Origin of the sequence: Microbacterium sp. 22195 (genome assembly GCF_052056515.1) — a bacterium.
In the GTDB taxonomy this organism is placed as follows: domain Bacteria; phylum Actinomycetota; class Actinomycetes; order Actinomycetales; family Microbacteriaceae; genus Microbacterium.
Genome location: NZ_JBQEPE010000005.1, coordinates 187,539 through 242,947, shown reverse-complemented (window position 1 = coordinate 242,947; position 55,409 = coordinate 187,539). Strand labels below are relative to the sequence as shown.

General features: G+C 69.4%; 53 protein-coding genes and 1 tRNA gene (1 of these 54 only partly in view). 35 read left to right on the top strand and 19 right to left on the bottom strand.

All coding sequences use genetic code 11. The features are described from left to right. Positions 1-2,728 carry the 3' portion of an AAA family ATPase gene (locus ACTJJ4_RS15315; RefSeq protein WP_440944170.1) on the top strand. The gene continues 929 nt to the left of window position 1, outside the view, so 2,728 of the gene's 3,657 nt are visible here — the last part of the coding sequence; the start codon falls outside the window, past its left edge; its stop codon occupies positions 2,726-2,728. Continuing rightward, positions 2,721-2,900 (top strand): hypothetical protein, encoded by a 180-nt coding sequence (locus ACTJJ4_RS15310; protein WP_292701171.1) that lies wholly within the window; start codon positions 2,721-2,723, stop codon positions 2,898-2,900. Before ACTJJ4_RS15315 ends, ACTJJ4_RS15310 begins: the two co-directional genes overlap by 8 nt. A gap of 82 nt (positions 2,901-2,982) precedes the next feature. Here the strand turns inward: ACTJJ4_RS15310 and mscL are convergent, their stop codons facing one another. The 3 genes from mscL to ACTJJ4_RS15295 are packed head-to-tail and all read right to left on the bottom strand — an operon-like array spanning position 2,983 to position 4,297. After that, on the bottom strand, positions 2,983-3,363 hold the full coding sequence (gene mscL, locus ACTJJ4_RS15305; RefSeq protein ID WP_440944113.1) for a large conductance mechanosensitive channel protein MscL: 381 nt from the start codon (positions 3,361-3,363) through the stop codon (positions 2,983-2,985). A gap of 27 nt (positions 3,364-3,390) precedes the next feature. Further along, entirely contained in the window at positions 3,391-3,663 is a 273-nt protein-coding gene (locus ACTJJ4_RS15300; RefSeq protein WP_440944112.1) for an FmdB family zinc ribbon protein, read from the bottom strand. A gap of 37 nt (positions 3,664-3,700) precedes the next feature. Next, a complete protein-coding gene (locus ACTJJ4_RS15295) occupies positions 3,701-4,297 on the bottom strand; it encodes a 5-formyltetrahydrofolate cyclo-ligase (protein WP_292701162.1) in 597 nt (198 codons plus the stop codon). A gap of 68 nt (positions 4,298-4,365) precedes the next feature. Between ACTJJ4_RS15295 and galU the strand changes: the two genes are divergently transcribed. The 6 genes from galU to ACTJJ4_RS15265 all read left to right on the top strand — a co-directional run bounded on the left by galU (position 4,366) and on the right by ACTJJ4_RS15265 (position 7,742). After that, a complete protein-coding gene (galU, locus tag ACTJJ4_RS15290) occupies positions 4,366-5,247 on the top strand; it encodes a UTP--glucose-1-phosphate uridylyltransferase GalU (protein WP_440944111.1) in 882 nt (293 codons plus the stop codon). Positions 5,248-5,284: 37 nt separating this feature from the next. Then, positions 5,285-5,884: a GNAT family N-acetyltransferase gene (locus ACTJJ4_RS15285; protein ID WP_285638511.1), complete on the top strand. Its 600-nt coding sequence runs from the start codon at positions 5,285-5,287 to the stop codon at positions 5,882-5,884. Between the two features lie 81 nt (positions 5,885-5,965). Then, positions 5,966-6,823, top strand: coding sequence for a hypothetical protein (locus ACTJJ4_RS15280; protein ID WP_440944110.1), 858 nt, complete (start codon positions 5,966-5,968; stop codon positions 6,821-6,823). 27 nt (positions 6,824-6,850) lie between these two features. Then, a tRNA-Ala gene (locus ACTJJ4_RS15275) sits at positions 6,851-6,923 on the top strand. 86 nt (positions 6,924-7,009) lie between these two features. Beyond that, the gene (locus tag ACTJJ4_RS15270; RefSeq protein ID WP_440944109.1) at positions 7,010-7,468 is read left to right on the top strand and encodes a hypothetical protein; all 459 of its coding nucleotides are present in this window, start codon (positions 7,010-7,012) and stop codon (positions 7,466-7,468) included. A gap of 139 nt (positions 7,469-7,607) precedes the next feature. Continuing rightward, the gene (locus ACTJJ4_RS15265) at positions 7,608-7,742 is read left to right on the top strand and encodes a hypothetical protein (protein ID WP_292701140.1); all 135 of its coding nucleotides are present in this window, start codon (positions 7,608-7,610) and stop codon (positions 7,740-7,742) included. 85 nt (positions 7,743-7,827) lie between these two features. Here ACTJJ4_RS15265 and ACTJJ4_RS15260 read toward each other — a convergent pair whose 3' ends face one another. From ACTJJ4_RS15260 to ACTJJ4_RS15240, 5 genes are all read right to left on the bottom strand, one after another. Beyond that, positions 7,828-8,748, bottom strand: a complete 921-nt coding sequence (locus tag ACTJJ4_RS15260) for a sensor histidine kinase (RefSeq protein WP_440944108.1) — start codon at positions 8,746-8,748, stop codon at positions 7,828-7,830. Further along, entirely contained in the window at positions 8,745-9,497 is a 753-nt protein-coding gene (locus ACTJJ4_RS15255) for a response regulator transcription factor (RefSeq protein ID WP_440944107.1), read from the bottom strand. The genes ACTJJ4_RS15260 and ACTJJ4_RS15255 overlap by 4 nt, the downstream gene beginning before the upstream one ends. Beyond that, positions 9,463-9,984, bottom strand: coding sequence for a DUF3060 domain-containing protein (locus tag ACTJJ4_RS15250; protein WP_440944106.1), 522 nt, complete (start codon positions 9,982-9,984; stop codon positions 9,463-9,465). Before ACTJJ4_RS15250 ends, ACTJJ4_RS15255 begins: the two co-directional genes overlap by 35 nt. A 23-nt stretch (positions 9,985-10,007) precedes the next feature. After that, positions 10,008-11,201 (bottom strand): OmpA family protein, encoded by a 1,194-nt coding sequence (locus ACTJJ4_RS15245; protein WP_440944105.1) that lies wholly within the window; start codon positions 11,199-11,201, stop codon positions 10,008-10,010. Between the two features lie 112 nt (positions 11,202-11,313). After that, positions 11,314-12,096 carry an IclR family transcriptional regulator gene (locus ACTJJ4_RS15240; RefSeq protein WP_440944104.1) on the bottom strand — a complete coding sequence of 261 codons (783 nt, stop codon included), beginning with the start codon at positions 12,094-12,096 and terminating at the stop codon, positions 11,314-11,316. Positions 12,097-12,148: 52 nt separating this feature from the next. Between ACTJJ4_RS15240 and hutH the strand changes: the two genes are divergently transcribed. The 5 genes from hutH (at position 12,149) to ACTJJ4_RS15215 (ending at position 18,336) form a co-directional block, all read left to right on the top strand. Then, entirely contained in the window at positions 12,149-13,690 is a 1,542-nt protein-coding gene (hutH, locus tag ACTJJ4_RS15235) for a histidine ammonia-lyase (RefSeq protein ID WP_440944103.1), read from the top strand. After that, on the top strand, positions 13,683-15,362 hold the full coding sequence (hutU, locus tag ACTJJ4_RS15230) for a urocanate hydratase (protein ID WP_440944102.1): 1,680 nt from the start codon (positions 13,683-13,685) through the stop codon (positions 15,360-15,362). The genes hutH and hutU overlap by 8 nt, the downstream gene beginning before the upstream one ends. After that, complete coding sequence (gene hutI / locus ACTJJ4_RS15225) at positions 15,359-16,636, top strand: imidazolonepropionase (RefSeq protein WP_440944101.1); 1,278 nt, start codon at positions 15,359-15,361, stop codon at positions 16,634-16,636. Before hutU ends, hutI begins: the two co-directional genes overlap by 4 nt. Before the next feature lie 18 nt (positions 16,637-16,654). After that, complete coding sequence (locus tag ACTJJ4_RS15220; protein ID WP_440944100.1) at positions 16,655-17,554, top strand: agmatinase family protein; 900 nt, start codon at positions 16,655-16,657, stop codon at positions 17,552-17,554. A 137-nt stretch (positions 17,555-17,691) separates the two neighbouring features. Beyond that, positions 17,692-18,336, top strand: coding sequence for an NAD(P)H-binding protein (locus ACTJJ4_RS15215; RefSeq protein ID WP_440944099.1), 645 nt, complete (start codon positions 17,692-17,694; stop codon positions 18,334-18,336). A 23-nt stretch (positions 18,337-18,359) separates the two neighbouring features. On the opposite strand, the gene ACTJJ4_RS15210 is transcribed toward ACTJJ4_RS15215, so the two are convergent. Continuing rightward, entirely contained in the window at positions 18,360-19,649 is a 1,290-nt protein-coding gene (locus ACTJJ4_RS15210; RefSeq protein WP_440944098.1) for a DUF445 domain-containing protein, read from the bottom strand. A 34-nt stretch (positions 19,650-19,683) separates the two neighbouring features. Between ACTJJ4_RS15210 and ACTJJ4_RS15205 the strand changes: the two genes are divergently transcribed. From ACTJJ4_RS15205 to ACTJJ4_RS15185, 5 genes are all read left to right on the top strand, one after another. Further along, entirely contained in the window at positions 19,684-19,956 is a 273-nt protein-coding gene (locus ACTJJ4_RS15205) for a metal-sensitive transcriptional regulator (protein WP_285636413.1), read from the top strand. A 135-nt stretch (positions 19,957-20,091) separates the two neighbouring features. Continuing rightward, positions 20,092-21,249 carry an ABC transporter ATP-binding protein gene (locus ACTJJ4_RS15200; RefSeq protein ID WP_440944097.1) on the top strand — a complete coding sequence of 386 codons (1,158 nt, stop codon included), beginning with the start codon at positions 20,092-20,094 and terminating at the stop codon, positions 21,247-21,249. After that, complete coding sequence (locus ACTJJ4_RS15195; protein WP_440944096.1) at positions 21,246-22,421, top strand: polyamine ABC transporter substrate-binding protein; 1,176 nt, start codon at positions 21,246-21,248, stop codon at positions 22,419-22,421. The genes ACTJJ4_RS15200 and ACTJJ4_RS15195 overlap by 4 nt, the downstream gene beginning before the upstream one ends. After that, the gene (locus tag ACTJJ4_RS15190; RefSeq protein WP_440944095.1) at positions 22,414-23,304 is read left to right on the top strand and encodes an ABC transporter permease; all 891 of its coding nucleotides are present in this window, start codon (positions 22,414-22,416) and stop codon (positions 23,302-23,304) included. Before ACTJJ4_RS15195 ends, ACTJJ4_RS15190 begins: the two co-directional genes overlap by 8 nt. Further along, complete coding sequence (locus ACTJJ4_RS15185; protein WP_440944094.1) at positions 23,301-24,128, top strand: ABC transporter permease; 828 nt, start codon at positions 23,301-23,303, stop codon at positions 24,126-24,128. Before ACTJJ4_RS15190 ends, ACTJJ4_RS15185 begins: the two co-directional genes overlap by 4 nt. A 125-nt stretch (positions 24,129-24,253) precedes the next feature. On the opposite strand, the gene ACTJJ4_RS15180 is transcribed toward ACTJJ4_RS15185, so the two are convergent. Both ACTJJ4_RS15180 and ACTJJ4_RS15175 read right to left on the bottom strand, forming a co-directional pair. Further along, on the bottom strand, positions 24,254-25,414 hold the full coding sequence (locus ACTJJ4_RS15180; protein WP_440944093.1) for an acyl-CoA dehydrogenase family protein: 1,161 nt from the start codon (positions 25,412-25,414) through the stop codon (positions 24,254-24,256). 37 nt (positions 25,415-25,451) lie between these two features. Then, the gene (locus tag ACTJJ4_RS15175; RefSeq protein WP_440944092.1) at positions 25,452-26,621 is read right to left on the bottom strand and encodes an MFS transporter; all 1,170 of its coding nucleotides are present in this window, start codon (positions 26,619-26,621) and stop codon (positions 25,452-25,454) included. A 412-nt stretch (positions 26,622-27,033) separates the two neighbouring features. Between ACTJJ4_RS15175 and nrdH the strand changes: the two genes are divergently transcribed. The 4 genes from nrdH to nrdF are packed head-to-tail and all read left to right on the top strand — an operon-like array spanning position 27,034 to position 30,894. Next, the gene (nrdH, locus tag ACTJJ4_RS15170; protein WP_292701083.1) at positions 27,034-27,267 is read left to right on the top strand and encodes a glutaredoxin-like protein NrdH; all 234 of its coding nucleotides are present in this window, start codon (positions 27,034-27,036) and stop codon (positions 27,265-27,267) included. Positions 27,268-27,279: 12 nt separating this feature from the next. Further along, positions 27,280-27,729, top strand: coding sequence for a class Ib ribonucleoside-diphosphate reductase assembly flavoprotein NrdI (nrdI, locus tag ACTJJ4_RS15165; protein WP_440944091.1), 450 nt, complete (start codon positions 27,280-27,282; stop codon positions 27,727-27,729). Next, positions 27,696-29,870, top strand: a complete 2,175-nt coding sequence (gene nrdE / locus ACTJJ4_RS15160) for a class 1b ribonucleoside-diphosphate reductase subunit alpha (RefSeq protein ID WP_440944090.1) — start codon at positions 27,696-27,698, stop codon at positions 29,868-29,870. The genes nrdI and nrdE overlap by 34 nt, the downstream gene beginning before the upstream one ends. 43 nt (positions 29,871-29,913) lie before the next feature. Continuing rightward, entirely contained in the window at positions 29,914-30,894 is a 981-nt protein-coding gene (nrdF, locus tag ACTJJ4_RS15155) for a class 1b ribonucleoside-diphosphate reductase subunit beta (protein ID WP_285636393.1), read from the top strand. Positions 30,895-30,963: 69 nt separating this feature from the next. Here nrdF and ACTJJ4_RS15150 read toward each other — a convergent pair whose 3' ends face one another. The 3 genes from ACTJJ4_RS15150 to ACTJJ4_RS15140 are packed head-to-tail and all read right to left on the bottom strand — an operon-like array spanning position 30,964 to position 34,839. Then, positions 30,964-32,487, bottom strand: coding sequence for a PucR family transcriptional regulator (locus ACTJJ4_RS15150; RefSeq protein ID WP_440944089.1), 1,524 nt, complete (start codon positions 32,485-32,487; stop codon positions 30,964-30,966). Continuing rightward, on the bottom strand, positions 32,484-33,566 hold the full coding sequence (locus ACTJJ4_RS15145) for a DUF917 domain-containing protein (protein ID WP_440944088.1): 1,083 nt from the start codon (positions 33,564-33,566) through the stop codon (positions 32,484-32,486). Before ACTJJ4_RS15145 ends, ACTJJ4_RS15150 begins: the two co-directional genes overlap by 4 nt. Continuing rightward, the gene (locus tag ACTJJ4_RS15140) at positions 33,550-34,839 is read right to left on the bottom strand and encodes a hypothetical protein (protein ID WP_440944087.1); all 1,290 of its coding nucleotides are present in this window, start codon (positions 34,837-34,839) and stop codon (positions 33,550-33,552) included. Before ACTJJ4_RS15140 ends, ACTJJ4_RS15145 begins: the two co-directional genes overlap by 17 nt. A 216-nt stretch (positions 34,840-35,055) precedes the next feature. Here ACTJJ4_RS15140 and ACTJJ4_RS15135 point away from each other — a divergent pair, with 216 nt between their 5' ends. From ACTJJ4_RS15135 to ACTJJ4_RS15110, 6 genes are all read left to right on the top strand, one after another. Beyond that, positions 35,056-35,376: a putative quinol monooxygenase gene (locus ACTJJ4_RS15135; RefSeq protein ID WP_440944086.1), complete on the top strand. Its 321-nt coding sequence runs from the start codon at positions 35,056-35,058 to the stop codon at positions 35,374-35,376. A 35-nt stretch (positions 35,377-35,411) separates the two neighbouring features. Further along, the gene (locus tag ACTJJ4_RS15130; RefSeq protein ID WP_440944085.1) at positions 35,412-36,443 is read left to right on the top strand and encodes a sugar ABC transporter substrate-binding protein; all 1,032 of its coding nucleotides are present in this window, start codon (positions 35,412-35,414) and stop codon (positions 36,441-36,443) included. 4 nt (positions 36,444-36,447) lie between these two features. Beyond that, a complete protein-coding gene (locus ACTJJ4_RS15125) occupies positions 36,448-37,974 on the top strand; it encodes a sugar ABC transporter ATP-binding protein (protein WP_440944084.1) in 1,527 nt (508 codons plus the stop codon). Continuing rightward, complete coding sequence (locus ACTJJ4_RS15120; protein WP_440944083.1) at positions 37,971-38,954, top strand: ABC transporter permease; 984 nt, start codon at positions 37,971-37,973, stop codon at positions 38,952-38,954. The genes ACTJJ4_RS15125 and ACTJJ4_RS15120 overlap by 4 nt, the downstream gene beginning before the upstream one ends. A 107-nt stretch (positions 38,955-39,061) precedes the next feature. Continuing rightward, positions 39,062-41,110 carry a hydantoinase/oxoprolinase family protein gene (locus tag ACTJJ4_RS15115; RefSeq protein WP_440944082.1) on the top strand — a complete coding sequence of 683 codons (2,049 nt, stop codon included), beginning with the start codon at positions 39,062-39,064 and terminating at the stop codon, positions 41,108-41,110. Position 41,111: 1 nt separating this feature from the next. Then, a complete protein-coding gene (locus tag ACTJJ4_RS15110) occupies positions 41,112-42,818 on the top strand; it encodes a hydantoinase B/oxoprolinase family protein (RefSeq protein ID WP_440944081.1) in 1,707 nt (568 codons plus the stop codon). A gap of 132 nt (positions 42,819-42,950) precedes the next feature. Here the strand turns inward: ACTJJ4_RS15110 and ACTJJ4_RS15105 are convergent, their stop codons facing one another. Then, on the bottom strand, positions 42,951-43,328 hold the full coding sequence (locus ACTJJ4_RS15105; RefSeq protein WP_440944080.1) for a VOC family protein: 378 nt from the start codon (positions 43,326-43,328) through the stop codon (positions 42,951-42,953). A gap of 126 nt (positions 43,329-43,454) precedes the next feature. Here ACTJJ4_RS15105 and ACTJJ4_RS15100 point away from each other — a divergent pair, with 126 nt between their 5' ends. The 3 genes from ACTJJ4_RS15100 to ACTJJ4_RS15090 all read left to right on the top strand — a co-directional run bounded on the left by ACTJJ4_RS15100 (position 43,455) and on the right by ACTJJ4_RS15090 (position 46,626). Next, positions 43,455-43,988 carry a GNAT family N-acetyltransferase gene (locus ACTJJ4_RS15100; protein WP_440944079.1) on the top strand — a complete coding sequence of 178 codons (534 nt, stop codon included), beginning with the start codon at positions 43,455-43,457 and terminating at the stop codon, positions 43,986-43,988. A 114-nt stretch (positions 43,989-44,102) separates the two neighbouring features. Continuing rightward, entirely contained in the window at positions 44,103-45,224 is a 1,122-nt protein-coding gene (locus ACTJJ4_RS15095) for a fatty acid desaturase family protein (protein ID WP_292701229.1), read from the top strand. 112 nt (positions 45,225-45,336) lie between these two features. Next, entirely contained in the window at positions 45,337-46,626 is a 1,290-nt protein-coding gene (locus tag ACTJJ4_RS15090) for a serine/threonine-protein kinase (protein ID WP_440944078.1), read from the top strand. 19 nt (positions 46,627-46,645) lie between these two features. Here the strand turns inward: ACTJJ4_RS15090 and pgi are convergent, their stop codons facing one another. After that, a complete protein-coding gene (gene pgi, locus ACTJJ4_RS15085; protein WP_440944077.1) occupies positions 46,646-48,325 on the bottom strand; it encodes a glucose-6-phosphate isomerase in 1,680 nt (559 codons plus the stop codon). Positions 48,326-48,482: 157 nt separating this feature from the next. Here pgi and ACTJJ4_RS15080 point away from each other — a divergent pair, with 157 nt between their 5' ends. Genes ACTJJ4_RS15080 through ACTJJ4_RS15065 form a run of 4 tightly spaced genes read left to right on the top strand, consistent with a single transcriptional unit; the run spans position 48,483 to position 51,736 of the window. Continuing rightward, positions 48,483-49,445: an acyltransferase family protein gene (locus ACTJJ4_RS15080; protein WP_440944076.1), complete on the top strand. Its 963-nt coding sequence runs from the start codon at positions 48,483-48,485 to the stop codon at positions 49,443-49,445. Positions 49,446-49,470: 25 nt separating this feature from the next. After that, complete coding sequence (locus ACTJJ4_RS15075; RefSeq protein ID WP_440944075.1) at positions 49,471-50,400, top strand: aldo/keto reductase; 930 nt, start codon at positions 49,471-49,473, stop codon at positions 50,398-50,400. A gap of 43 nt (positions 50,401-50,443) precedes the next feature. Continuing rightward, positions 50,444-51,271, top strand: a complete 828-nt coding sequence (locus tag ACTJJ4_RS15070; protein WP_440944074.1) for a sulfurtransferase — start codon at positions 50,444-50,446, stop codon at positions 51,269-51,271. Positions 51,272-51,319: 48 nt separating this feature from the next. After that, positions 51,320-51,736, top strand: a complete 417-nt coding sequence (locus tag ACTJJ4_RS15065) for a PLD nuclease N-terminal domain-containing protein (RefSeq protein WP_292701048.1) — start codon at positions 51,320-51,322, stop codon at positions 51,734-51,736. Here ACTJJ4_RS15065 and ACTJJ4_RS15060 read toward each other — a convergent pair. The 3 genes from ACTJJ4_RS15060 to ACTJJ4_RS15050 form a co-directional block, all read right to left on the bottom strand. Further along, positions 51,719-52,678 carry an epimerase gene (locus tag ACTJJ4_RS15060; RefSeq protein ID WP_440944073.1) on the bottom strand — a complete coding sequence of 320 codons (960 nt, stop codon included), beginning with the start codon at positions 52,676-52,678 and terminating at the stop codon, positions 51,719-51,721. The two genes, ACTJJ4_RS15065 and ACTJJ4_RS15060, sit on opposite strands and share 18 nt — an antisense overlap. Positions 52,679-52,776: 98 nt before the next feature. Further along, positions 52,777-53,397 (bottom strand): DUF4166 domain-containing protein, encoded by a 621-nt coding sequence (locus ACTJJ4_RS15055; RefSeq protein WP_440944072.1) that lies wholly within the window; start codon positions 53,395-53,397, stop codon positions 52,777-52,779. Positions 53,398-53,504: 107 nt separating this feature from the next. Next, positions 53,505-55,298: a glycoside hydrolase family 3 protein gene (locus tag ACTJJ4_RS15050; RefSeq protein WP_440944071.1), complete on the bottom strand. Its 1,794-nt coding sequence runs from the start codon at positions 55,296-55,298 to the stop codon at positions 53,505-53,507. Positions 55,299-55,409 lie beyond the last annotated feature (111 nt).

Sequence of the window (55,409 nt, the reverse complement as noted above, 5' to 3'; positions counted from 1 at the left end):
CGCAGGCAAGCGGGTGCTCGTGGTCTCGACCCGGCGCTCCACGCTCGACGGCGTCCGTCACCGCCTGGCGGGCATCGGGCTCGAGGGCCTGGCCGTCTCCCCGGCGGCCGTGCGGCGCGACCTCATCCGATCGATCGCCCGCAGCGAGAAGGCGACGCAGCCCAAGGCGACCGAGGTCGACGAGGCCCTGGTCCGGCTCCGCGCTGTGCTGCGGGACTACCGCCGCGCCCTGACGGGCGAGGTCGGCCGCACCGGAGCATCCGTGCTCGACGCCACCCGCCAGCTGACCCGGATGGCATCGCTGCCGGTGCCGCCGTCGACCGGTGCGCGGCTGTCGATGCAGACGCTGGAGGGCCTGGCGGGGGACCGGACGGATGCCGCGAAGGCGCTCACGCGGGCGGCGAAGCTCGGTGAGTTCCGCTTCGGGCCGGACGACTCGCCCTGGTACGGAGTGAGCTTCGAGAGCACGGAGGCGGCGCAGAAGGCGCATGCGCTGGCCGGCGAGCTGCACGGCACCGCCGTGCCCGCACTGCTCGAGCGCGGCTACGAGCTGATCGCACAGACCAGCATGCGCCCGTTCGGCACGATCGACGAGCTCGGCGAATACCTGCAGCTGCTCAAGGGCATCCGCGACTCCCTGGACCGATTCAGCCCCACCGTGTTCGAGCGGCCACTGGGCGAGCTCATCCAGGCGCACGGGTCGCGCCGTGACGCGCCGGGGATGTCGTCGGCCAACCGCCGGCGCCTCAAGCGCCTCGCCCGCGAGTACGTGCGCCCCGGCGCTCAGGTGCTCGAGATGCACGAGGCGCTGCTGCGCATCCAGTACCAGCGCTCCCAGTGGCAGCGCTACGTCGACGCCGGCGTCGCACCGCAGGTGCCGCTCGGTCTCTCCGACGTGCACGTCGCGTGGCAGCGGGTGTCGGCCGAGCTCGCCGAGCTGGATGCCGCACTGGGGCGCAAGGAGCCGCTCGCCACGCTCCCCGTCGCGCGTCTCGTGCGCACGCTCTCCGGACTCGCGGCGCGCAGCGCCGTGTTCGACAACCTCGTCGAGCGCACCCAGATCAGGGACGCGCTCACCGGGCTCGGGCTGCGCCCGCTGCTGTCCGACCTGTCGGTGCGGCACGTGCCGGAGGAGCGGGTGGCGGACGAGCTGGAGTTCGCGTGGTGGCAGTCGCTGCTCGAGCGCGCACTCCAGGACGACCGCTCGCTGCTCGGGGCGAACACCTCGGTGGTGGACCGGCTGGAGCGCGACTTCCGCCTCGTCGACGAGGCGCACACCGCGATGGCGGGACCGCTCCTGGCGTGGAACCTCGCCAGCCAGTGGCGCATCGCGATCGTCGACGAGCCCGAGCAGGCCGCCAACCTCCGCCGCGCGCTCAAGCACGGCGAGGCCAGCCCGGCCGAGATCGTCACGGCGGCACCCGACCTGGTGCGCGTGCTGGCGCCGGTGTGGATCGCCTCGCCGTATCAGGTGCCCGAGATCCCCGACTCCGTGAAGTTCGACGCCGTGCTGCTGGTCGATGCGGCCGCGGTGAACCTCACCGAGGCGGCCCCGGCCATCCGCCGCGCGCGTCAGGTGGTCGCCTTCGGCGACCCTGTCACGCAGCGGCCCACGCCGTTCTCTGTGGCGACCGTGCCGGATCCGGAGTGGGAGCCCGAGGTCCCGTTCGACGACGTCTCGGTGTTCGAGCGCCTCGCCGAGCTGTTCGAGGTGTGCACCCTGACCCGCAGCTACCGGGCCGGGGGAGAGGACCTCGCCGAACTCATCAACGATGCCTTCTACGGCGGTGAGATCGTGTCCCTCCCATGGGCGGGGTCCTACCTCGGCCGGGGGAGCCTCACCGTCGACTACGTCGAGGGCGGCGTCGGCAACCCGGATCCGGAGTCGGGCGCGGTGGAGAGCCCGGATGCCGAGGTCGCACGCGTCGTGACCCTGGTGGTGGAGCACGCGATCAACCGCCCGTCCGAGTCGCTCATGGTCGTCACCGCCAGCCGGCGTCACGCCGAGCGCGTGCGCGCCGCCGTGGCATCCGCCTTCTCCGGCCGGTCCGACGTGGCGGAGTTCGTGGGACGCGACACCGAGGAGCCGTTCGCGGTGCTGACCCTCGAGGAGTCCGTGGCGGAGAGCCGCGACCGGGTGATCTTCTCCCTCGGGTTCGGCCTGACCAGGCACGGCCGCGTGCTCAGCGATTTCGGAGACCTGTCGCAGGAGGACGGCGAGCGGCTGCTCACGGTCGGGATGACCCGCGCCCGTCGCTCGATGGTGATCGTCTCCTGCATCCGCCCCTCCGCATTCGACGAGGGACGCCTGGAGCACGGCGCCTCCACGCTGATGTCGATCCTCGGCAGCCTCGCCGCCCGCGGCCGGGACGCCCGTCTCGAGGATCTCGCCGATCCGCTCACCCTGGCCCTGGCGCGCGAGCTGCGGCGTCTCGGGGCATCCGTCGACGTCGACTACCGCGGTCTGCTGCCGCTGGTCGCGCAGCACGGCGGACGGGCGGTCGTGATCGAGTCCGACCCGGAGTCCCGCGACGAGTCGCTGCGGGAGAGCCTGCGGCTGCGTCCGCAGGTGCTGCGGCGCCTGGGCTGGCACTACGTGCGCGTGCACGCGTTCGATCTCTACAGCGACCCCGCGACGGTCGCGCGGCGCATCGCCACCGTCCTCGGCATCGAGGAGGACGCCGTCCGCGCCGACAACGACACGCAGCCGTTCGACATCGATGAGTGACCAGGAGCGTCAGCACATCGAGCGCGTCCCCGGTGCCCGGCGCGCGCGACTGACCCCCGTGGCGGGGACCACTGCGGAGCCGCACGTGCGCGAGGAGCGTCACGCCGGGACCGAGGGCGACCGCGGTCCCAACGACGAGCGGATGCTGCGCGAGGTGCCCCCGCACTACTGAGCGCGGCGGCTGAGTGCGGCGGATGCAGAAGAGCGCCCCGCCACCCGAAGGGACGAGGCGCTCCTCGGCGTGATGAGCGAGGTCAGCTCGCGGCGTTCTTGCGCAGCGCGTCGCGGATCTCGATGAGCAGCTCCTGCTCGCTCGGGAGGGTCTCCTCCTCGACGGCCGGGTTCTTGGCGGCCTGGTGCTCCTTGTACTTGTTCATCGGCAGGACGAACACGAAGTACACGATCAGGGCGACGGCCAGGAAGTTGATGACCGCACCGATGATGGCGCCGATCCCGATTACGCCGAGCTTGACGTGGCTGAGGTCGTCGGCGTTGAAGATCAGACCGATGATCGGGTTGATGAGGTTGTCGACGAGAGCGGCGATGATGGCCGAGAAGGCCGCGCCGATGACGACTGCGACGGCAAGGTCGATGACATTGCCCTTGGCGATGAATTCCTTGAATCCCTGGAACATGGACTCCCCCTGGAGTTGTGTTCGACCTCAGCTCGAGGCCGGGGTCTTCGCGGGCGCCGGATTGGAGCCGGTCGAAGAATCCACCTTGGATGATGCCTGACTTCCCGCCGCCGCACCAGTATCTCCGCGCGAGTCGGTGCGATAGAAGCCCGAGCCGTTGAAGGTCACGCCCACGGTTCCGTACTGCTTGCGCAGCGCGCCGCCGCACTCCGGGCAGACGGTGAGGGAGTCCTCCGAGAAGCTCTGCACGGCGTCGAAGCGGTGGCCGCAGGCCGTGCAGGCGTAGGCGTAGGTGGGCATGGGAGTTCCTGGTTCCTTCGGGCTCGGTGCGGGAGTCTCAGTGGCGCGCGGGCGACAGGGCGATGGTCTGCGTCGGGGTGACGATGCCATCCACCGGCTGGTCGTGGACCTCGCGCGGCAGCGAATCGAGTACTTCGGAATCATAGATGACCGCGTACACAGGCGGGCACTTCTCCATGGAGCCGATCGTCTTGTCGAAGTAGCCGCGTCCCCAGCCCAGCCGGGTGCCGGTGCGGTCGATCGCGGCGGCGGGGATGATCATCAGATCCACGTCGTTCACGGCGATCGGGCCGAGCACCTCGCCGGTCGGCTCCGGGAGGCCGTACAGCCCCTCAGACACCTCGTCGCTGTCGTTCGCGACCGCCCAGTCCAGCAGCCCGTCGGCGCGCGTGATCGGCAGCAGCACGCGGATGCCGCCGGCGACGGCCTCGCGCACGAAGCGTCGCGTCCCCGGCTCGGTGGTCGTGGACAGGAAGCACGACACCGAGCGGGCCCCGTGCGCGCGGATGAGCTCATGGAGCTGCGCGGCCACGCCGTCCGAGGCGGACTCGCGCTGCGAATCGGACAGCAGCTGCCGTCGCTCGCGCAGCTCTGCACGCAGTGCTCGCTTCTGCTGTTCCTCGTCGCCGGGCATGCTCCGATCATACGGCGGGCCGCCTGCGGGCCCGCCGTGCGAGCGGATGCCGCCGGTATGCTGACCGGATGAGCAAGATGAAGGCGGTCATCCCCGCCGCGGGGCTCGGAACCCGGTTCCTCCCGGCGACGAAGGCGATGCCCAAGGAGATGCTCCCCGTCGTCGACAAGCCCGCGATCCAGTACGTCGTGGAAGAGGCCGTGAGCGCCGGGATCGACGACATCCTGGTCATCATCGGACGCAACAAGAACGCCATCTCCGACCACTTCGACTCGGTGCCGGAGCTGGAGGTCAAGCTGCAGCAGAAGGGCGACCACGGCCGCCTGGAACGCGTCATGAAGTCGAGCGACCTCGCCGACATCCACTTCGTGCGGCAGGGCGAGCCGAAGGGGCTCGGACACGCCGTGCTGAGGGCCAGGACCCACGTGGGCGACAGCTCCTTCGCGGTGCTGCTCGGCGATGACCTCATCGACGAGCGCGACCCGCTGCTGACCGAGATGATCGCCGCGCACGAGCGCACCGGGGCTGCGGTGATCGCGCTCATGCAGGTGCCGGCCGAGAGCATCCATCTCTACGGGGTCGCCGCCACCGACGGCGCCGACGCGGACGGCGCCGTCACGGTGACCGGGCTCGTCGAGAAGCCGAGCGCCGAGGACGCCCCCTCCGATCTCGCCGTCATCGGACGGTATGTGCTCCCTCCTGCCGTCTTCGAGGTGCTTGAGCGCACGCCGCCGGGCAAGGGCGGGGAGATCCAGCTGACCGACGCCCTGCAGGAGCTCGCCACCGACCCCGACGGGCCCGGTGTGGTCGGCGTGGTGTTCCGCGGCCGTCGCTACGACACGGGGGACCGGGTCGACTACATCAAGGCGATCGTGCAGCTGGCCGTCGACCGCGACGACCTGGGGGCGGACCTGCGTCCCTGGCTGAAGGACTTCGCCGGCAGCCTGTAGCCGACGCACCGACATGGCGACCGACGGCTTCGACCCGATGCAGCACGGCCCGGTGGGGCTGAGACTGATCCGCGGCAGAGACGCGCGCACCCTGCAGCGCGAGCTGCTCTCCAACCGCTCCTGGCTGCGGCCGTGGGAGGCGACGATCCCCGGCGGCGTCGCATCCTTCGACATGCGCGTCAGCATCCGCCGGCTGCTGCAGCAGCACCGGGACGGCGCCGGGTACCCGTTCGTGATGGAGTACGACGGGGAGATCGCCGGGCAGCTCAACATCTGGGGCGTGGCGCGCGGCTCGCTGGGATCGGCGACCATCGGGTACTGGGTCAGCGAGCGGTTCGCCGGCCGGGGGATCACCCCGACCGCCGTGGCGATGGCGACGGACGCGGCCTTCGACCAGTTCGGCCTGCACCGGATGGAGATCTGCATCCGCCCGGAGAACCGCGCGAGCCTGCGCGTGGTGGAGAAGCTCGGCTTCCGGTACGAGGGACTGCGCCGGCGGTACATCCACATCGACGGCGACTGGCGCGACCACCATGCGTTCGCGCTGGTCAAGGAGGACGTGCCGGAGGGCGTGCTCACGCGCTGGGTGCAGGGGCGCGTCCCGCCGGGCCTCGGGGTGGCTCCATCGGAGATCTGAGGCGCAATCGCCGCGACACGCGAAGTCTGTTTCGCGGCGGTTCGGATCCGCTCGCTTACCGTGGTCTCTATGGATGGGCCGGTGCTGAGTGGGGGCGTGATCGTCGTCGTCGCCGTCCTGCTGTGGGCACTGTACTTCCTGCCCAGCTGGCGGGGACGGCATCAGTACTACGCCGCCGAGCGCAACGCCGTCCGGCTGAACCAGGCCCTGCGGGTGCTGGCCGAGACCAGTGAGACCCCCGAGGAGGTCCGCCTCGAGCTGACCGCGCGCACGGTCATGCAGCAGCAGCGACTCGCCAAGCGCGTGCAGGCCGAGAAGGAGAACGCCGAGCTGGAGCGTCTCCGTCAGGAGCTCGCGGAGACCAGGCGCGATCCGCTCGTCCGTCAGGCCAGGGCCCGTCGCCGGCTGCGCCTCACGGCCACCGCCGGACTGGTCATCGCCGCCGCCATGATCGGCTTCGGCGTCTGGGACTACCTCTCCACCGGCGGCTGGATGCTCGCGGCATCCGGAGCCGTCGTCGCCGTGCTCGGCGTGACGGTGCTGGTGCGCATGTCGCAGGTCGCGCGGAATGCGGTCCGCCGCGCTGCGGCGCCGGTCGCCGTGCCGCAGGCCGAGCGCGTCTCGCCGCCGCTGCACGACCAGGGCCCGGCGTCCTGGACTCCCCGTCCGCTGCCGCAGCCGATGGTCGACGTCGCGGGTTCCCGCGCTCAGCAGGCCCGCGCCCAGCAGGACGCGCAGGAGGAGCGCCGCCGCGCGGCGCGCCGCGCCGAGCTGCGTCGTCGCGCCGAGGAGCTCGCGCCGCCCGTCCCGACTCCGCTGGTCGCCCCGGCCGCGAAGGCGGATGCCGCGGAGTCGCCGTACTCGCGGATGGGCGTCATCGACGACCGCGAGATCGAGGCTCACGTGCGCGAACTGCTCGCGCGTCGAGCAGCGGGCTGAGCGCGTGATAGCCTAGGTGAATTGTCAGGGCCTATGGCGCAGTTGGTAGCGCGCCTCGTTCGCATCGAGGAGGTCAGGGGTTCGAATCCCCTTAGGTCCACAGCTGAAAGCCCCCGGTTCTCCGGGGGCTTTCGTCATAGCTGCCGATCGATCGGAACGATGATGCTCCGAGGGAAGAGGGGGAAGATGGACACGGAGAATCTGGACAACGCACCTGTGCTGGTGGCGGAGCTGGATCGTCTGCACGCCGACGCGGCCGGGGCGGGCATCGACGGTGAGATCGCCGTCTGGAAGGCCGCCACGCGCCTGGGCGTGTGGTTCTTCATCAACCGGGGCACGGACGATGCGGTCGTTCCCTACGCCGTGCAGCCGCCGGGCATGGCGCCGGTCGTCTGCGTCTACAGCTGCCGCGAACGGGCGGCGGCGGCCGCCGCCGCACTCGGCCAGGGCGAGGACGTGGTGTTCGGCCTGCTCACTCCGAAGGCGCTCGAGTACGCGCTCGCGCTGGGGGAGAGAGGCGGCGGCGGCATCGTGCTGGATCATCCGCGCATCGGCCTGTGGACGCCGATGGCGAACGTCTCGCGTTTCGGCGCATGGCTGGTGCCGCAGTCCGCGATCAGGCGCGTCTCCGCAGACGAGGCCTGAGCGCGCTGAGAAGGCCCCCGGTTCTCCGGGGGTCTTCGTCGTTCCCGGGCGGTCTTCGTCGCCGACTTGCTTTCCCCTGGTTCCGGGCTATGGTCGGAGGTTCATCCACCCGCCAGCCGAAAGAGGGGAAGCGAGTCACATGTCCGGTAAGACACCGCAGTCACGAGCAGGGAAGAAGGAGCCGAAGCTCTCGCTCAAGGAGAAGAGGGCCGAGAAGCGCGCCAAGCGCGAACCGGAATCCTTCATCAAGCCGCGCAAGGGCGCGAACGGCTGAACCACCTGCCGTGCACCCGGAGGGGCGTCACGGAGCACTGCGGACCGCGGGCTTCGTGGCGCCCCTCCGCCATGCCCGGTCGGGTTCAGGCCGCCGGTGCCGCCGGGATGCGCAGGGTGACCAGGGTTCCGGCATCCGCCACCGAACGCACGTCGACGTCGCCGCCGTGCCGGCGCAGCACGGTCGCGACCAGCGTGAGGCCGATACCGGAGCCGGGCACGTCCCTGGCGTTGCCGGCGCGGGCGAGCTCGTCGAACACCTGGGGGAGGTCCTCGGCCGGAATTCCGCGTCCGTTGTCGGCCACCTCGATCACGGCAGCACCCTGCTGCTCCCGCAGGCGCACCTCGATCGCACCCTGGGCGGAATACTTGGCGGCGTTGCCGAGCACGTTGTCCAGGGCGAGCGAGAGCAGGTCGAGGTCGCCCCGCACCTTCGGCACGGGCCACGGCACCGTGGTCGCCACCACCTGGAAGCGCCCGGCGGCGTCCGGATGCTGCTGACCGATCGCCTGCACGGACTCGCGGACCAGCTCCTCCAGATCGATCTGCTCGAGCTCCAGCGGCCGGCTCTCCAGCTCGGCGAGCTTGCGCAGATCGCGCACAAGGGTGCTGAGCTTGGCGGCCTGCGCATCGACCGTGCGCCACTCCGGCGTCGGCTCGACCGCCGCGGCCTGCGCGCGGATGGCCATCACCGGGTTCTTCAGCTCATGGTCCAGGCGCGCCAGGAAGCGCCGATGCTGCTCCCGTTCCCGCAGCACGCCGTCGTCCACGGCCTGAGCGACCGCCGCCTCCCTGCGACGCCGGGCGCTGCTGCGCGCGGCGACGACGATGAGCGGCAGCGCCACCAGACATGACAGCACGGCTCCCGTGCCGACGGCCACGGCGGGCAGCGCGGCGCTGATCTGCAGCATCCGCTCATCGCCCGCGAGGATGAAGCCGAGCCCGACCAGCCCGCCGATCACCAGCGGCACGGGCACCAGCAGCCAGCCCGTCGTGCGCGCCTTCATCCCGGCACCACCGGCGACGTGAACTGATAGCCCACGCTCTGCGAGGTCTCGATCAGGCGCTCCGCGCCGTTGTCGCCGATCACTCGCCGCAGCTCGGCGATGCGGTGATCCACGGCGCGACTCGACGTGGCGAAGTCGAACCCCCACAGCGTCGACAGCAGCCGCTCGCGGGTGTGCACCTCCTGCGGATGCATCATGAGGTACTCCAGCAGCGTGAACGCCTTGGGCGTGAGCACGAGCTCGGCATCCGCTCGCCACACGCGGCGCGCGGTGCGATCCAGCACGAGATCCCGGGCGCGCAGCCGCTGAGCCGAGCGCAGCGGCTGCGCGCTGCTTCCGCTGCGGCGCAGCACCGCCCGGATGCGGGAGAGCAGCTCCTGCGGATCGAAGGGCTTGTTCAGGTAGTCGTCCGCGCCCTCGTCGAGGGCGGCGCTGCGTTCCCACGACTCGCCCACCTGCGTGAGCAGGATGATCGGCAGCACGGCGTCACCGGCGCGCACGCGGCGGACGAACTCGCGCCCGTCCAGATGCGGCATCAGGACGTCGCACACCACCAGCGCCGGGCGCTCGCGCTCGAGTGCGTCCAGCCCCTGCATCCCGTCCGCAGCGACGGCGACACGGTAACCGCTGCGCTCCAGGAAGGCTCCCAGCGCGCCGGTGATCGCCTCGTCGTCGTCGATGAGGAGAAGCAGCGGACGTTCGGATGGCACGGGATCATCCTGCCGTGAGGGTGTTGCCCGAGCCGACATCCGAGACCGTCGGCGTGGCCCCCGACCAGTGCACGGTGTTGCCCATGCCGTTCACGAGCACCTGGTCCACCGAGCCGGTGAGCACGAGGTTGGCGTCGCCGATCACCTCCAGCGACGTGACGTCGTCGGTGACGAGCATCGACCCCTTCGAGTTCAGGATGATGCGCTTGCACGTGCCCTCCACGCGCGCCACGACGGCGTCGTCGAGGATCGTGAGCTCGCCGGAGCTGTCGCAGCGGCGCATGGTGGTGGCAGCGGCGGTGATCGCGTCGCGATCGAGGCCCTTGCCGGCGTTCGGCAGCGGATGCTCACCTGCGTCCGTCGGAGCCGCGTCCGGCGACGTCGGGGACTCCTCCTTCGTGGGCTCGTCAGATGCGGTGGCCGGGGGCCTGTCGGCGCCGGTCCCGTCGATGACGCTCACCGAGCATCCGCTCAGCAGGGCGACGAGCACGGCCGCCGTGGCGAGGGCGGGGAGGGGACGGATCATGGTGCGCTTCTCCTGAACGGTCATCACAGGCTGGCGGGAATGAAGATCTCGACGCGGCGGTTCAGCTGGCGTCCGGCGGGGTTGTCCTTGCCGTCGATCTCGTTCGCGGCCACAGGACGGGACTCGCCGTAGCCCTCGGCGGTGAGCTTGGTGGTCACGCCGGCCTTCTTCAGCGCATCGACCACGGACGCGGCGCGCTTCTCGGAGAGCGTCTGGTTGTAGTCGTCGGAGCCCTTGGCATCGGTGTGGCCGGACACGACCGCGTTCGCGACCTTGTACTCGGTCAGCGCCGCTGCGACCGTCTTCAGGGTCGCCGCCGCGTCGGGGCGGATGCCGAACTTGTCGAAGTCGAACAGCACGCCCGCGTCGAAGGTGATCACAGTGCCGCAGGAGGTGATGGGCTGCAGCGCCGCAAGGGGCGGGAACACGCCCAGCTTGGCGACCGGTGCGATCGGCTCGACCTTGATGTCCTTGCCGTTGAGCTTGCCCGTGCCGTCTCCGTAGTTCTGGATGCTCAGGCCCGGGGCCGCGTAGTTGCCGGAGCCATCGCCGTAGTTCTGGATTGTGACGCCGCCTCCGGTGAAGTTGCCCGAGCCGTCGCCGTAGTTCTGGATGGTGCCGTCGGGGCCCGTGTAGTTGCCGGAGCCGTCCCCGTAGATCTGCACGGTCATCGTGCTGTCGGAGTAGTTGCCCGAGCCGTCGCCGTAGTTCTGGATGGTGACGCCGTTCCCGGAGTAGTTGCCCGAGCCGTCGCCGTAGTTCTGCACGGTGATGCCGTTCAGCGTGAAGTTCCCTGAACCGTCGCCGTAGTTCTGGATGCTGCCGTCGGAGCCGGTGTAGTTGCCGGAGCCGTCGCCGTACAGGTACGCGCTGCCGTTGCCTGCGATCACCTCGCCGCCGGCATCGCAGTGCGCGGGGGAGACCGTGACCCCGGGGATCTTCGCGAAGTCGTCTTTGATGTCGATCGTGAACCCGGATGCCGATGCGGTGTCGAGCAGCGAGAGATCCGGCAGCCGGAACAGCGGCACGGGCGGGAAGTCGCCGACGTCGTACCCGGGGACGACGGGCAGCTTCGGGGCGGCGGCTGCTGATGCCGCGGGCTTGGGCTTCTGGGATGCCGGCGCGGGCGAGGCCACGCCGACCGAGCAGCCGGCCAGGGCGATGACGGCCGAGGCGGTGCCGAGGAGCGCGAGGAGGGCTCGTGCGGAAGTGTTCATGGTTCGAGAGTATCGAGCGTCCGTCGCACGCCCGTCGCGGCCTTGTCGCAGATCAGCGACAATTCTCCGACTGCTCGGGATGGCCCTCCTCCGCATGGTCGGACAGCGCTGTTCAGCCGAGCCGGGCCTGCAGCGTGCGCGCGACCTCGAGCACGGCATCCGCCGGCGCCACCGAGCGCTCGTCCTCCCAGGTCACGGCCACCGCGGCGGCGGGCCAGCCCGCATGGTCGCGCACCACCGCGGCGACCGATCGGAAGCCCGGCGTCACCTCGCCGTCCTCGGTGGCGACGCCGGCTGCGCGCACCTCGCGGAGCACCTCCCGGAGCTCGGCCGGGCGCGAGGGTCCCTGCCCGGTGCGATCGGTGAAGGACGCGGTGTCCGGGTACAGCGCGCGCACCTGCGACGCGGGGAGCGCCGCGAGCATGGCCCGCCCGGTGGCCGTGAGGTGCGCGGGAAGGCGCACGCCGACATCCGTCACCAGCGCGGGCCGCCGCGCAGCGCGCTCCTCCACGATGTACAGCACGTCGCGCCCGCTCATCACGGCCAGGTGCGCGCTCTCCCCGATGCGGTCGGCGAGAGCGGCGATCAGCGGGCGTCCGAGGCGGGCCAGCGGCTCCTGGCGGGCGTAGCCGCCGGCGAGCTCGAAGGCGCTGGTGCCGAGGCCCCAGCGCCGCTCCTGCGAGAGGTGCACGACGAAGCCGTGCGCCTCGAGCGTGGCGAGGAGATGGTAGACCGTGGAGCGCGGGATGCCCAGGTCGCGGGCCAGTGCGGATGCCGCGATCGGCGCGGGCCGGCGGGCGAGATGCCGCAGGATCCGCAGCGTCTGATCGGCCGCGGGCACCTGCGGGCGCGCATCGGAGGCATCCGGAGCCAATTCGTCTGGGATCACAGACACAGTCTGCCACGGAGCGCTCCCGCGCGGGCATCCGGCGGTGTGGAATCAGATCATGCAGCATTCCTCCACCGTGATCGTCGGCGCAGCCCCTCTGTCGCCCGCCGACGTCGTCGCCGTCGCCCGCCACTTCGCGAAGGTCGAGATCGCCGACGCCGCCCGCGAGCGCGTCGCCGCCGGCCGCGCCGTCATCGACGGCATGGCCGCCGACCCGAACCCGCACTACGGCGTGTCCACCGGCTTCGGTGCCCTCGCCACCACCTTCATCGCCCCCGAGCGCCGCCGCCAGCTGCAGCTCAGCCTGATCCGCTCGCACGCCGCGGGCACCGGCCCCGAGGTCGAGACCGAGGTCGTGCGCGCCCTGCAGCTGCTCCGCCTGCAGACCCTGGCCTCCGGCCACACCGGCGTGCGTCCCGTCGTCGTCGACACCTACGCCGCCATGCTCAACTCCCGCATCACCCCGGTCGTGCGCGAGTACGGCTCGCTCGGCTGCTCCGGCGACCTGGCGCCGCTGTCGCACGTCGCACTCGCCTCCATGGGAGAGGGGGACGTGCGCAACGCCGAGGGTGAGCTGGTCCCGGCGTCCGAGGCGCTCGCCGCCGCCGGCGTCGAACCGCTCGTGCTCGTGGAGAAGGAGGGCCTCGCCCTCGTCAACGGCACCGACGGCATGCTCGGGATGCTCGTGCTCGCCCTGCACGACCTCGAGCAGCTCACGACCACCGCCGACCTCGCCGCCGCCATGTCGATCGAATCGCAGCTCGGCACGGACGCCGTGTTCGCCGCCGACCTGATGGCGCTGCGCCCGCAGGTGGGCCAGGCGACCTCCGCCGCGAACCTCCGCGCCTTCCTCGCCGAGTCGCCGATCGTGCACAGCCACAAGGGTCCCGAGGACGGCCGCGTGCAGGACGCGTACTCGCTGCGCTGCTCGCCGCAGGTCCACGGCACCGCCCGTGACACCATGGGCCACGCCACCATGATCGCCGAGCGCGAGCTGGCGTCCGTCGTCGACAACCCGATCGTGGTCTCGGAAGGACGCCTCGAGTCGAACGGCAACTTCCACGGCGCCCCGGTCGCCGCCGTGCTCGACTTCCTCGCGATCTCGGTCGCCGACCTGGCCTCGATCTCCGAGCGCCGCACCGACCGCGCACTGGACCCCTCCCGCAACCGCGACCTGCCGCCGTTCCTCGCGCACGAGGTGGGCGTCGACTCGGGCCTGATGATCGCGCAGTACGCGGCGGCCGGCATCGTCTCCGAGCTCAAGCGCCTCGCGGCACCGGCATCCGTCGACTCCATCCCGTCGTCGGCCATGCAGGAGGACCACGTCTCGATGGGCTGGGCGGCAGCCCGCAAGCTGCGCCGCGCCATCGACGGGCTCACCCGCGTGCTGGCCATCGAGATCCTCACCGGCGCTCGCGCGCTCGACCTGCGCGCGCCGCTGGTCGCCGGCCCCGCCACGGGTGCCGTGCGCGACCTGGTCCGCACCGTCGCCGACGGCCCCGGACCCGACCATTTCCTCTCACCCGACATGGAGGCCGTCACCGAGCTCGTACGCTCGGGTGCCGTCCTCCGCACTGCGAAGGAGCACGCCGATGTCTGAACCCACCCTCCACGACCCCACCCGCAGCATCCGCGCTGCGCGCGGCAACCAGCGCACCGCCAAGAGCTGGGGTGCCGAGGCCGCCAAGCGGATGCTGATGAACAACCTCGACGCCGAGGTCGCCGAGCACCCCGAGGACCTCGTCGTCTACGGCGGCACCGGTCGCGCGGCGCGCAGCTGGGAGGCGTACGACGCGATCGTGCGCACCCTCGACGAGCTCGAGCCCGACGAGACCCTGCTCGTGCAGTCCGGCAAGCCCGTCGGCGTGTTCCGCACCCACGAGTGGGCGCCGCGCGTGCTGATCGCCAACTCCAACCTCGTCGGCGACTGGGCCACCTGGCCCGAGTTCCGCAAGCTCGAGGCAGAGGGTCTGATGATGTACGGCCAGATGACGGCCGGTTCGTGGATCTACATCGGCACCCAGGGCATCCTGCAGGGGACCTACGAGACCTTCGCCGCGGTCGCCCGCTCGCTCGGCAAGGAGTCGCTGAAGGGCACGCTGTCGCTCACCGGAGGCGCGGGCGGCATGGGCGGCGCGCAGCCGCTGGCCGTCACGCTCAACGAGGGCGCCGTGCTGATCGTCGACGTCGACGAGTCGCGCCTGTCGCGCCGCGTCGAGCACGGCTACCTCGACGTCTACTACACCGACCTCGACGAGGCCGTGGCCCGTGCGGTCGCCGCCAAGGAGGCGGGCGAGGCCCTCTCCGTCGGCATCGTGGGCAACGCCGCCGAGGTGTTCCCCGAGCTGTTCCGCCGTCAGCAGGCCGGCGAGATCGCGATCGACGTCGTCACCGACCAGACCAGCGCGCACGACCCGCTCGCGTACCTGCCCGTCGGCATCGCGTTCGAGGACTGGAAGGCCGAGGCCGAGCGCGACCCCGAGGAGTTCACCCGCCGCTCACGTGAGGCGATGGCCGCGCACGTCGCCGCGATGGTCGCGTTCCAGGACGCCGGCGCCGCCGTGTTCGACTACGGCAACTCCATCCGCGCCGAGGCCAAGCTCGGCGGCTTCGACCGGGCGTTCGAGTTCCCCGGCTTCGTGCCGGCGTACATCCGCCCGCAGTTCGAAGAGGGCCGCGGCCCGTTCCGCTGGGCGGCCCTCTCCGGCGACCCGGAGGACATCTACAAGACAGACCGCGCCATCGCGGAGCTGTTCCCGGAGGACAAGGCGCTGCACCGCTGGCTGGAGAAGGCCGGCGAGAAGGTGCACTTCGAGGGTCTGCCGGCCCGCATCTGCTGGCTGGGCTACAAGGAGCGCCACCTGGCCGGCCTGAAGTTCAACGAGATGGTCGCCTCGGGCGAGCTGTCCGCCCCGATCGTGATCGGCCGCGACCACCTGGACTCGGGTTCGGTCGCCAGCCCGTACCGCGAGACCGAGGCGATGAAGGACGGCTCCGACGCGATCGCCGACTGGCCGCTGCTGAACGCCCTGCTGAACACCTCGTCGGGCGCCAGCTGGGTGTCGCTGCACCACGGCGGCGGCGTCGGCATCGGCCGCTCGATCCACGCCGGCCAGGTCACCGTCGCCGACGGCTCCGAGCTCGCTGCCGAGAAGCTCGAGCGCGTGCTGACCAACGACCCCGGCACCGGCGTCATGCGTCATGTGGACGCCGGCTACGAGCACGCCCGCGACATCGCCCGCGAGCGCGGCCTCAAGGTGCCGATGCTGTGAGCACCACGCTCATCACCAACATCGGGGAGCTGACGACCAACGTCAGCTCCCCGCTGGACGGCGCTGTCCCGATAGGCGGAGCCCGACCCGATTCGCGGACTGTTTCGGGGGATTCGTCCGCGAATCGGGACAGTGTCAGCAGATCGGGGCATCCGGGCGATCGCTTCGGCACGCTCACGGACGCGGCCGTCCTCATCGAGGGCGACCGCATCGCGTGGGTCGGCCCGGCATCCGACGTCCCCGCGGTTCCCGGCGGCTACCTCGAGGTGGACGCCGAGGGCCGTGCGGTCATCCCCGGCTTCGTCGACAGCCACAGCCACATCGTGTTCGGCGGCGACCGGGCGGCCGAGTTCGAGGCTCGCATGGCCGGCGAGAAGTACGCGGCCGGCGGCATCCGCTCCACCGTCGCCGCGACCCGCGGCGCGTCCGACGACGAGCTGCGCGCGCGGCTGCGCGGCTTCCTCGACGAGATGCTCGCGCAGGGCACCACCACCGTCGAGATCAAGAGCGGCTACGGGCTGGACGTCGAGACCGAGGCGCGCCTGGTGCGCCTCGCCGCCGAGGTCACGCCCGAGGTCACCTTCCTCGGTGCCCACGTCGTGCCGGCGGAGTACGCCGATCGCGGCGACGAGTACGTCGACCTGGTGATCGGCGAGATGCTGGACGCCTGCGCCCCGCACTCCAAGTGGATCGACGTGTTCTGCGAGACCGGGGCGTTCACGGTGCCGCAGTCCCGGCGGGTGCTCGAGGCGGGCATCGCCCGCGGCCTGAAGCCGCGCGTGCACGCCAGCCAGCTCGGCCCCGGTGAGGGCGTGCAGCTGGCCATCGAGCTGGGTGCGGCATCCGTCGACCACGGCACGTACCTCTCCGACGAGGACGTGGCCGCGCTCGCCGCATCCGACACAGTGCTCACGGCGCTACCCGGGGTGGAGTTCTCCACCCGGCATCCGTTCCCGGACGCGCGCCGCCTGATCGACGCGGGAGTGACCGTCGCGATCGCCTGCGACACGAACCCCGGGTCGAGCTTCACGTCCTCCATGCCGTTCTGCATCGCGCTCGCGGTGCGGGAGATGGGGATGACGACGGCCGAGGCAGTCTGGGCGGCTACCGCCGGAGGCGCCGCGGCGCTGCAGCGCGATGACATCGGCGTGATCGCGCCGGGCAAGCGCGCCGATCTGGTGATGCTCGACGCGCCCACGCGCGTGCACCTGGCCTACCGTCCTGGGGTGCCGCTGGTGAAGAAGGTCTGGAAGGACGGCGTCGCGGTCCGCTGACGCCAGGAGAGGACGAACATGGCACTTCCGCACGACGAGCTCTGGCCGCGCGCCGGATCCTGGCCCGCGCCGGTCGCAGGGGAGAAGACGGATGCCGTGCTGCTGGGCGTCCCGACCTGGCGCACGTCGATCTCGAGCACGGGCGCTCACGCGACGCCGGCGGCGATCCGCGAGGCCCTGCCGCGCTACAGCGCGACGCTGATGGGCCCGCCCGCCGTGGACCTCAACGAGGCGCTGCGGATCGCGGACGCCGGCGACGTGCACGAGCCCGACGGTGACGAGGGCGTGCAGCGCGCGGTCGACCGCGTGCGGGAGCTGGCCGCGGACTCGCGTCTGGTCATCGCGCTCGGCGGCGACAACTCGCTGACCTACCCCGTCGCGCGTGGCGCCGGGGCCGAGGGGCTCATCACGATCGACGCGCACTACGACCTGCGCGACGGCGTCTCCAACGGCTCGCCGGTGCGCCGGCTGGTGCAGGACGCCCCGGAGGGCGAGCGCATCGACCCGAAGCGGATCGTGCAGATCGGCATCGCCGACTTCGCGAACTCCGCGGCCTACGCGCAGCGCGCGGCCGAGTGGGGCATCCGCGTGATCACTCTCGACGAGGTGCGCCGTCGCGGCATCGCCGACGTGGTCGCGGAGGCGCTGGAGGTCGCAGGAGCGGGCTCCCGCATCCACCTGGACATCGACGTCGACGCGGTCGACCGTGCGGCCGTCCCGGGCTGCCCGGCGAGTGTTCCCGGCGGCTTCGCCGCGTGGGAGCTGCGGGCCCTGGTGCGCGGCATCGCGACCGATGAGCGCGTCGTCAGCGCCGACCTCGCCGAGGTCGACGCGACGGCGGATGCCGAGGACGGCCGCACCGTGCGCCTCGCGGCCTTGTGCGTGCTGGAGCTTCTGGCGGGGCTCGCCGCCCGCTGAGCGCGCAGGAGGGCTTCTGCTCCAGCAGAAGGGTTCTGCTCCAGCACGAGACGGACGTCATGAGGGCTGTCTCGTGCTGGGGAGAAGCTCTTCGGGGCTCCGGCGCCGTACCGGCTCCGCGCGAGTAGCGTGGAGGCATGGCTCGGATCATCGTGTTCGGCGGCCACGGCAAGGTCGCACTGCTGCTCGCTCCGGTGCTCGTCGCTCGCGGCGACGAGGTCACCGCCGTCATCCGCGATCCCGCGCAGGCCGATGACGTGCGTGCCGCGGGAGCCGTGCCCGCGGTGTTCGACATGGAGCGCGAGGACCGGGCGGCGTTCGCTGCCCTGATCGCCGGGCACGACGCCGTCGTCTGGTCGGCCGGCGCGGGCGGCGGGGACCCGGCGCGGACGCACGCCGTCGACTTCGAGGCCGCCGTGCGGTCTATGGACGCGGCGAGGGACGCCGGCGTGGGCCGCTACGTGATGGTGTCCTACTTCGGATCCTCGCCCGAGCATGGCATCCCCGCAGCCGATCCGTTCCACGCCTACGCCGAGGCGAAGGCGGCCGCCGACGAGTACCTGCGGGCGACCAGCCTGGACTGGACCGTGCTGGCGCCCAGCCGTCTGACGCTCGGCGAGCCCACCGGCCGGATCGACGCGACCGCCGATGTCTCGGGCGAGGTGTCGCGTGCGGACGTCGCTCTCGTGGTCGCGGAGACGTTGCAGCAGCCCGCGACCATCCGCCGGACCATCCGGTTCAACGACGGCGACCGGCCGATCGCCGAGGCCCTGGCGGGCTGAGGCCCCGGCTCCCGCCGACAGCGTCAGCCCAGGCCCGGCGGAACCGGGATCGCGGCGTGCGCGACGGCGAAGATCGCGAGTCCCGCGAGCGCCCCCACCACCGTGCCGTTGAGCCGGATGTACTGCAGATCGCGCCCGACCATCAGCTCGATCTTCTCGGTGGTCTCCGCGGCATCCCACTTCTCGACGGTGTCGGTGATGATCGACGCGATGTCGTGCCGATAGCGGTCGACCAGGAACACCGCGGCGTCGGTGACCCAGCCGTCGACGCGGGCCTGCAGGGCAGGCTCAGTGGCCAGGCGCCGACCGATCTCGGCGACGGCGGATGCCGCACGGCGGCGCAGCCCGCTCTCCGGATCGGCGAGGGCGGTGAGCAGGCCGTTCTTGGCGGTGTCCCAGGCCTGCGCCGCGAGTGCGATCACCCGCGGGCTGTCGAACACCGCGGCCTTGGCGCCCTCGAAGCGGTCGCGCATGGCGGGGTCGTGCTGCAGGCGGTCGGCCAGGCGGGCCAGGTAGCCGTCGAGCGCCTGACGGGCCGGATGCTGCGGGTCGGCCTGCACGGCCTCGACGAAGCGGACGGCCTCGTGGTAGACGGTCTCGTCGACGAAGCGGTGCGCGAGCTTCGGGACCCAGCCCGGGAGCCGCCGGGAGACGAGGCCCTGGAAGGTGTGGGCATTGGCGTGCAACCAGGTCGAGATGCTGTCCACGGCCAGGTCCACCGCACCGCGGTGCGCATCCGCCTCGACGATGCGCTCCAGCCAGCCGCCCGCGGACGGCGCCCAGTCCGGCTCGATCAGGTGCTCGCGCGCGAGATCGGCGATGAGGCCCTGCACGTCGTCGTCGCTCAGGGCGCGCAGCACGGCGGATGCCGCGGTCGAGCCCTCTGCGGCGATCCGCTCCGCGTGGGCGGGATCCTGCAGCCATTCGCCGAGGCGCTTCGACAGCGCGGTGCGGGAGAGCTTGTCGCGCACGATCTCGCCGGAGAGGAAGTTGGTCTCGACGAACTCGCCCAGCGAGCGGCCGATCTCGTCCTTGCGGTTCGGGATGATCGCGGTGTGCGGGATGGGCAGTCCCAGCGGGTGCCGGAACAGCGCGGTGACGGCGAACCAGTCCGCGAGCGCGCCGACCATGCCGCCCTCGGCGGCCGCGCGCACGTAGGCCAGCCACGGATACCGGTGCTCCAGGGCGAACGCGATCACGAAGACCACGGCCATGAAGATCAGTGCGCCCAGGGCCACCGCCTTCATCCGGCGCAGGCCCCGCAGCCGCTCCTGATCGGCGGGGGACAGCAGCGCCATCGGGGTTCGCGACATGCCGTCATCCTTTCATGACGGCTACGCTCTCAGTGTGATCGACGACATCAAGAAGCGCGCACTGCACCGCACCAGCATCCTCGAGGGTCAGCTGCGCGGCATCGCGCGGATGATCGAGAACGAGGACTACTGCATGGACATCATCACGCAGTCGCGTGCCGTGCAGCGCTCACTGGAATCCCTCAACCGCCTGCTGCTCGAGAACCACCTGCGCACGCACGTGACGCACATGTTCGAGCAGGGCGGCGACGAGCGCGAGCAGGCCGTCGGCGAGCTGCTGAAGGCCTTCGACTTCGACCGCAAGTAGCGCAAATTCCGTTGCCGCAGAATGTCTTGGCAACGGATATCGTCGCGATTCTGCTTCTTTTCTTCGCTTTTCGCTGTACCTCGACGCGGGACTGTGGTTGACTGACGGCTGTTCGAATCTCATCGTGGAGGTTTCATGGCCGATATCGCAGTGGCGGCGACCGCACCCGACGCAGGCACCGCGTCCGGTGGCGTGGAGATCGCCGGCGTCACCAAGCACTACGGCGAGTCGACCGCCGTCGATGACCTGTCCCTGAGCATCCGGCCCGGGGAGTTCCTCTCCCTGCTCGGTCCGTCCGGGTGCGGCAAGACGACGACGCTGCGCATGATCGCCGGCTTCGAGCACCCGGACAGCGGCGACATCCGCATCTCGGGGCGCAGCGTGCTGGGCCTGCCGCCCTACAGGCGCGAGGTCAACACCGTCTTCCAGGCCTATGCGCTGTTCCCGCACATGACGGTCGCCGAGAACGTGGCGTACGGGCTGCAGCAGCGCGGTGTTCCCAAGGCGGAGCAGCGCGAGCGCGTCGCCGAGGCGCTGGACATGGTGCAGCTGCGCCGCTTCGCCGATCGCAGGCCCACCATGCTCTCGGGCGGGCAGCAGCAGCGCATCGCCCTGTCGCGAGCGCTCATCAACCGGCCCAGCGTGCTGCTCCTGGACGAGCCGCTCGCGGCGCTCGACCGGCAACTGCGCGAGGAGATGCAGGTCGAGCTGAAGCTCCTGCAGTCCCGGCTCGGGACGACCTTCGTCTTCGTCACGCACGATCAGGGCGAGGCGCTGTCGATGAGCGATCGCATCGCCGTGATGCGGGCAGGGCGCATCGAGCAGCTCGACGCGCCCGATGCGATCTATGCGGCACCCGCCTCCGCCTACGTCGCCTCCTTCATCGGGCAGCAGAACTTCATCCGGGGCGTCGCCGCCGACGGCGACGCGATCGAGACACCCCTCGGCGTGATCGAAGGGCACTGGGGCGCCGGCCGCGTGGAGCGCGGCGCGGAGGCCGTCGCGGCCATCCGTCCGGAGTTCATCAGACTCGACGCCGCGGGGGCGACCGGTGCCGGGGCCGACGGCCGCGTGCTGAGCGTGTCGTATCTGGGCGAGACCCTGCAGGTCGTGGTCGGAGTCGCGGACGGGCAGACCCTGCTGGTGCGCACCCCCGCGCCGAACGCGCCGCGGGTCGCGGTCGATGACGACGTGCGCTGCACCTGGGCGACCTCGGATGCCCGGCTGTTCGCGGCCGACGGCGCGCCGACGTCCGCGACGCACGTGATCGCGCTGCCCAAGGCCGTCCGATGACGTCCGAACCGGTCCGGGTGCTCGCGCACCGCGGTGCGGCGGGCATCCTGCGCAGCGAGCTGACCCGACGGGGGTTCCTCGCCACGGCCCTCGCGGCCGGCGGAGCCGTGCTGTTCACCGCGTGCGCGCCCGGCCAGGCCGGCACCGCGGCCCAGGCGAACGGCGGCCCCCTCGAGGACCGGCTGTCGATCTACACCTGGAGCGACTACGACGATCCCGAACTGCTGTCGGCGTTCACCAAGAAGAAGGGCCCGAAGATCGTCGTCGACGCGTTCAACTCCAATGAGGAGCTGATCGCCAAGCTGGTGGCCGCACGCGGGACCTCCGGGTACGACATCGTCGTCCCCAGCGGACTGTTCGTGATGCCGATGGCCGAGAACGGCCTGCTCGAGAAGCTGAACCTCGACCTGATCCCGAACTTCGCCACGATGAACCCGAACTTCATCCACCGCTCCTTCGACCCCGACAACGCGTACTCGATCTGCAAGGCATGGGGCACGACCGGCTTCGTGTACGACAAGCGCGTCATCAACCGCGAGCTCACCACGTGGGCCGACTTCATCGATGCCGCGCAGAACGAGGCATCCGGCAAGACATCCGTCCTCGACGACCCGGCGCCGCTGTGCGGCATCTACCACTGGTCGCACGGCATCGACTGGAACACCACCAGGAAGAAGGACCTCGACGCCTGCGAGAAGTTCCTGGTCGAGGAGCTCGCGCCGCACATCTCGATTTTCGACTCCGCGCCGGGCGGTCAGGTCATCCCGCAGGCGACGGCGGCGCTCGTGCAGTCCTACAGCGGCGACGCCAGGGTCGGCATGGCCGAGTCGGACGACCCCGAGCGGTGGCAGTGGGTGCTCGGCGCACCGGCCACGGAGCTGTGGATGGACAACTGGGCGATCGCCAAGGGCGCCCCGCACCCCGAGGCGGCGCACGCGTTCATCGACTACATCATCGCTCCCGACATCCAGGTCGCCCAGGTCGACTACATCGGCTACGACACTGGCGTGCAGGGCACGCAGCAGAAGGCCGAGGAGGCCGAGCTCGATCGCCTCGACATGGTGTACTTCAGCGACGAGCAGGTCAAGACGATGCACGAGCAGAAGTTCACCAGCGCTCAGGAGCGCATCGTGGAGATCTGGAACAAGGTGAAGGTGGCCGCAGGTGCGTAAGGTCAGGATGCCGTTCGCGCTGGCGCTGCCGGCATGGGTGTGGCTCGCCGTGTTCTTCGTCGTGCCGATCGGAGTCGTCGTCTGGTACAGCTTCGGCTACAAGCCGAGCATCTTCTCGACGAACTCCAACGACCGGCTCTCCTTCGACCGCTACGTCGAAGCGCTCTCGCCGACCTTCTTCAACACGTTTCAGAACACCTTCTGGGTCGGCGTCATCGGCACCCTGCTGTGCCTGATCATCGGGGCGCCGGTGGCGTACTGGATCGCCGTGAAGGCGGCGCCCTCGAAGCGCGGGATGCTGCTGGCACTGGTGATGGTGCCGTTCTGGACGAACTTCCTGGTGCGCACGATCGGCTGGCAGGTGATCCTCGCCCCCGAGGGGTGGCTGTCCGGCGCGCTGCAGTTCATCGGCGTCATCCCCGGTCCGCTCGACATCCTCAATTCCCGGGGAGCCGTGCTGCTGGGCGTCGTCTACAACTACCTGCCGCTGATGATCCTGCCGCTGTACGTCGCCTTCGACCGTGTCAGCGGTCCTCTGCGCGAAGCCAGCAAGGATCTCGGGGCGAACAGCCTGGTCACGTTCCTGCGCGTCACGGTGCCGATCGCGCAGCCGGGCATCATCGCGGGCGTCCTGCTGGTGTACATCCCGCTGATGGGCGATTACATCACGGCCACGGTGCTGGGCGGTGCGAAGGGCAACATGGTCGGCCAGATGGTCGCCAGTCAGTTCCAGACCGCACAGAACTGGGCGCTCGGATCGGCGATGGCCGTGCTGCTCATCATCACCATCGCCGTCTCGATCGGCGTCGCCGCCCTGCTGCTGTGGCTGGTCACGATGCCGTTGAGACGGCGCTACGCCCTGAAGTTGGGAGATGCATCATGAGCCGCTGGCTTCTTCCGGTGTGGTCGACGCTGGTCTTCGTCTTCCTGTTCCTGCCGATCATCGTGATCATCGTGTACTCGTTCAACGTCGGGCGACTGCTCGTCTCGTGGGATCACTTCGGGTTCGACTCCTTCGCCGCGATCGTCACCAAGCCGGCGATCAGGGATGCCGTGCTGGTGTCGGTGCGCACGGGGCTGCTCGCCGCCGTCATCGCCACGGTGCTCGGCACGCTCGCCGGCATCGCGATGGCCCGGAACCCCGGCAAGTGGGTGGTGTGGTTCCTGGGCATGCTGCTGCTGATCTCGGTGACACCCGAGATCGTGGACGCCGTCGCACTGCTGCCGTGGATGGTGTTCCTCGGCCAGGACGCCGGGATCGGGATCTTCAACGACGGCACCGTGCGACTGATCATCGGGCAGTCGCTGTTCTCCATCGCCATCGTGTCGTACATCGTGCGGGCGCGACTGGTCGGACTGGATGCCAGTCTGGAGGAGGCATCCGCCGACCTCTACGCCCCGCCGTTCCGCACCTTCGGGAAGGTCACGCTGCCGCTGGCCATGCCGGCGGTGCTGGCCGGCTTCCTGCTCTCGTTCACGCTCGGACTGGACAACACGATCGTCTCCGCGTTCGTGCAGGTGTCGGGCACGACGCCGTGGCCGGTGTACGTGCTCAGCGCCCTGCGCAGCGGTCTGCGACCCGAGATCGCCGCGGTCTCCACCATCATGCTCGTGCTGACGCTGGCGTCGCTGGCGCTCGTGGCGCTCGTACTCAAGCGGGCGGGCGATTCGGCCACCGACATCGCCCGCACGATGGCGGGCGGCTGAGCGGCCGAACGGCGGCATCACCCGACACAGGAGGATTGCTGGATGCCGGAGAATTCCGCTCGGAATCCTCCTGGTCTCGGCAATCCTCCTGCTCTCGGATGCTCAGGGTCAGCGGATCGAAGGTCTCAGCCCTCCAGTGGTCCGAGCCAGGCAGTTGCGGCAGTGGCATGCGCGGACTCCGGGTCGGAAGGGTGGAACTGCCCGGCGAGCACGTCGCGATACAGACGCGAGAGCTCATTGGAGGAGAAGTAGGAACCGCCGCCGGCCACGAGCATCGCCTCATCGGCGACCTGCTTGGCCATGACGACCGCGCGATGCTTCACACCCGAGAGCAGGGTGAACCAGCGCGGGCCGTGATCGGCGAGCTCGTCGACGTCGCGGGCCAGGGCGGAGATCTGGGGCGGCAGTGCGTCGTACGCAAGTCCCATGCCCGCGACCCGCCAGCGGATGTCCGGGTCCTGGCTGTACGTCGTGCCCGACTTCTTCGAGCGGCGCTTCTGCGCGGTCTCGACAGCCAGGTCGAGGGCGCGCCGGGCGATGCCGGTGTATACCGAGGCGAGCAGGATCTCGAACACGCTGAAGATGCCGAACACGATCGGGTCGGGATTCGGCCCAGGATCGATCCGGCGCACCACGTGCTCGGGTGCGGCGATCGCGCCGTTCAGGCGGGTCGTGCGGCTCTGCGTTCCGCGCATGCCGAGCGTGTCCCAGTCGTCGCCCGTGACCACGGCATCCGTGCGGTCGATGAACGCGAAGACGAGCTTCGGAGCATCCGCGCTGGTCGTGTCCAGGCCATGTAGGCCCAGCTTCGTCCAGACCGGCGCCAGCGAGGTGAAGATCTTGGTGCCCGTGAAGGCGTAGCCGCCGTCGGGCTGGGGCGCGGCATCCGTGTCGCTGCCGAACAGCACGAGGTCGTTGCCGCCCTCGCTGATCCCGAAGGCGAAGACCTCGCCGGCGACGGCGCCGCGCTGGACGAACTCGAGCCCGGTCACGCCGCGGTCGCTGAACACCTTCGCGACGCCGGTCCACACCAGGTGCATGTTGACGGCGAGCGCCGTGGCGGGGGATGCGGTGGCCAGGCGCTGCTGCAGCAGGGCCGCCTGCTCGAGTCCCAGGCCCGCGCCGCCCAGTTCGGCGGGCACGAGGATCGAGAGATATCCGGCTTCCCTCAGCTCGTCGAGGTCCTGCTGCGGGAACGTGTTCTCGCGGTCGTGCACGGCGGCGCGCTCGCGGATGCGCTCCAGCAGGTCGTCGGAGAGGAGGGCTGCGGCGTCGAAGGTGCTCACGCGCCCAGCCTATGCCGCGCCGGTCGGGCGCGGACGGTCAGGGGCGGACGGTCGGGATGGAGAGCGTCTCGGTGTCGGGGTAGGGGCTGGGATCGCGGTGCCGCAGGTCGGGGAAGGCGCGGATGAAGACCACCGAGACGATCAGTCCGGCCAGGGCGAACAGTGCCGCGGCGAGGTACGCACCCGTGGGTCCACCGGCGTCGATGAGGATGCCCGCGACCGCGGAGCCCGCCGCGGCGCCGATCAGCTGCCCGGTGCCCGCCCAGCCGAACGCCTCGGCGGTCTCGCTGAACTTCACGCTCGCGGTGGTGATCGCGAACAGCACGGCGAGGGCCGGGGCGATGCCGATGCCCGCGAGCAGCAGCGTGCCGCCGATCCAGAACACGTTGAGCGTGACCATCGTCAGGCCCAGCCCGATCGTGACGATCAGCAGCCGCCGCGCCATGGCCCACGGGCCGATGGGGATGTGTCCGAACGCCAGGCCGCCGGCCAGGCTGCCGACCGAGAACACCGCCAGCACGAGCCCAGCCTCCAGTCCGCCGTGCCCGAAGGTGGCGACGACGCCCACCTCGACCGCGGAGCATGCTCCGATCAGGAGGAAGCCGATGACGGTCGCCAGCAGCACCGGCGGCTTGAGGACGACGCGTCCGAACGCGCGCCGGCTGCGCGGGATGCGCACGCGCCCGACCTCGGGGGAGAGGATGAACCAGGTGCCGCCGCCGGCGAGGATGATCGCGACCAGCAGCAGGCCCTGCACGGTGCCGACCTGGGTGGAGACGATCGTGATCAGCACGGGTGCGACGATCCAGATGATCTCCTGCAGCGAGGCGTCCAGCGAGAACAGCGGCGTGAGCTGGCCGGCGTTGACGAGCTTGGGGTAGATGGTGCGCACCGCCGACTGCACGGGAGGGGTGGAGAGCCCGGCGAGCATCGCGAACGCCATGTAGCCGGCGATGCTCAGCGGCAGCAGGGCCAGGCAGAGCACGGCGGCGACGCAGACGGACAGGGTCAGGGTGAGCACGCGGCGCATGCCCCAGGCGCCCATCCAGCGGCTCGTGACCGGGCCCGCGATGGCCTGGCCGACGGATGCCGCGGCGAGCACGAGGCCTGCGGCGCCGTAGGAGCCGGACTGCTGCTCGACGTGCATCAGGATCGCCAGGCTCGTCATGCCGTTGGGGAAGCGCGCCACCAGCTGCGCCGCGATCATGCGGCCGACTCCCGGCGTGCGAAAAAGGTCCCGATATCCCGCCACCAGAGAACCCTATCCGGGGCGCGCGGCGGCGCGCGAGGTGTCGGATGCCGCGACACGCCGCGACACGCCGAAGAGCGTTCTCCACAGGAAATCGGATGTCGGTGGCGCGGCGTAGCGTGCGGCCTGTGGATGGATCCGGCGACCGGTCCCGGAAGCCGCGAGAACACGCGGTTCGCGGGCTGTTCCGAGGGGTTCCCGGCTGTGGAAGAAACCGTGGAGAAGCTGTGTTGAACATGGGGAGAGCGGTGGAAAACTACACGGATGTAACTACTATCCCTAGTGGTCGGTCGCAATGTCCGTCCCTATATGTAGTATTGAAGTCCCGGTGGGGGGTCTGCCGGAGAACAGCTGAGATTGAGGGGAATTCATGTCGATCACGGTCTACACCAAGCCTTCCTGCGTGCAGTGCAACGCGACCTATCGCGCGCTCGACGCGAAGGGCATCGAGTACGAGATCCACGACCTCTCCGAGGACGCCGCGGCGCTCGAGCAGGTCAAGGCGCTCGGCTACATGCAGGCACCGGTCGTCGTCACCGACGAGGACCACTGGTCGGGCTTCCGTCCCGACAAGATCGACGAGCTCGCCGCCCGTCTGGCGTGAGTGTGGCCGGCCATGAGCGCAGTCGCGACCGCAGCGCCGCTCCTGGTCTACTTCTCGAGCGTCTCGGGTAACACCGCCCGCTTCATCGAGAAGCTCGGGCTTCCTGCCCGCCGCATCCCTCTGCACCGAAACGACGAGCAGATCGTCGTCGATGAGCCGTACGTGCTCGTCACCCCCACCTACGGGGGCGGTCAGGGGCGCGGCGAGGAGAAGGGCGCCGTTCCCAAGCAGGTGATCCGGTTCCTCAACGATGAGCACAACCGCAGCCTGATCCGCGGAGTGATCTCCGCGGGGAACACCAACTTCGGCGAGGCGTTCTGCCTCGCCGGGGAGATCGTGAGCCGCAAGTGTCATGTGCCGCACTTGTACCGGCTGGAGGTATTCGGCACGCCGGATGATGTCGATCGCGTGAGCGACGGATTGGAACGATGGTGGACAGCGCACTCGAAGAGCAGTCAGTGACGGAGCAGGTGGAGTTCAAGGTCAACCCCGCATACGAGGGGCTCGACTATCACGCGCTGAACGCGATGCTGAACCTGTACGACGCGAACGGCAAGATCCAGTTCGACGCCGACAAGCGCGCCGCGCGGGAGTACTTCCTGCAGCACGTGAACCAGAACACCGTGTTCTTCCACTCGCTCAAGGAGCGCCTGGACTACCTGGTGGAGAAGGAGTACTACGAGGGCGCGGTCATCGACCAGTACTCGTTCGAGTTCATCCAGAAGCTCAATGACTTCGCGTACTCGAAGAAGTTCCGCTTCGAGACGTTCCTCGGGGCGTTCAAGTACTACACCAGCTACACGCTGAAGACCTTCGACGGCAAGCGCTACCTGGAGCGCTTCGAGGACCGCGTCGTGATGACCGCCCTCGCGCTCGCCGAGGGCGACGAGCAGGTCGCGATCGACCTGGTCGACGAGATCATCTCCGGCCGCTTCCAGCCGGCCACCCCCACGTTCCTCAACGCCGGCAAGGCGCAGCGCGGCGAGCTCGTCAGCTGCTTCCTGCTGCGCATCGAGGACAACATGGAGTCGATCGCCCGTGGCATCAACTCCTCGCTGCAGCTGTCCAAGCGCGGCGGCGGCGTGGCGCTGCTGCTGTCGAACATCCGCGAGTCGGGCGCCCCGATCAAGCAGATCGAGAACCAGTCCTCCGGCATCATCCCGGTCATGAAGCTCCTCGAAGACAGCTTCAGCTACGCCAACCAGCTCGGTGCGCGTCAGGGCGCCGGCGCGGTGTACCTCTCGGCGCACCACCCGGACATCATGCGGTTCCTCGACACCAAGCGCGAGAACGCCGACGAGAAGATCCGCATCAAGACGCTGTCGCTGGGCGTGGTCGTCCCCGACATCACCTTCGAGCTCGCCAAGAAGGGCGAGGACATGTACCTGTTCTCGCCGTACGACGTCGAGAAGGTCTACGGCGTGCCCTTCGGCGACATCTCGGTCACCGAGAAGTACTACGAGATGGTCGACGACGCGCGCATCAAGAAGACCAAGATCAACGCGCGCGAGTTCTTCCAGACCATCGCCGAGATCCAGTTCGAGTCGGGCTACCCGTACATCATGTTCGAGGACACGGTGAACAAGGCGAACCCGATCAAGGGCCGCATCAACATGTCCAACCTGTGCAGCGAGATCCTGCAGGTGAACACCCCGACCACGTACAGCACCGACCTGTCGTACGACCAGATCGGCAAGGACATCTCCTGCAACCTCGGTTCGATGAACATCGCGCTGGCGATGGACGCCGATGACCTGGGCAAGACCGTGGAGACCGCCATCCGCGCTCTCACCGCGGTGAGCACGCAGAGCCACATCAGCTCGGTGCGCTCGATCGAGGACGGCAACGACCGGTCGCACGCGATCGGCCTGGGCCAGATGAACCTGCACGGCTACCTGGCGCGCGAGCACGTGTTCTACGGGTCGGAAGAGGGCATCGACTTCACGAACATCTACTTCTACACGGTGCTGTTCCACGCGCTCCGCGCATCGAACCGCCTGGCGATCGAGCGCGGCGAGGCCTTCGACGGCTTCGCGGACTCGACGTACGCGTCGGGAGCGTTCTTCGACAAGTACATCGAGCGCGCCTGGCAGCCCGAGACCGAGAAGGTCAAGGAGCTGTTCGCGGGCAAGTTCGTCCCGACCCAGCAGGACTGGGTGGAGCTGCGCGACAGCATCCAGGAGCACGGCATCTACAACCAGAACCTGCAGGCGGTGCCGCCGACCGGCTCGATCTCCTACATCAACAACTCGACCTCGTCGATCCACCCGATCGCCTCGAAGATCGAGATCCGCAAGGAGGGCAAGCTCGGTCGCGTGTACTACCCGGCGCCGTTCATGACGAACGACAACCTGGAGTACTACCAGGACGCGTACGAGATCGGTTACGAGAAGGTCATCGACACGTACGCCGCCGCCACCCAGCACGTGGACCAGGGCCTGTCGCTGACGCTGTTCTTCAAGGACACCGCCACCACGCGCGACATCAACAAGGCGCAGATCTACGCATGGCGCAAGGGCATCAAGACGATCTACTACATCCGCCTGCGTCAGATGGCCCTCGAGGGGACCGACATGACCGAGTGCGTCAGCTGCATGCTGTGATCGCTCTCTGATCAGAATTTCTCCGAGAACAGGACTACAGGAAATGACTCCCTCTCCGAAGCTTCAGCTGGTCAGCCACGTCGATGCGATCAACTGGAACCGCATCGAGGACGACAAGGACCTCGAGGTCTGGAACCGTCTCACCGGCAACTTCTGGCTGCCCGAGAAGGTGCCGCTGTCGAACGACGTGCAGTCGTGGAACACGCTCACCGCCGACGAGCAGCTGCTCACGATGCGCGTGTTCACCGGCCTCACCCTGCTCGACACGATCCAGGGCACGGTCGGCGCGGTCTCGCTGATCCCCGACGCGATCACTCCGCACGAGGAGGCTGTGTACACCAACATCGCCTTCATGGAGTCGGTGCACGCCAAGAGCTACTCCTCGATCTTCTCGACGCTCGCGTCGACGAAGGAGATCGATGAGGCCTTCCGCTGGTCGACCGAGAACCAGAACCTGCAGAAGAAGGCGCAGATCATCATGGAGTACTACCGTGGTGACGACCCGCTCAAGCGCAAGGTGGCCTCCACGCTGCTGGAGTCGTTCCTGTTCTACTCGGGCTTCTACCTGCCGATCTACTGGTCGTCCAAGGCGAAGCTGACGAACACGGCCGACCTGATCCGCCTGATCATCCGCGACGAGGCCGTGCACGGCTACTACATCGGCTACAAGTACCAGCGCGGCCTCGAGACCGAGACGCCGGAGCGCCGCGACGAGCTGAAGGACTACACCTTCTCGCTGCTGTACGAGCTCTACGACAACGAGGTGCAGTACACGCAGGACCTCTACGACGGCGTCGGACTGACCGAGGACGTCAAGAAGTTCCTGCACTACAACGCCAACAAGGCCCTGATGAACCTGGGCTACGAGGCGATGTTCCCCTCCACCGTCACCAACGTGAACCCGGCGATCCTGTCGGCCCTGTCGCCGAACGCCGACGAGAACCACGACTTCTTCTCGGGGTCGGGCTCGTCGTACGTGATCGGCAAGGCCGAGGCCACCGAGGACGACGACTGGGACTTCTGAGTCGGATCTCGAATGACGGGAGGGTGGATGCTGCACAGCATCCGCCCTCCCGTCATTCATACGGGGCTCTCAGCTGTTCCCGGGCGGGAAGGCGGTGTCCGTCCGGCGAACGGCCTCGAAGAGGAGATGCACCGGGAGCACGTTCTCAGGCTCGGTGAGGTCGACACCGAGCTCTGCGGCGCGCTGAAGTCTTGCCTGCACGGTATTGCGGTGCAGGCCGAGCCTTGCGGCAGCGGTCGATATCGATCCGTTCGCCGACAGATAGCCGAGCACCGACTCGATGAGTCTGCTCGCCGACGGGTCGGCGAGCAGACGCGGGAACAGTGCCTCCAGGAGCTGCTCGGCGAGATCCGCAGGTACGAGCCGCCCCAGCAGATGCAGCGGGGCGCGGTCGAAGTCCACGAATGCCTCGGAGGCGGGCATGTCAGGCATCGCCGCGCGGGGTACTGCCAGGCGGGCCGCCAGCCAAGCCTCCCGGACGGCGCGCCTGGCCTCATCCGCGGCGCGATGGATGCGTGAGGAGCCCGCGGTGATCGGTGCCCCCGCCGCACGCGCGAGTCCGCTCCTCACCAAGTCCAGAGCTCTGGTCCGCTGCTTCGAATCCTCGACGGGCAGGAAGCCGATCCAGCCGCCGTCGAAGCGCGCGAGCGGCGCCTCAGGGAATGCCATGAACCAGAGCTGATGCACGAGAGCGCCCAGGCGATCAGGCTCCTCAGCGAGAAGACACACGGCAATGTAGGAACCGGCGAGGGGGAGGTGCGGCCATTGCTCCTGGTCTCGCGCGGCCGGATCGGCGAACGCGGCGACCGGAGCGAATCCCGTGAGCGCGGTGATCGAGATCGCCGGGAGCGACGAGCGCGTCGCGTTCAGGCGCTGCGCGAGCAGTGACGCTCTGAGCGAAGGCGCGGCACCGGCGAGCAGCTGCTCGCCGAAGACGGAGGCGCTGGCGGGAACGCTGGCGAGGAGGAGATCCGGCTGATCGCCCCCGTCATCGCTCCGGGACGCAAGTTCAGCCTTCACGATCGATCGGCGCTGCGGCCCGCTGCCGACCTTCTTCGGCTCAGACGACGCGAATGTGCGGGTTCCGGACGACTCGATCCACACTTCGGCGCCGCCGAGCTCATCCGAGAGCAGATCGACCGCCTGTGCGGGCCCCGAGACTTCCGCCAGCCGGGTGACGACGGCGCTCACGCGCACCATCGTCTCCGCGCGCGCCGCACCGATCCGGATCGCCGCGTCGATCGCAAGCCGGGTCATGTCCCGGCGCGTGGTGAGCAGCGAGACCTCCAGTCTCTTCGCGAGCTCGATGACGGAGGCTGTGAACGGCTGTTCGGGAACGATGAGCGCGCACGCGCGTCGCTCCCAGGCATGGCGCAGCGCTGCCGAGATCATCCAGCCTCCCCGCGCTGCGCCTCGCGCGAGGAGCACGACGGTGTCGGGGCCCACCGAACCGATGTCCTCGAAGTCGGAGACGAAGGCCAGATCCCGCACGGGACTGCGATCTGAGACGAGGTGCAGCACCGAGAGTCCGGAGAGTTCTCGCGCATCGATGAGATCGCGCAGCTCGACGGCCCCGGCAGCCGATCCGTTCATAGCGAACTCCTTCCGCGGTCAGGGAGCAGCGAGTGCAGAGTCTCCGGTGCTGCCAGACGACGCCCCTCAGGCGTGTACCACTGTTCGGCGGCAGGCAGGACGACGAGATCGAGGGTGTTGCCGACCCAGAGGTCGTCGAGACTGGCGACGCGACCGTCATCGGGGTGCAGCATCGTGATGATGTCGGGAATCACTGCTTCCGGAGTGCCATCGATCATGAGCAGAAGCAGCTCGTTCTGGATCTCCAGTTGGACGAACCGGCCTTGCGCCTCCTCGATGAGCACGATGCTCGACGGGTGGTCGGGCTCACCCGCGGGTGCAGGCCGTGAGAGTCCAGCGACGTCGGCGACTCGGGCGCGAATGATCCGGCGAACTCCCTCGCTTCGGCGCAGTTGCTCGTGCTTCTCATGGGCTGGTGCATCGGATTCCAGGATGCTTCCGATGCGCACCATTCGGGAGACGCTCCCGAGCACTCCCGTTCGCGCGAGATCCGCGGCGGTCATCGGATAGAGCGCGGTGGCCGACCATCCGCCGAACTCCTCGGCGAGCGCACGGACGAGCCGCTCCGCTCTCCGTGGCTCGTTCACACGCAGAAAAGCGGACTCTCCGACCGGGCCCGTCGCGGCCAAGGGGCCGGCCGGCAGGCCGGCGAGGGTGAACACCGACTGGTACAGCAGCGGGAACACGCGGCCCATCGGGTCGGCGTCGACGACGGGGCGGTCGAGCTGCATCCCGGTCAGAAGCGGCACCATCGAATTCACGTTGGCTGCGGCGAGAGGGAAGAGCCCCTCGATGCGAGTCCCCAGCTCGCGCTCGAGCAGCTCCACGCTGCTGACGAACTCATCGCCGGCGGGTCGAAGCTCTGAGAGCGGGAGTCCGTTGTTGACGAAGCCGACGGCCGCGACGAGCGCATCGGCGTCGAAGTCCTCGACTCCGAGCAGCTCGGGGCCGCCGTCACCACTGGTCATCCGGGTCAGGATCCGATCCAGCTGCTCGTCGCACCATTCCGGGTCGGCCGCGCAGGCGAGGAAGAGCGCGCCGGTGCGCAGGTGCCTGACATCCTCAGCGCTGAGCCGCACGGTGCTCCCTTCGATCGTCGAGCAGGGCGCCCACGGGAGCTCCGGCGACACCGTGGACGCGCACGGAGACGACTCTGGCGTGCTCGTAGGTCGTCGCCACGAGCTGCGACTCGAGGATGCGCACCGAGGAGGGCAGCGCTCCGAACGCCGCGAGCCTCGCCCGGACGCGTGCCTCGGCCGTCTGCAGCTCGTGCGCCATCTCCGTGGCGTTCACGGCACCGACGGTCCCGAGTGCCCAATCGGAGAGGGGGGCGCAGGCGGCTCCCAGTGCCCGCAGGTCGTCCTCGGTCTCCACGGCTCCACCGCCGTCGAGCCAGCCGGGCAACGGCGCCTCGGCGACGCGCACGAGCCGAGGGGGCGGAGTCCGTCCATGGATCAGGATCTCGGTCGCCGGCACCAGGTGCGCGGCCTGAGTCGACAGGCGGGCGCCCTCCCGGCGGAGCCTCGGGATTACCGCCGGAGCTCCGGCGCGCAGCGTCCCGAGGACGAGCCCGTCCCGGGTGGCAAGCAGGAGATCGCCGTCGTCGAGCCGGCAGAGCGCCGCAGCGCCGAGGAACTCGATCGGAGCGGCGGAGAAGGCCGAGTGGACGGGCTCGGCCGGAAGCCTGCTGAGCGGCACACGACCTCCGTCGTTCCTCGTGACAGAGAGGCGGGCGTCGGGGAGCCTGCGGCCCGCGACGAGCGCCAGTGCGGTCGCGAGCGCGTCGGCGTCGGGAACGAGCGCGCTGTTGACTATGGCGGTGTGCTCCCGGGTCGCGAATGAGTTTCCATCGAAGGCGTGTGAGAACGCCACGCTCAGTGGGCCGCCGCGCTCGAGCAGGACCTCGCCGGCGGCGAGTTCGTGCGCGGGGTTCACGAGCGCGCCGACGCTCGTGATCACGACGCGGGCTCCGGCGGGGATCGCGGCGGCGGCAGCTCGGAACCCTTCGCGGTCGAACGGGGCGAGCTCTTCGCCGAGCGTCGTGTGCCCGCCGCGCACGTGAAGGATCGGCGTCTCGCCGGATCGTGGTTCGTCCGCGAACGCGACGGGCGGCCTCGGCGCGATGCGTACGACCGCGAGCGGTGCCGCCTCCGAGTGGTTCAGGACGCCGCTCACGTCGAACGCGACCGATGAGACCGACTGCTCGGATCGTGCGATCCGCTCGAGCAGCAGGTCGACGGACCGCTCGATCCGGCCGCCGGTGACCGGGGACGCGAGTGTCGTGTACGTCCCGTCGGCGCGCATCAGTGCGGCGACGACGTGCCGCTCATGTACTGCGACTCCGACCCGCATGCGTCCCCTCCCTTCGACTTCCGTTCTGAGCACAGGCGGGAGTGACCACGCATCCTGTCGTTTCATTCTTTTGCATTCCGCAACGTATACGCAATATGCAACTTGCACAGGTCGACTCGACGCGTGGCGGATAGTTTCAAGGGCAGCCCCACGAATACCGAAGTTCACGAACGTGGCGCCGCCCCCGAAGCTCGAGACGATGGAGTACGAGACCCGATGATCCGCTCAGTCCTGACCCTGCACACATCGCCCGCGCAGGCGGATGCCGTGCTGGAGCTCTACCGCCGCGAGGAGATCCTGCAGGAGTCGCTCGACCTGACCCGCGCGCTCAGCTCGGAGATCGCGACAGCGATCGACGGGTCTGGCGAGATCATCGTGACCGCCGAATGGCCCGACGAAGCCGCATACCAGGAGTGGCTCGACCACCCTAACCGAGGGCGCACCGGCCCTGAGCTCTCGGCGCTGCTCGCCGACGCCCGGATCGGCGTCGGACGACTGTTCAAGGTCGACCACAGAGTCTCCCGCACCGAGATCTGAATCCCACCCGAAGCCCCTCACGAAAGAAGAATGCAATGACGCACCTCCCACGGATCATCGCCGGCGCAGGCGCCCTCGCGCTCGGCATCTCCCTCACCGCCTGCAGCGCCACCGGAGGCGCAAGCGGCGGCACAGACGACTTCTCTGTCGTCTTCCTGGCCTCGTCATCCCAGAACGGGTACAACCAGGCCGTCTACGAGGGCGTGAAGAAGAAGGCCAAGGAGCTCGAGAAGAAGCTCGGCATCAAGATCACGACCAAGATCCAGGACGGCCAGTTCGATGCCAACACGCAGCTATCCCAGCTGCAGAACGCCGGAACGACCGGCCAGGCGAGCGGCGTCATCGTCGTCCCGCAGGACGGGCCGGGCCTCGCTGCGGCCTTCCCACTCGGCAACGACATCCCCGTGGTCTCGGTGCTGAACCCCATCGGCCCCGACATCGACAAGATGGAGCCGCAGACCGAGGGGGTCGTGTCGACCGTGGCGTCACCCCCATCGGCCGGCGCTGAGCGCCAGGCGAAGACGGTCGTCGAGTACTGCAAGGACATCGACCCCTGCAAGATCGGGCTTCTGGCCGGGCTGCTGAACTCGCCGCTCGACGTCGCGCGCATCAAGGCGTGGAAGGACGTCCTCGGCGCCCATGACAACATCAAGATCGTCGGCACCGTCGAGGGGGCCTACGACCGGGACAAGTCGCTCACGGCGGTGTCGAACCTGCTGCAGGCGAACAAGGACATCAACGGGATCCTGAGCAACGCGGACCAGCAGACCATGGGCGCGCAGATCGCTCTCGAGAACGCCGGCATCGATCCGTCGTCGATCTTCCTCACCGGCGGAGGCGGGACGATCGAGGCAGTGAAGGCCGTGCGCGAGGGCAAGTGGACGAACGACTACCTCAACTACCCCGTGAGCATGGGTGAGGCCGCCCTCGAGCAGCTCGTCAACAAGCTGCGCGGAGAGAAGGTGCAGGCTGTCGTGGACGCCGACACCCTCCGCGATCTCGCGCCTGTGTCGACCAAGGCCGACCTCGACGCGACGCCCGACTTCACCGGCGAGTGGAACGGCTGAACCGATGCAGGATTCTGCTGTCGGCCCGGTTCTGGTCGAACTCCGCGGAGTCGAGAAGCGGTTCGGCGCGACCCAGGCGCTCGACGACGTCTCGCTCGACGTCCGCGGTGGGGAGATCCACGCGTTCGTCGGCGAGAACGGCGCCGGGAAGTCGACGCTCGGCAAGGTGATCGCCGGCATCTACGCGGCTGACCGAGGAGACGTCCTCGTCGACGGCGCCCCGGTCGACCGGTGGAATCCGGGAATCGCGCAACGGCGGGGGATCGTGATGATCGCGCAGGAGCTGGCACTGGTCCCGGACCTCACGGTCGGCCAGAACGTCTTCCTCGGCGCGGAGGAGCACCGATTCGGAATCGAGCGGCGCAACATCGCGGAGCGCTTCGCGGCACTCGACGCGCAGGTGGGGTTCGACCTCGACCCGGGGGAGAAGGTGCGCGATCTGCGGATCGCCGACCAGCAGAAGGTCGAGATCCTGCGGGCACTCGCCAGAGAAGCCCGGGTCATCGTCATGGACGAGCCGACGTCGTCGCTCACCGCGCACGAGATGGCGCAGCTCGAGCAGCTGATGCGGACGCTCCGCGATCGGGGCTGCTGCGTGATCTATGTCTCGCACTTCCTCGATTCAGTTCTCGGGGTCGCCGATCGCATCACCGTGATGCGGGACGGCCGGAGAATCGAGACCGTCGATGCGGCCGCGGTGTCCAAGCACGATCTCGTCACCTTGATGCTCGGCCGCGAGATGGATCAGGCGTACCCGGATCGCCCCCCGCTCCCCGAAGGGGAAGAACCGCTTCTCTCGGTGCGGGAACTCCACACAGGGACCGGGGTCGACGGAATGAGCTTCGACGTGCGCCCCGGTGAGATCGTCGGGCTGCTCGGCCTCGTGGGCAGTGGTCGCACCGAGTGCCTCCGCGCCGTGTTCGGCCTCGACGAGGTGACCTCCGGCGAGGTCCGGTACGACGGGCGCGACTGGGTCGGACGGACGCCGAAGCACTCGATCGACGCCGGTCTCGTGCTCGTCTCGGAGGACCGGCACAAGGACGGCCTTGTCCTGCAGCGATCAGTGCGCGAGAACATCGGTCTCTCGAGTCTCCCCGCCCGTGCGCGCGGCGGGATCGTCGACCTCGGTGCGGAGAAGCACATCGCGCGGGAACTTGCGGAATCACTCGAGATCCGGCCGCCCGACATCGAGCTGCCGGTCGGATGGTTCTCGGGAGGCAATCAGCAGAAGGCGCTCCTCGGGAAGGCGCTCGCCGCGGGCCCGAAGCTGATCATCCTCGACGAACCGACGCGCGGCGTCGACGTCGGAGCGAAGCGGACCATCTACGAGCTCATCGTCCGTCTCGCCGCGCAGGGCATCGGCGTGCTGCTGATCTCGTCCGAGCACGAGGAGATCATGGAGCTCGCCCATCGCGCCTACCTCGTCTCGGACGGCCAGACCTTCGGGGAGATCATCCCCGAGCAGACCACCGTGGAGGACGTGCTGTTCCGGCTCTTCCACGTGACCATCGGAGAGGAGCCGGCAGCGTGACCGAAGCCGCAAACACCACCGTTACGCGAACGCGCGCCAGCAAGAAGCTGTCGGCGAAGGAGCTCATCATCGAGTACGCGGTCCTGCTGCTGCTCGCGGCTGTGCTCGTCGCGCTCGCGATCCTGTCGCCGTCGTTCTTCACGTTCGGCAACATCGTCAACATCCTGAATCAGAACGCCCCGCTCGTGATCATCGCCGCGGCCGGGACCTTCGTGATCATCTCGGGGAACTTCGACCTGTCGACCGGCGCGATCTACAGCGTGGCCGGCGTGGTCGCCGCGTGGCTCGCGGTGAGCACGGGCAGCGTCGCACTCGCGCTGGGCGCGGCGCCTGTCATCGGGATCGTGCTCGGTGCATTCAACGGCACGGTCATCACCCGACTCCGGGTGCACTCGTTCCTCGCGACGCTCGCATCCTCGATGATCTTCACGACTGTCGCGGTGCTCATCACCGGAGGCAGCCTGATCACCGTGACGACGCCCGGTTTCACGGTGCTGGGGCGGAACCGCATCGGCGGCGTCTTCATCGCGGTGTTCGTGATGATCGTCGCGGTGGCGATCCTGTGGTTCGTGCTGTCGCGGACCCTGTTCGGTCGTCGGGTCTACGCGGTCGGCGGCAACGCGGAGGCGGCCGAGCTCTCCGGCATCCACGTGGACCGCACGCGGATCCTGGTCTTCGTGATCAGCGGACTCGCGGCCGGCACGGCCGCGGCGATCGGCGTCTCGCGCATCGCATCCGGCCAGCCGCTCGCCGGTGCCGGGCTCGAACTGAGCGCCATCGCGGCCGTGATCCTCGGTGGCACGAGCATTTACGGCGGCATCGGAGCGGTCTGGCGATCGGTGGCCGGCGTGTTCCTCATCGCCCTGATCGGCAACGGCTTCGATCTGCTGAACCTCAATCCCCAGCTCAAGGACATGGTGACCGGCTTCATCATCCTGGCGGCGGTCGGCCTCGCCGCGGCCGGCCGAGGGAAGCGCTAGTAGCGGCCGTCGCGCACCACCCGCAGCATTCGCGATCAAGCACCCGGCAGCGTCGGGTCTCCGCGGGCTGCCCGAAATCATCAACGACCCCAATGGAAGGACCAGCAATGTCCGAGAACGTCCGAATCGCCATCGACGTGGGAGGAACGTTCACCGATGTCGTGAAACTCGTCCCCGAGACGGGTGAGCTCCGCTTCGAGAAGGTGCCGACCACGCCCAGCGAGCCGACCGCCGGCGTCCTCTCGGCCTTCGACAAGGCCGGTGCGGATCCCGCCCAGGTCACGACCTTCAATCACGGCAGCACGCTGGGGCTGAACTCCCTGCTCACTCGCACCGGTGCGCGCGTCGCGACGATCGCGACCCACGGTTTCCGCGACGTGTACCTGCTCGGACGCACCGACCGCCGGGTGATGTACGACATCGCCTACCGCAAGCCCGAGGCGCTGCTCGAGCGCTACGACACCTTCGAGGTGATCGAGCGGAGCATGTTCGACGGCTCCGTCGCCACGCCCTTCGACGACGAGGACGCGCGCGAGGTCGCACGAGAGATCCTGCGCCGCGGGTACGATGCCGTCGCGGTGGCGTTCCTGCACGCCTACGCGAATCCCGCGCACGAGCTTCGCATGCGGGAGATTCTCGCCGAAGAGGCGCCGGGAGTCGAAGTCACCCTGTCACACGAGCTCTCTCGCGAGTACAGGGAGTACGAGCGCACGAGCACCGCAGTGCTCGACGCCTACATCAAGCCGATCATGCGCAGTTATCTCAAAGCGCTCGAGGGCGAACTCGAGCGGCGCGGCTTCGACGGGCGCTTCCTCATGTCGCGCTCAGGCGGAGGAGCGATGACCGCTTCGGCGGCGCGCGAGCAGCCCGTGAACCTGATCCTCTCCGGACCTGCGGGAGGCGTGGTCGGCGCCGCGGCGTTCGCAAAGCTGATCGACCGACCGAACCTGATCACGATCGACATGGGAGGCACGAGCCTCGACGCCTCGCTGGTGCAGGACGGCAGCCCGGTCCTCTACCACGGCGCGGAGTTCGAAGGACTGCCGATCAACACGCCATCGCTGTACATCCACACGATCGGCGCGGGCGGCGGGTCACTCGGCTACCTCGACGGGGCCGGCGCCCTGCAGGTAGGGCCAAAGAGCGCCGGCGCAATGCCCGGGCCGGCGGCGTACGGCCGCGGCGGAACAGAGCCGACTTTCACGGATGCCGCTCTCGCGATCGGCTATCTCGGGACCGACACTCCGCTCGGCGGCGAGCTCACACTCGACCGGGAGAAGTCACTCGAAGCGCTCACCCCGATCGCCGGGAGCCTCGGACTCAGCGTCACTGAACTGGCGCGGGGCATGGTGCAGATCTCGAACACCAAGATCATGGGCGCGGTCCGAGCGATCACGATCGAGCTCGGCCATGACCCGAAGGACTTCGCGCTGCTGTCGTTCGGCGGGGGCGGCGGCCTGGTCGCGGTCGACGTGGCACGCGAGCTCGGCATCCCCGAGGTGATCGTGCCACCGGGACAGGGGGCGTTCTCGGCGCTCGGCATGCTGATGGCCGACGTGCAGCACAACTACTCGCGCACCAGCCTGCAGGCGCTCGAGGACCTCGACGCCGAGGTGGCCGACGCCCTCTACGCGGGCATGGAGGCAGAGGCCAGGGAGACGCTGCGTGCCGAAGGGTTCGACGAGGACCGCATGATCTTCCACCGCGTCGTCGCGGTGCGGTACTCCGGCCAGGAGCACTCGGTCACGGTCGACTATCCCGCGGACGGCACGGATCCTCGCGAAGGCATCCGCTCGGAGTTCGACCGGCTGCATCTGCGCCAGTACGGGCACATCATGGACGATCCCATCGAGACGACCACGCTGCGGCTCGGAGCCGTGGGAGTGCTCGACAAGCCCGAGCTGCCGAAAGCGGCCGTCCGCCCGGAGGGCGAGGCACCGCAGCTTCGAACACGCACGGTCGTGCTCGAAGGAGACGAGACGGCGGAGTACGCCCTGGTCTCGCGCGAAGAGCTCATGGCCGGTGACGTCATCGAGGGCCCGGCCGTCGTGACAGAGCACACGGCGACGACCGTGATGCACGCCGGTGACCGACTCGAGGTCGGGGCATACGGCGAGCTCATCATCTCGATCCAGTACGCGAAGAAGGGAGCCTGACGTGGCCGACGCGATCACCACCGAGATCATCAGGCACGGCCTGCTGGCCGTCGCAGAGGAGGTCGCGCGCAATCTGTGTCGCACCGCCTACAACACCGTGGTCTACGAGATCCACGACTACGGCATCGGGATCCATGACGCCAACGGAGACGTGGTCGCGGATGCACCCGGCATCGCGGTGTTCACCAGGGGCAACGACGCGGGAATCAAGCACTCCATCGAGTTCCTCGGCGCCGACGCGATGGAGCCCGGTGACATCTTCATCATCAACTTCCCCTACTGGTCGAGCGCCCACACCCTCGATCCGCTCGTCTTCGCGCCCATCCACGTGGACGACGAGCTGATCGGCTTCGCCTCGTGCCGCGTGCACGTGACCGACCTGAACCAGAAGGACCCGGGGTACGTGCTCGACTCGACGGACCGCTCGCAGGAGGGGCTGATGCTCCCCGCCTCCAAGCTGTACCGCAGAGGCGAGCGCAACGAGGACGTGTTCAACATCATCCGGTTCAACAGCCGGATGCCGAAGCACACGATCGGTGACATCCAGGCGCAGGTGTCGGCGTGCGTGAGCGGTGTGCGTCGTACCCAGGAACTCGCCGGCAAGTACGGCGTCACCACGCTCACCGAGGCCATGGTGACGATCAACGAGCATGGTGAGAAGCTCGCCCGGCTCGCGCTCGCGAAGCTGCCGAAGGGCACATGGAGCGCGGTCGACTACGTCGACGACGACGGGATCAACAAGGACGAGCTCGTCAAGCTGCAGTGCACGGTGACGGTCACCGACGACGAGATGGTGGTCGACTGGACCGGCAGCGCCGAGAACGTCGAGGGCCCGATCAATCTGCCGCCGGGACAGACCGAAGCGCTTTCGAGCCTGATCTTCAAGTCGCTCACGACACCCGACTCGCCGGTCGTCGCGGGCAACTTCGCTCCACTGCGCGTGGTCACGGTGCCAGGATCCGTCATGCACGCGGTGTCGCCCATGCCGACCTTCACTCTCTGGACGGGACTCCTTGCCGGCGAGGTGATCCTGAAGGCGCTGGCCGAGGGCATGCCGGAGCTCGTGCCCGCCTGCTCGGGCGGTGACGTGTGCTCGATGATGGGTCTCGGCGTGAATCCTCGTACCGGCGAGCCATGGCAGGAGGCGACGAATGAGGCTGTCGGCTTCGGCGGCACGGCGCAGCACGACGGCGAGGACGGGATCATGCACCTGTCGGAACCGGGCTGCCGCAACAACCCGGTCGAGGTGCTCGAGGCGAAGTCCTCGATGATCATCGAGCATTACGGGTACCGCACCGACACGGGCGGTGCGGGCGAGTTCCGTGGCGGGGTCGGAGTCAGCCGCTCGTATCGCTTCACCGCGCCTGCCACAGGCATCTGCCTCGTCTACAAGACGAAGACGGAGCCGTGGGCCATCGACGGCGGATCCGCCGGCAAGCCGAACCGGGTCGTGCTGAACCCGGGTACGGACCGCGAGATCGTGCAGGGCGGAAGCTACAACCGACTCGAGGCGGGCGATGTGCTCGTCAACCAGACCGGCGGGGGCGGAGGCTACGGGGATCCGTTCCGACGGGATGCTGCCGCCGTCGCTCACGACGTGCGTAACGGATTCGTGTCCCGACGCGCGGCCGAGCTGGATTACGGCGTCGTGATGACCGCGGATTTCGAGATCGACGAGAAGGCGACGGCCGCTCTCCGCGGTCGATGAACCATCGGGGGGTGCGCTCATAGGCGCGGGCGCACCCTCACCAGGCACGGTACGCGTGTCGCGTTCCCGCAGGTGCGGACGCTGACGACGGGAGGGCGGATGCTGCACAGCATCCGCCCTCCCGTCATTCGCTCACTGCGCGCCGTAGTCCGGGATCTGCTGCAGCGTCCAGGTGTTGCCGTCGGGGTCGTCGAAGGTGACGAACCGGCCCCACGGCTGCTCGTCGACGCCGGAGGCCTCGACGCCGAGCCCGCGCAGGTGCGACAGGGCCTCGTCGGCATCCGGCACGACGACCTGGATCGAGTTCTGCTGACCGGGCTCGAGCCCGCTGCCCATACCCGTGCCGAAGGCGATGGAGCAGGCCGATCCGGGAGGGGTCATCTGCACGAAGCGCAGCTCGTCGGAGACCTGGTGGTCGTGATCGGGGTTGAAGCCGATCGTCGTGTAGAACTCCTTCGCGCGGTCGACGTCCGTCACCGGCACGTGGATGAGTTCGATCTTCCAGTCCATGTCCTGCGCCTTTCTCGAGGGAGACGCGAGAGGCTCGCGCACATCTGCGACGGTACGCGGGGTCACCGACATCCGGGAGGGCATCGGGCGCTTCCGGGTGTCGGAGGCCCGTGAGAGCGTAGCCGCGTGGACACGATACGACTGCGGCTCTGGACGGCCGAGGACATCGACCTGCTTCGCGCGGCGAACACTCCCGAGATGACGGCGCACCTGAACGGCCCGGAGACCGAGGAGCAGATCATCGACCGCAATGAGCGGTATCTGCGACTGGGAGCGGCGGGGGAGGCCCGCAACTTCGTGATCGTGGACGCCCACGATCGACCCCTCGGATCCATCGCGTACTGGCGCGCCGACTGGCGAGGCGAGCCCGTGCTGGAAGCCGGCTGGTTCGTGCTCCCCGAGGCGCAGGGACGCGGCATCGCCTCGCGGGCCCTCGCGCTGGTCGTCGACGACGCCAGGGAGCATCGCGGAGCGCGGCGCCTGCTCACGGCTTTCCCCGCGGCGGACAACGCCGCCTCCAACGGCGTCTGCCGACGCGGAGGCTTCACGCACACCGGAACGTTCACCGAGGAGTTCCGCGGGGCGGACCTCACCATGAACGAGTGGGCGCTCGCGCTCGACGGGTCCGGAGCCGACACGTTCCCCACCTCACCGCGCTGAAACCGCGAGGACACATGCCGTACGCCGCATATCGACGCGCGTACGCTGGGCACAGCGATCGGCATCCGCCCTTGGCTTCCAAAGCTCAAGGGCTCCGATCGACAGGAGAGCACCATCTCACTCACTCAGGTCGACACGATCAAGACCACCGTTCCCGCCCAGGGACGCATCCGACAGACGTACTCCGGCACTACGGAGTTCCCGCCGATGGCGCGCGCCTACAAGGATGTGCTGAACGTCATCCGCGATCTGGGCCTGCTGCGCCGCACGCCGGTGTTCTACACGCTGGTGGGGGTCGCCCTGCTGCTCGGCTTCGCGGGATGCGCCGTCGGCTTCATCCTGCTGGGAGACAGCTGGTTCCAACTGCTCATCGCGGGCGCGCTCGGCATCCTGTTCACACAGGTCGCGTTCCTCGCACATGAGGCCGCACACCGTCAGATCCTCTCGTCGGGCCCGGCGAACTTCCGTCTCGCACGCGTGCTCGCGGGGCTCATCGGCATGAGCTACTCCTGGTGGGATTCCAAGCACACCAAGCATCACGGCAACCCGAACATGGTCGGCAAGGACCCTGACATCGAGGTCGACACGATCTCCTTCCTCGACGAGGACGCGGCCCGCTCCCGCGGCGTCATCCGCTGGATCACGCAGCGCCAGGGGTGGCTGTTCTTCCCGCTGCTCACGTTGGAAGGACTGAACCTGCATCGCCTGAGCGTGGTGCATCTGGTCACGCCCGGTCGCGTGAAGGGGCGCTGGACCGAGATCGGCATCATCTCCCTGCGGTTCGCTCTGCTGCTGACGCCGCTGTTCCTGTTCCTTCCCGTGGGGATGGCGTTCGCGTTCCTGGGCGTGCAGATGGCCGTGTTCGGCCTCTACATGGGAGCCTCCTTCGCCCCGAACCACAAGGGCATGCCGATCATCTCCCCGGACGCGCGGCTCGACTTCTTCTCGAAGCAGGTCCGCACCTCGCGCAACGTGACCGGCGGCTGGTGGGCGACCTGGCTGTTCGGCGGCCTGAACTACCAGGTCGAACATCACCTCTTCCCCAGCATGTCGCGTCTGAACCTCTCCCGCGCCCGCGAGGTGGTGCGAGACTACTGCGCGGCGAATGACGTTCCGTACACCGAGACGACCCTGCTGCAGTCCTACGGCATCGTCGTGCGCTATCTGAACCGGGTGGGCCTCGCCGCACGCGACCCCTTCGACTGCCCGATCAGCGCCCAGTACCGGCCGGTGTGACCCCGCCCCTTGCAGATCTCGGCCGCGCAGTCAATGCGGAAGCCGAACGAGCGGCATCGTCCTAGAGTCTCCGAACGTGCGGCACCCGAGCCGCAGGATTCAGGAGTGATCGATGCCCGCCATCGACGACCAGGCGACGGAGTCGCTGCTCGACGGTCGATATCGCCTCGAAGCGCGAGTCGGACGAGGGGCGACGTCCGTGGTGTACCGCGCCGAGGATCTGCTTCTCGGCAGACCTGTGGCGATCAAGCTGCTACGCCAGTCCGATGAGACGCCCACATCGCTCGAGCGGGTCCGCACCGAGATCGCGCTGCTCGCGAATCTGAAGCATCCCTCCCTGGTCACGCTCTACGACGCGCGACTCGACTCAGGGCATCCGCAGTACCTGGCGATGGAGTACGTCGAGGGCCCCACGCTGGCCTCGCGGCTGCTGGGCGGGCCGCTCGCCGGCGTCGAGGCGGCATGCGTCGCCCGTGACCTCGCGGCGGGCCTGGATGCCGTGCACCGCGCCGGCATAGTCCACCGGGACGTCAAGCCCTCGAACGTGCTGATGCCGGAGACGAGCCGCCCCGGCGATCACACCTCCGCGAAGCTGACGGACTTCGGCATCGCCTTCGACGTGGATGATCCGAGGCGCACGTCGCCGGGAATCGCCATCGGCACCGCTGCCTACATGGCGCCGGAGCAGGTGCGCACCGCCGAGCTCACGACGGCGGTCGACGTGTACTCGCTCGGTCTCGTGCTGATCGAGGCCCTCACCGGTGAACCGGCCTTCCCGGTCGCGGGTCGGGTGCAGACCGCACTGCGTCGGCTGACCGAGCATCCGGTGATACCGGAATCACTGGATGCACGGTGGCGGACGCTGCTCGCGCGCATGACGCGCGAAGATCCGGCGGAGCGGCCCTCGTCCGCCGAGGTGGCCGCAGAGGCCGAGGCGATCCGCCGCGCCGAGGCGCCCAGCCGTGACATCCGCACAGAGCCTCCGACCCCCGTCCGGACATCGCACCGCGATGCGGAGGCGGAGCTCGGCGATGACGACGCGCCGACCGGACCGACGCGGGCGTACACCGCAGCCGCCGTCCTCCCCGCACCGCGCTTCCGACGGGCGCGGATCACCGTCGCGGCGGTGCTGGGAGCGGCAGCGCTGTCACTCATCGCCCTCTTCGGGCTCCACAGCGTCGCTCCGTCAGCCGAGTCGCCCGCCCGGATCGCGGTGCATGCGCCCGAGACCTCGCCGCCCCCGTCACCCGCAGCCGATCCGGCCGTGCAGCAGGCGTCGACCGGGACCGCCGGTGCCACCTCGGGACAGGGCACGACGGCGGGTCAGCAGAACCCGAACAAGGGCCCCGGCAACAACTCGGGGAAGGGGCAGGGGAGCTCAGGACACGGCAAGGGCCACTGACGCGACCGAGCGACCTGCCTCAGCGGCGGTGGGCCTGGTAGTACGCCAGGAGTGCCTTGGTCGACGCGTCCTGCGCCTCCAGGGCATCCGCATCGCCCTCGATCGCGGGGGCGATCTTCAGGGCGAGCTGCTTGCCGAGCTCCACGCCCCACTGGTCGAAGGAGTTGATGCCCCAGATCACGCCCTGCGTGAAGGTGATGTGCTCGTAGAGCGCGATCAGTTGGCCGAGGACGGACGGGGTGAGCGCATCCGCGAAGATCGACGTGGTGGGGCGGTTGCCGGGGAAGGTCCGCGCGGCCACGAGCGCACCGGTCGTGCCCTCGGCCTCGACCTCCTCGGCCGTCTTGCCGAACGCCAGGGCCTTCGTCTGCGCGAGGAAGTTCGCCAGGAACAGGCCGTGCACGTCGCGGCCGTCGTCCTGCAGCGGGTAGGCCGGGTTCACGAAGGCGATGAAGTCCGCCGGGATCAGCCGGGTGCCCTGGTGGATCAGCTGGTAGAACGCGTGCTGGCCGTTGGTGCCCGGCTCGCCCCAGAAGACCTCGCCGGTGGTCGTGGTGACCGGGCTCCCGTCCCAGCGAACGGACTTGCCGTTGGACTCCATGGTCAGCTGCTGCAGGTACGCCGCGAAGCGGCTCAGCTGCTGCGCATAGGGAAGCACGGCGTGCGACTGCGCGCCGAGGAAGTTCGTGTACCAGACGTTGAGCAGGCCCATCAGCACGGGCACGTTCTGCGCGAGCGGGGTGGTGCGCACGTGCTCGTCGACGGCATGGAAGCCGGCGAGCAGGTCGCGGAACACCTCGGGCCCGAACACGACGGCCAGCGACAGACCGATCGCGGAGTCGACGGAGTAGCGGCCGCCCACCCAGTCCCAGAACCCGAAGGCGTTGGCCGGGTCGATGCCGAAGGCGGCGACCTTGTCGAGCGCCGTGGAGACCGCGACGAAGTGGTGCGCGACGGCATCCGTCCTGCTCTGCTCGTCGTCGCCGATCGCGCCGGATGCCGACAGTCCCGCCCACAGCCAGTCGCGGGCGAGGCGCGCGTTGGTGAGCGTCTCCAGAGTGGTGAACGTCTTCGACGCGACGATGAACAGGGTCGTCTCGGGATCGAGGTCCGCGGTCTTCTGAGCCAGATCGGTCGGGTCGATGTTCGACACGAAACGGGCCTGGATGCCCGCGTCGGCGTAGGGCTTCAGCGCCTCGTAGACCATCACCGGACCGAGGTCGGAACCGCCGATGCCGATGTTGACGACATGCGTGACCTTCTTGCCCGTGACGCCCTTCCACTCGCCCGATCGCACGCGGTCGGCGAAGGCGGAGAGCGCTTCGAGCACCGACTGCACATCGGCATCCACGTCCTGCCCGTCGACCACCAGCGCGGGCGTCGCACCGGGCCGACGGCGCAGGGCGGTGTGCAGCACAGCGCGGTCCTCGGTGGTGTTGATGTGCTCGCCCGCGAGCATCGCGGCGTAGCGCTCGGCGACACCGGTCTGCTCCGCCAGGCGCACGAGCGCGGCGAGGATGTCGTCGGTGACGAGGTTCTTCGACAGGTCGACGTGCAGGTCGGCCAGCGGCAGCGAGAGCTTCTCGACACGGTCCGGATCGGCGGCGAACCAGCCGCGCAGATCGGGGGAGAAGCCCGTGCTGAGGGACGTGAGTTCGGCCCAGGCGGAGGTGGTGGTCGCATCGATCGGAGCGGTCATGCATGCAACGTTAGCGCCGGATGAGGGGTCCCCGCGCCCCGAGGCTCCGGACAGCGCGCAGCGATGCCCGGAGAGGGCGTGGGGCGCATCCGCGCCTCCGTGTCGCAACCCAGCCCGCGCACATGAGACGGACATCCCCGGGGACTATCGTCGCGGCATGCTCGAGGCGATTCCGAAGCGGTCGGGAGCGATCGACCTCGTCCGCATCATCGCGGTCGCGGCGATCGTCGCAGGGCATGTCTTCACCCGCGATCTGACCGGCGATCTGCTCTACACCTGGCACGTCGTGGTGTTCTTCGTGCTCTCCGGATACCTGTGGAAGCCGGGCCGCTCCTTCCGCACCGAACTGAGCAGGCGCTGGCGGTCGCTCGGCCGACCCTACCTGGCGGGGTTCGTCCTGCTGACGGTCGCGCTGCTGCCGATGGGCTTCGCCGACACCCCGCAGCGCATCCTCGGCGGCCTGTACGGCGGGGGAGCGGCGGGGATGCCGTACATCACGCTGTGGTTCATCTCCACGCTGTTCTTCACCGCCCTCCTGCTGCGCCTGATCGAGCGCCTCCCTCTCGCCCTGCAGTGGACGCTGGGTATCGCCGGGGCCGTCGCAGGCTGGATCTGGGGGTCCGCGCTCTCGGACACTCCGCTCGGCATCGGCATGGCCGCCACGAGCCTGATCTACCTGCTGATCGGCGACGCTCTGCGCCGCGTGCGCGACCGGGTGCGCGCACCTGCGCTCGCGGGCGTCCTGCTCATCGTGACCGGCGCCGCGCTCGTGGCGACCGGTCTGTCGGACTTCATCGACATCAAGCAGGGCGACTACGGCACGCCCGCGCTGTCGCTGATCGCGTCCGCCGCCATCTCGACCGGACTGATCCTGGCGGCCGAGGGCACCGTGAGGCCCGGTCGCTTCTCACAGGTCTGCACGCTGCTGGCCCTGCCGCTGCTGGCGATCGTGCTGCTGCATCCGGTGTTCCTGTGGACCCCGTGGCCGGCGTGGCCGACCTTCGCCGCGGCGATGCTCGTGCCGCTCGCGATCGGCCTCGTCGCCCTGCGCACCCCCTTGTCGCCGTGGCTCACGGGACAGGCCCGGTTGCGTCGGCCGCCGGCCGGCACCGCGCGGTAGCGTTGGCGTGAACCCAGGAGGAACCATGAAGTCAGTCCCGTTCGGATCCGGCACCGCCCCGGCGGTCATCGCCGGCATGATGCGCATCCCCGACAAGACGGACGCCGAGGTGCGCGAGCTGTACGACACCGCCCGCGCCGCGGGGATCGACTTCTTCGATCACGCCGACATCTACGGCGGGGCCATGCACGTCTGCGAGGAACGGTTCGCCTCGGCTCTGCAGCTGAGCGCCGCCGAGCGCGACGAGATCACCCTGCAGACCAAGTGCGGCATCGTGCCCTCGGAGCAGATGTTCGACTTCTCGTACGAGCACATCGTCACCCAGGTCGAGGGATCGCTGAAGGCGCTGCGCACCGACCACATCGACGTGCTGCTGCTGCACCGACCCGATGCGCTCGTGGAGCCGGAGGAGGTCGCCCGCGCGTTCGACGAGTTGTCCGCCGCCGGCAAGGTGCGCGCCTTCGGCGTCTCCAACCACACCCCGCGCCAGATCGACCTGCTGCGCACCGCCGTCACCCAGCCCCTCATCGCGAACCAGCTGCAGCTGTCGATCACGCACTCGCCGATCATCGCGCAGGGCGTCGCCGCGAACATGTCGGGCGAGGAGCAGAGCATCGTCCGCGACGGCGGCGGCATCGTCGAGTACTGCCGGATCAACGGCATCACCATCCAGGCCTGGTCCCCGTTCCAGGCCGGCTTCTTCGACGGGGTGTTCCTCGGAAACCCGAAGCACCCCGAGCTGAACGCCGTCATCGACCGGCTCGCGGCCAAGTACGCGGTCGAGCCGATCGCCATCGCGACCGCGTGGATCACCCGCCATCCGGCGCACATGCAGGTGGTGCTCGGCACGACCACGCCGCAGCGCGTGGCGGATGCCGCGGCGGGCGCGGATGTCGAGCTCAGCCGCTCGGAGTGGTACGAGCTGTTCCGCGCCGCCGGCCACATCGTCCCCTGAGCGTCCGTCCCGCGAGCGAGACGTCCCGAGTGAGGAGCCGGACATGAACCCCTTGATCAGCGCCGCCGAGTTGAAGGATCGGCTCGGCGAGGTGCGCGTGCTCGATGCGCGCTGGCAGCTCGGCCGCGATGACGGACGCGAGCAGTATCTCGCCGGGCACATCCCCGGTGCGGTGTTCATCGACGTCGAACACGAGCTGTCGCGTCACGGCGAGCCGAGCGAGGGGCGGCATCCGCTGCCGGACGACGCTGCGCTCGCCGCAGCCGCGCGGCGGTGGGGGATCAGCGACGGCGTGCCCGTGGTGGTGTACGACGACCATCGGATGCTGTCGGCCTCGCGCGCCTGGTGGGCGCTCCGCCGCGCCGGCCTCGCCGACGTCCGTGTGCTGGACGGCGGGTGGCCCGCCTGGCAGGCCGCGGGAGGCGAGACCGCCACCGGTGACGTCGAGACGTCCGAGGGTGACGTCGTGCTGGGCGCGCCGGGAGCCGCGGGGACGATCGACACCGAGGGCGCCGCGGCCTGGCCGCAGACGGGTGTGCTGCTGGATGCCCGTGCGGGCGAGCGCTATCGAGGGGAGACCGAACCCCTCGATCCGATCCCCGGCCACATCCCGGGCGCGCGCAACCTGCCGATCGCGCGGATGCTGACCGAGGACGGCCGCTTCCGGCCGGCATCCGAGATCGCGGCGGCGTTCGACGAGGCGGGCGCCGATGGCAGCATGCCGATCGCGGCATACTGCGGCTCAGGGATCACCGCAGCGCAGCTGGCGCTGGCCGGTGAGCTCGCCGGCCGCGAGGTGGCGGTGTATCCGGGATCATGGAGCGCCTGGTCGAACACGCCCGGGCTTCCCGTCGCCACGGGCGAGGAGTGACCGGCCGGGGTCGCCCGGTGGCGATGCCGCGTCGGCTACTCTGAGCGCATGGGTTACCTGGTCTCGCTGCTCGTCCTGGCGCTGATGGTGTTCGCGCTGGTGGACATCATCCGGCGCGACGACTTCCAGGTGAAGTACATGCCGAAGTTCGTCTGGCTGCTGCTGGTGATCCTGCTGCCCTTCGTCGGCAGCGTGCTGTGGTTCGGCATCGGGCGTGAGTATCCCGAGGGCGGCATCCGTCTGCAGCGGCCCGCTCGCGATCGCACCGCTTACCCGCCGCAGCCGACCGCTCCCGCGGTTCCCGTCGACACGCGCACCACCGAGCAGCAGCTCGCCGATCTCGAGCGCGAGATCGAGGAGGAGCGGCTGCGCGCCGAGATCGCCAAGCGCAAGCGCGAGCGCGAGCGCCCCTCGTCCGACTCGGGTCCGTCAGGATCAGAGGCCGGTTCAGGTCCCGAGGCCTGACGCGCGCAGCGCCTCGTCCAGGTCCGGATGCCGGAACGCGTAGCCGGCGGTCGTGAGCCTGCCCGGCAGCACCCACCGGCTCTTCAGGATCAGCTCCGTCTCGGTGCGGATGCCGAAGGCGCCGATCTCCAGCATCCACCTCGGCGTGGGCGGGCCGAAGCGCACGCCGAGCGCACGCCGGACCGCCGCCATGAACGCCCGGTTGACGACCGGGTGGGGAGTGGCGGCGTTGACCGGCCCGTCGAGCTCCGGATGCTGCTCCAGGAAGTCGATGATGCCCGTGACGTCGTCGACGTGAATCCAGCTGAACCGCTGCCGTCCGCCGCGGGCGCCCGGGAAGTGCGCGGTGCCTGCGGCGCGGCGGGCGCGGGTCACGGGCCACCGGCCGTCGAGCTGGGTGCCGCCCAGTCCCATCCTGGCGAGCGCGCGGAGCGGACCGAGCACGCCGCCGTCGCCCAGCACGATGGCCGTGCGCAGCGCCACTCGCCGCGTGGCGGGCAGATCGTCGGCGAACAGGGCCTTCTCCCAGGCCTTCGCGACCTCGACGGAGAATCCGGTGCCGAGCTCGCCGTCGGCCTCCGTCTGCGGACGGTCCTCGGCATGCCGGTAGATCGTCGCGGTGGACGAGTTGACCCACAGCCGCGGGGGAGCGGCGGCCCTGCCGATCGCGGTGGAGAGCGCGGCGGTGGTGTCCAGACGGGAGGAGAGGATCAGGGCGCGGTTCGCGGGCGTGTACCGGCAGCTGACGCTCTTGCCCGCCAGTCCCACGACGAGGCTCGCGCCGTCCACGGCGGCGTCGATGCCCGCCTGATCCGCCCAGCCGAGATCCGCACCCGTGCGCGAGATCGTCACGACCTCGCGCCCCTCGGCGCGATACTTCCGCTCCAGGTGCCGGCCGATGAACCCCGTCGACCCGCCGATCACCACATGTCCGTCGCCCATGGTCCCGCCCTTCCGATGCGTCCAGCTTCAGAGTACGGCAGAAATGAACATGTTCAAAAAATGAGTTGCGGAGAGAGGGCCGACGTCGGCGTCGGCGTTCAGCCGCCCTCGGGCTCGACGCGGTACTCGAAGGTGCCCTCGTACTCGTAGAGCCGTCCGAGCACCGGCATGTCGACGGTGAGCGCGACCCGCTGGCGGCCCGCCTGCTTCTCGGCGCTCTCCCGCAGCCGCACGACCGGCGCGATCAGGCGCGGCAGCGTGACGCGCATCCGGCCGATCCTGAGGCCGATGGCCCTGCTGCGCAGCGCGAGGGCGTCGCCGTCGACCGACACGTCGAACGCGACCGCCAGGGTGCTCGGCTCGCCGAGCTGGTCCAGTACCCGGCCGTGAGGCCGTGCGCCCACAGCATCCTTCATGGTCCAGTCGCCGTCGGGCAGGTGCAGGGTGCGGATGCCGATGGCCTTGCCCGCGACGGTGCGATTGCGCACCGTGAAGGGGACGTCCCGATGCCAGCCGGCGTGCACGACACCGTACCGCTGCAGCATCCGCAGCACCGGCCACAGCCAGCGCCGCGGGGTGCCGACGCGCTCGAAGACGCCCTCGCCGATCCCCACCTGCCCGCGCGGGATCGCCGAGAAGTAGGCGGCCAGCGCGGGATGCAGGCGGGTGCGCTGCTCGCCCAGCGCCCGCAGGTACGGGGACTGGGGCACGTGATCCATGCTTCGAGAGTAGCGCCCGCGCCGGATCGGCCCCGGCCCCGCATCGGCGTCGGGTCAGCGTCTCAGCCGGCCGGATAACCCGCGTCGGGGCTGGCCCGCGTCGGCGCTCACCAGCTCAGCCCGAAGCCGAACGGGTAGAGGATCTGCTGCGGATCGTCGGCCGAGCGGATGTCGACGGGCAGCGTGCCGGTCGGGCTGATCTCACCGGTGATGACCTTCGCGAGCGATGCCAGCGCGGGAGCCGCGTAGGAGTACGTCGCGATGTAGCCGTCCACCTCCGGCAGCTGGTTGATGTCGTAGGGATTGCGGACGGCAACGACGATCAGGTGGGTGCCGGTGGCCTCCAGCGCGGCGACCAGCTGCTTCTGACTGCTGGCGGCGGTGACGCCGTTGGTGAGTACGACTGTGACGTCGCTGTTCCGTGCGGCGGCGGCGGCCTGGTCGATCTGGGCCTGCGTCGGAGCCATGCCGGTGGACAGGGCCGTCGTGCTGGCTCCGCGCGCGGCGAGCTGATCGGCGAGTGTCTGCCCGGTGACTACCCCGTAGCCGGTGACGAGCACGCTCTTCCCGTCGACCTGGACCGGCAGAGCGCCGTTCTCGTTGCGGATCAGCGTGGTCGTGCGGTCGGTGATCTTCTCGGCCGCGCGCAGGCTGGAGTTCTTGCCCACGACGTTCATCACCTTGCCGGTGTCGACCTTCGCGTGCTTCGTCACACCCTGGTCGTACTTCATCTTCAGGATGCGCTCGACCGACTCGTCGATCCGCTGCTCCGTGATGCGGCCGGTGGCGACGGCGTCCTCGACCGCCTGGTAGGCCTCCTGCGGGGCGGCGGGGAGCAGCAGCTGGTCGACCCCGGCCTCGAGAGCGCGGACGGCCACCTCGCCGTCGCCGTACTTCTGACGCACCGCGGCCATCTCCAGGCCGTCGGTGACGATCACGCCCTGGAACCCGAGCGCGTCGCGCAGCTGACCGGTGACGATCTTCTTGGACAGGGTGGCGGGGTCACCGCTGTCGTCGAGCGCCGGCACCACGATGTGCGCGGTCATGATCGAGTCCACGCCCGCGGCGATCGCCGCTTTGAACGGCGGGGCGTCGATCTGCTGCCACTGCTCGAGCGTGTGCGTGATCAGCGGCAGGCCCGTGTGCGAATCTGTGGCAGTGTCGCCATGGCCGGGGAAGTGCTTGGCCGTCGCGACGATGCCGGCGTCGTCCTGATATCCCTGAACGGCGGCGGCCGTGAGCTCGGAGACGAGGGCGGGGTCGGACGAGAAGCTGCGCACGCCGATCACGGGGTTGTCGGGATTGACGTTGACGTCGGCGTCCGGGGCGTTGTTCTGCTGGATGCCCATCGCGGCCAGCTCCTGGCCGGTGATGGCGGCTGCCTTGCGGGTGTCCTTCGCGCTGCGTCCCGCGCCCAGCGCCATGCTGCCGGGGAAGAGCGTCGCCGGGGAGCCGATCCTGGTCACGATGCCCTGCTCCTGATCCGTGCTGACCAGCAGCGGGATGCCCGCGCCGGCGTGCTGGGCGGCATCCTGCAGACCGTTCGCGAGCGTGGCAACCTGCACGGGGTCGGTCACGTTGTCGCGCCCCGAGAACAGGATGAAGCCGCCCGGCTCGTACTCCGAGATGATGTCGGCCGCGTCCGCCTCGCCGTAGAGGGCGGTGTTGCGCGGGTCGTCGGTGGTGGCGGTCGGGCCGTAGGCGAACAGGATGAACAGCTGCCCGATCTTCTGCTCCAGCGTCATCGACGCCATGGTCGTCTGCGCGTACGCGGCGGCCGCGCGCTCGTGGCCGGGAGGCGCCCCCGCGGGGGCGGCGGATGCCGCCATCGGGGCGCCTGTGATCGCCAGGGCGACGGCCGCCGTCAGGGCTGCGAACGCGCGGAGGGGCTTTCTGTGCATGACGTTCTCCTCATCGAGATTCGTCCCCAGCTCGCCCCCAGACGTGCCCGTCAGCCTAGCAACGGCCCGTGTCCGGCGACAGTGCCCGCGATGTCCGACGGCTCGTCGCCC

Excerpts from the sequence above, each read along its gene's own strand:
- ACTJJ4_RS15295 (WP_292701162.1), bottom strand. The coding sequence starts at position 4,297 with ATGCCCGGCGACGAGGAACAGCAGAAGCGAGCACTGCGTGCAGAGCTG.
- hutH (WP_440944103.1), top strand. The coding sequence starts at position 12,149 with ATGCAGCATTCCTCCACCGTGATCGTCGGCGCAGCCCCTCTGTCGCCC.
- ACTJJ4_RS15200 (WP_440944097.1), top strand. The coding sequence starts at position 20,092 with ATGGCCGATATCGCAGTGGCGGCGACCGCACCCGACGCAGGCACCGCG.
- ACTJJ4_RS15270 (WP_440944109.1), top strand. The coding sequence starts at position 7,010 with ATGGACACGGAGAATCTGGACAACGCACCTGTGCTGGTGGCGGAGCTG.
- ACTJJ4_RS15215 (WP_440944099.1), top strand. The coding sequence starts at position 17,692 with ATGGCTCGGATCATCGTGTTCGGCGGCCACGGCAAGGTCGCACTGCTG.
- ACTJJ4_RS15070 (WP_440944074.1), top strand. The coding sequence starts at position 50,444 with ATGAACCCCTTGATCAGCGCCGCCGAGTTGAAGGATCGGCTCGGCGAG.
- ACTJJ4_RS15260 (WP_440944108.1), bottom strand. The coding sequence starts at position 8,748 with ATGAAGGCGCGCACGACGGGCTGGCTGCTGGTGCCCGTGCCGCTGGTG.
- ACTJJ4_RS15140 (WP_440944087.1), bottom strand. The coding sequence starts at position 34,839 with ATGCGGGTCGGAGTCGCAGTACATGAGCGGCACGTCGTCGCCGCACTG.
- ACTJJ4_RS15105 (WP_440944080.1), bottom strand. The coding sequence starts at position 43,328 with ATGGACTGGAAGATCGAACTCATCCACGTGCCGGTGACGGACGTCGAC.
- ACTJJ4_RS15175 (WP_440944092.1), bottom strand. The coding sequence starts at position 26,621 with ATGATCGCGGCGCAGCTGGTGGCGCGCTTCCCCAACGGCATGACGAGC.
- ACTJJ4_RS15075 (WP_440944075.1), top strand. The coding sequence starts at position 49,471 with ATGAAGTCAGTCCCGTTCGGATCCGGCACCGCCCCGGCGGTCATCGCC.
- ACTJJ4_RS15250 (WP_440944106.1), bottom strand. The coding sequence starts at position 9,984 with ATGATCCGTCCCCTCCCCGCCCTCGCCACGGCGGCCGTGCTCGTCGCC.
- ACTJJ4_RS15265 (WP_292701140.1), top strand. The coding sequence starts at position 7,608 with ATGTCCGGTAAGACACCGCAGTCACGAGCAGGGAAGAAGGAGCCGAAG.
- ACTJJ4_RS15055 (WP_440944072.1), bottom strand. The coding sequence starts at position 53,397 with ATGGATCACGTGCCCCAGTCCCCGTACCTGCGGGCGCTGGGCGAGCAG.
- ACTJJ4_RS15185 (WP_440944094.1), top strand. The coding sequence starts at position 23,301 with ATGAGCCGCTGGCTTCTTCCGGTGTGGTCGACGCTGGTCTTCGTCTTC.
- hutU (WP_440944102.1), top strand. The coding sequence starts at position 13,683 with ATGTCTGAACCCACCCTCCACGACCCCACCCGCAGCATCCGCGCTGCG.
- ACTJJ4_RS15195 (WP_440944096.1), top strand. The coding sequence starts at position 21,246 with ATGACGTCCGAACCGGTCCGGGTGCTCGCGCACCGCGGTGCGGCGGGC.
- nrdH (WP_292701083.1), top strand. The coding sequence starts at position 27,034 with ATGTCGATCACGGTCTACACCAAGCCTTCCTGCGTGCAGTGCAACGCG.
- ACTJJ4_RS15135 (WP_440944086.1), top strand. The coding sequence starts at position 35,056 with ATGATCCGCTCAGTCCTGACCCTGCACACATCGCCCGCGCAGGCGGAT.
- ACTJJ4_RS15220 (WP_440944100.1), top strand. The coding sequence starts at position 16,655 with ATGGCACTTCCGCACGACGAGCTCTGGCCGCGCGCCGGATCCTGGCCC.
- ACTJJ4_RS15115 (WP_440944082.1), top strand. The coding sequence starts at position 39,062 with ATGTCCGAGAACGTCCGAATCGCCATCGACGTGGGAGGAACGTTCACC.
- ACTJJ4_RS15080 (WP_440944076.1), top strand. The coding sequence starts at position 48,483 with ATGCTCGAGGCGATTCCGAAGCGGTCGGGAGCGATCGACCTCGTCCGC.
- ACTJJ4_RS15300 (WP_440944112.1), bottom strand. The coding sequence starts at position 3,663 with ATGCCCACCTACGCCTACGCCTGCACGGCCTGCGGCCACCGCTTCGAC.
- ACTJJ4_RS15090 (WP_440944078.1), top strand. The coding sequence starts at position 45,337 with ATGCCCGCCATCGACGACCAGGCGACGGAGTCGCTGCTCGACGGTCGA.
- ACTJJ4_RS15125 (WP_440944084.1), top strand. The coding sequence starts at position 36,448 with ATGCAGGATTCTGCTGTCGGCCCGGTTCTGGTCGAACTCCGCGGAGTC.
- nrdF (WP_285636393.1), top strand. The coding sequence starts at position 29,914 with ATGACTCCCTCTCCGAAGCTTCAGCTGGTCAGCCACGTCGATGCGATC.
- ACTJJ4_RS15285 (WP_285638511.1), top strand. The coding sequence starts at position 5,285 with ATGCAGCACGGCCCGGTGGGGCTGAGACTGATCCGCGGCAGAGACGCG.
- nrdE (WP_440944090.1), top strand. The coding sequence starts at position 27,696 with ATGGTGGACAGCGCACTCGAAGAGCAGTCAGTGACGGAGCAGGTGGAG.
- ACTJJ4_RS15050 (WP_440944071.1), bottom strand. The coding sequence starts at position 55,298 with ATGCACAGAAAGCCCCTCCGCGCGTTCGCAGCCCTGACGGCGGCCGTC.
- ACTJJ4_RS15210 (WP_440944098.1), bottom strand. The coding sequence starts at position 19,649 with ATGTCGCGAACCCCGATGGCGCTGCTGTCCCCCGCCGATCAGGAGCGG.
- nrdI (WP_440944091.1), top strand. The coding sequence starts at position 27,280 with ATGAGCGCAGTCGCGACCGCAGCGCCGCTCCTGGTCTACTTCTCGAGC.
- ACTJJ4_RS15245 (WP_440944105.1), bottom strand. The coding sequence starts at position 11,201 with ATGAACACTTCCGCACGAGCCCTCCTCGCGCTCCTCGGCACCGCCTCG.
- ACTJJ4_RS15255 (WP_440944107.1), bottom strand. The coding sequence starts at position 9,497 with ATGTCGGCTCGGGCAACACCCTCACGGCAGGATGATCCCGTGCCATCC.
- ACTJJ4_RS15310 (WP_292701171.1), top strand. The coding sequence starts at position 2,721 with ATGAGTGACCAGGAGCGTCAGCACATCGAGCGCGTCCCCGGTGCCCGG.
- ACTJJ4_RS15130 (WP_440944085.1), top strand. The coding sequence starts at position 35,412 with ATGACGCACCTCCCACGGATCATCGCCGGCGCAGGCGCCCTCGCGCTC.
- mscL (WP_440944113.1), bottom strand. The coding sequence starts at position 3,363 with ATGTTCCAGGGATTCAAGGAATTCATCGCCAAGGGCAATGTCATCGAC.
- galU (WP_440944111.1), top strand. The coding sequence starts at position 4,366 with ATGAGCAAGATGAAGGCGGTCATCCCCGCCGCGGGGCTCGGAACCCGG.
- ACTJJ4_RS15060 (WP_440944073.1), bottom strand. The coding sequence starts at position 52,678 with ATGGGCGACGGACATGTGGTGATCGGCGGGTCGACGGGGTTCATCGGC.
- ACTJJ4_RS15150 (WP_440944089.1), bottom strand. The coding sequence starts at position 32,487 with ATGAACGGATCGGCTGCCGGGGCCGTCGAGCTGCGCGATCTCATCGAT.
- pgi (WP_440944077.1), bottom strand. The coding sequence starts at position 48,325 with ATGACCGCTCCGATCGATGCGACCACCACCTCCGCCTGGGCCGAACTC.
- ACTJJ4_RS15065 (WP_292701048.1), top strand. The coding sequence starts at position 51,320 with ATGGGTTACCTGGTCTCGCTGCTCGTCCTGGCGCTGATGGTGTTCGCG.